The organism is Agathobaculum ammoniilyticum (genome assembly GCF_025567315.1).
Classification (GTDB): domain Bacteria; phylum Bacillota; class Clostridia; order Oscillospirales; family Butyricicoccaceae; genus Agathobaculum; species Agathobaculum ammoniilyticum.
Window position 1 is genome coordinate 1 of record NZ_JAOQJE010000014.1, and the last position, 54,760, is coordinate 54,760.

Annotated in this window: 67 protein-coding genes (1 of these 67 cut by a window edge); 10 read left to right on the plus strand and 57 right to left on the minus strand. The window is 59.8% G+C overall.

All coding sequences use genetic code 11. The features are described 5' to 3' along the window. Positions 1–257: 257 nt before the first annotated feature. The 3 genes from glgX to OCV66_RS12785 all read right to left on the minus strand — a co-directional run bounded on the left by glgX (position 258) and on the right by OCV66_RS12785 (position 3,628). Positions 258–2,360, minus strand: coding sequence for a glycogen debranching protein GlgX (gene glgX / locus OCV66_RS12775; protein WP_054326909.1), 2,103 nt, complete (start codon positions 2,358–2,360; stop codon positions 258–260). A 131-nt stretch (positions 2,361–2,491) separates the two neighbouring features. Continuing rightward, on the minus strand, positions 2,492–3,349 hold the full coding sequence (gene rfbA / locus OCV66_RS12780) for a glucose-1-phosphate thymidylyltransferase RfbA (RefSeq protein ID WP_107631633.1): 858 nt from the start codon (positions 3,347–3,349) through the stop codon (positions 2,492–2,494). Between the two features lie 78 nt (positions 3,350–3,427). Then, complete coding sequence (locus OCV66_RS12785; protein ID WP_054326910.1) at positions 3,428–3,628, minus strand: helix-turn-helix domain-containing protein; 201 nt, start codon at positions 3,626–3,628, stop codon at positions 3,428–3,430. A 73-nt stretch (positions 3,629–3,701) separates the two neighbouring features. Between OCV66_RS12785 and OCV66_RS12790 the strand changes: the two genes are divergently transcribed. Then, positions 3,702–3,947, plus strand: a complete 246-nt coding sequence (locus OCV66_RS12790) for a hypothetical protein (RefSeq protein ID WP_054326911.1) — start codon at positions 3,702–3,704, stop codon at positions 3,945–3,947. 86 nt (positions 3,948–4,033) lie between these two features. On the opposite strand, the gene ppdK is transcribed toward OCV66_RS12790, so the two are convergent. The 5 genes from ppdK to OCV66_RS12815 all read right to left on the minus strand — a co-directional run bounded on the left by ppdK (position 4,034) and on the right by OCV66_RS12815 (position 12,677). Further along, entirely contained in the window at positions 4,034–6,667 is a 2,634-nt protein-coding gene (gene ppdK, locus OCV66_RS12795; RefSeq protein ID WP_054326912.1) for a pyruvate, phosphate dikinase, read from the minus strand. Positions 6,668–6,910: 243 nt separating this feature from the next. Beyond that, a complete protein-coding gene (locus OCV66_RS12800) occupies positions 6,911–8,605 on the minus strand; it encodes a trypsin-like peptidase domain-containing protein (protein ID WP_147574489.1) in 1,695 nt (564 codons plus the stop codon). A gap of 87 nt (positions 8,606–8,692) precedes the next feature. Beyond that, positions 8,693–9,196, minus strand: coding sequence for a flavin reductase family protein (locus tag OCV66_RS12805; protein WP_054326914.1), 504 nt, complete (start codon positions 9,194–9,196; stop codon positions 8,693–8,695). 78 nt (positions 9,197–9,274) lie between these two features. Further along, positions 9,275–11,782, minus strand: coding sequence for a DNA translocase FtsK (locus tag OCV66_RS12810; protein WP_147574490.1), 2,508 nt, complete (start codon positions 11,780–11,782; stop codon positions 9,275–9,277). Positions 11,783–11,843: 61 nt separating this feature from the next. Further along, positions 11,844–12,677 carry an undecaprenyl-diphosphate phosphatase gene (locus OCV66_RS12815; RefSeq protein ID WP_054326917.1) on the minus strand — a complete coding sequence of 278 codons (834 nt, stop codon included), beginning with the start codon at positions 12,675–12,677 and terminating at the stop codon, positions 11,844–11,846. A 280-nt stretch (positions 12,678–12,957) separates the two neighbouring features. On the opposite strand from OCV66_RS12815, the gene OCV66_RS12820 reads away from it, so the two are divergent. From OCV66_RS12820 to OCV66_RS12845, 6 genes are read left to right on the plus strand one after another with little or no spacing between them, the layout of a single operon-like run. Continuing rightward, positions 12,958–13,173 carry a hypothetical protein gene (locus tag OCV66_RS12820; RefSeq protein WP_054326918.1) on the plus strand — a complete coding sequence of 72 codons (216 nt, stop codon included), beginning with the start codon at positions 12,958–12,960 and terminating at the stop codon, positions 13,171–13,173. Between the two features lie 44 nt (positions 13,174–13,217). Continuing rightward, entirely contained in the window at positions 13,218–14,468 is a 1,251-nt protein-coding gene (locus tag OCV66_RS12825; protein WP_256435203.1) for a phage terminase large subunit, read from the plus strand. Positions 14,469–14,514: 46 nt separating this feature from the next. Then, entirely contained in the window at positions 14,515–14,724 is a 210-nt protein-coding gene (locus tag OCV66_RS12830) for a hypothetical protein (RefSeq protein ID WP_054326920.1), read from the plus strand. Beyond that, entirely contained in the window at positions 14,714–16,267 is a 1,554-nt protein-coding gene (locus tag OCV66_RS12835; protein WP_054326921.1) for a portal protein, read from the plus strand. Before OCV66_RS12830 ends, OCV66_RS12835 begins: the two co-directional genes overlap by 11 nt. Beyond that, positions 16,245–16,757 (plus strand): hypothetical protein, encoded by a 513-nt coding sequence (locus OCV66_RS12840; RefSeq protein ID WP_054326922.1) that lies wholly within the window; start codon positions 16,245–16,247, stop codon positions 16,755–16,757. Before OCV66_RS12835 ends, OCV66_RS12840 begins: the two co-directional genes overlap by 23 nt. Positions 16,758–16,788: 31 nt before the next feature. Continuing rightward, positions 16,789–17,829 carry an FN3 associated domain-containing protein gene (locus OCV66_RS12845; protein WP_147574491.1) on the plus strand — a complete coding sequence of 347 codons (1,041 nt, stop codon included), beginning with the start codon at positions 16,789–16,791 and terminating at the stop codon, positions 17,827–17,829. Positions 17,830–17,895: 66 nt separating this feature from the next. Here OCV66_RS12845 and OCV66_RS12850 read toward each other — a convergent pair whose 3' ends face one another. Beyond that, positions 17,896–18,177: a hypothetical protein gene (locus OCV66_RS12850; protein ID WP_054326924.1), complete on the minus strand. Its 282-nt coding sequence runs from the start codon at positions 18,175–18,177 to the stop codon at positions 17,896–17,898. Between the two features lie 149 nt (positions 18,178–18,326). Here OCV66_RS12850 and OCV66_RS12855 point away from each other — a divergent pair, with 149 nt between their 5' ends. From OCV66_RS12855 to OCV66_RS12865, 3 genes are read left to right on the plus strand one after another with little or no spacing between them, the layout of a single operon-like run. Continuing rightward, entirely contained in the window at positions 18,327–18,695 is a 369-nt protein-coding gene (locus tag OCV66_RS12855) for a hypothetical protein (RefSeq protein WP_107631626.1), read from the plus strand. After that, positions 18,695–20,515: a hypothetical protein gene (locus OCV66_RS12860; protein ID WP_054326926.1), complete on the plus strand. Its 1,821-nt coding sequence runs from the start codon at positions 18,695–18,697 to the stop codon at positions 20,513–20,515. The genes OCV66_RS12855 and OCV66_RS12860 overlap by 1 nt, the downstream gene beginning before the upstream one ends. Before the next feature lie 16 nt (positions 20,516–20,531). Further along, the gene (locus tag OCV66_RS12865) at positions 20,532–21,479 is read left to right on the plus strand and encodes a hypothetical protein (protein WP_054326927.1); all 948 of its coding nucleotides are present in this window, start codon (positions 20,532–20,534) and stop codon (positions 21,477–21,479) included. A gap of 341 nt (positions 21,480–21,820) precedes the next feature. On the opposite strand, the gene eno is transcribed toward OCV66_RS12865, so the two are convergent. From eno to rplC, 48 genes are all read right to left on the minus strand, one after another. Next, complete coding sequence (eno, locus tag OCV66_RS12870; protein ID WP_054326928.1) at positions 21,821–23,140, minus strand: phosphopyruvate hydratase; 1,320 nt, start codon at positions 23,138–23,140, stop codon at positions 21,821–21,823. A 42-nt stretch (positions 23,141–23,182) separates the two neighbouring features. Beyond that, positions 23,183–24,895, minus strand: coding sequence for a 2,3-bisphosphoglycerate-independent phosphoglycerate mutase (gpmI, locus tag OCV66_RS12875; RefSeq protein ID WP_147574492.1), 1,713 nt, complete (start codon positions 24,893–24,895; stop codon positions 23,183–23,185). A 115-nt stretch (positions 24,896–25,010) separates the two neighbouring features. After that, complete coding sequence (gene tpiA, locus OCV66_RS12880) at positions 25,011–25,781, minus strand: triose-phosphate isomerase (RefSeq protein WP_054326931.1); 771 nt, start codon at positions 25,779–25,781, stop codon at positions 25,011–25,013. Between the two features lie 224 nt (positions 25,782–26,005). Beyond that, positions 26,006–27,196: a phosphoglycerate kinase gene (locus OCV66_RS12885; protein ID WP_147574493.1), complete on the minus strand. Its 1,191-nt coding sequence runs from the start codon at positions 27,194–27,196 to the stop codon at positions 26,006–26,008. A gap of 215 nt (positions 27,197–27,411) precedes the next feature. Further along, on the minus strand, positions 27,412–28,287 hold the full coding sequence (locus OCV66_RS12890) for a DegV family protein (RefSeq protein WP_054326933.1): 876 nt from the start codon (positions 28,285–28,287) through the stop codon (positions 27,412–27,414). 10 nt (positions 28,288–28,297) lie between these two features. Beyond that, positions 28,298–28,783: a tRNA (uridine(34)/cytosine(34)/5-carboxymethylaminomethyluridine(34)-2'-O)-methyltransferase TrmL gene (gene trmL / locus OCV66_RS12895; protein WP_054326934.1), complete on the minus strand. Its 486-nt coding sequence runs from the start codon at positions 28,781–28,783 to the stop codon at positions 28,298–28,300. 127 nt (positions 28,784–28,910) lie between these two features. Then, positions 28,911–29,849 (minus strand): anti-sigma factor, encoded by a 939-nt coding sequence (locus tag OCV66_RS12900; RefSeq protein ID WP_147574494.1) that lies wholly within the window; start codon positions 29,847–29,849, stop codon positions 28,911–28,913. Further along, complete coding sequence (locus OCV66_RS12905; RefSeq protein ID WP_054326937.1) at positions 29,758–30,336, minus strand: RNA polymerase sigma factor; 579 nt, start codon at positions 30,334–30,336, stop codon at positions 29,758–29,760. Before OCV66_RS12905 ends, OCV66_RS12900 begins: the two co-directional genes overlap by 92 nt. Before the next feature lie 165 nt (positions 30,337–30,501). Beyond that, complete coding sequence (gene ribF, locus OCV66_RS12910) at positions 30,502–31,407, minus strand: riboflavin biosynthesis protein RibF (protein WP_054326938.1); 906 nt, start codon at positions 31,405–31,407, stop codon at positions 30,502–30,504. Between the two features lie 45 nt (positions 31,408–31,452). Beyond that, the gene (truB, locus tag OCV66_RS12915; RefSeq protein WP_147574495.1) at positions 31,453–32,370 is read right to left on the minus strand and encodes a tRNA pseudouridine(55) synthase TruB; all 918 of its coding nucleotides are present in this window, start codon (positions 32,368–32,370) and stop codon (positions 31,453–31,455) included. Continuing rightward, positions 32,357–33,316 (minus strand): DHH family phosphoesterase, encoded by a 960-nt coding sequence (locus OCV66_RS12920; protein WP_147574496.1) that lies wholly within the window; start codon positions 33,314–33,316, stop codon positions 32,357–32,359. The genes truB and OCV66_RS12920 overlap by 14 nt, the downstream gene beginning before the upstream one ends. Then, positions 33,313–33,684 (minus strand): 30S ribosome-binding factor RbfA, encoded by a 372-nt coding sequence (rbfA, locus tag OCV66_RS12925; RefSeq protein ID WP_054326942.1) that lies wholly within the window; start codon positions 33,682–33,684, stop codon positions 33,313–33,315. The genes OCV66_RS12920 and rbfA overlap by 4 nt, the downstream gene beginning before the upstream one ends. Positions 33,685–33,792: 108 nt before the next feature. Next, complete coding sequence (gene infB, locus OCV66_RS12930) at positions 33,793–36,156, minus strand: translation initiation factor IF-2 (protein WP_082396991.1); 2,364 nt, start codon at positions 36,154–36,156, stop codon at positions 33,793–33,795. Positions 36,157–36,351: 195 nt separating this feature from the next. Continuing rightward, positions 36,352–36,837 carry a L7Ae/L30e/S12e/Gadd45 family ribosomal protein gene (locus OCV66_RS12935; RefSeq protein ID WP_107631619.1) on the minus strand — a complete coding sequence of 162 codons (486 nt, stop codon included), beginning with the start codon at positions 36,835–36,837 and terminating at the stop codon, positions 36,352–36,354. After that, positions 36,827–37,105 carry an RNase P modulator RnpM gene (gene rnpM / locus OCV66_RS12940; RefSeq protein WP_054326944.1) on the minus strand — a complete coding sequence of 93 codons (279 nt, stop codon included), beginning with the start codon at positions 37,103–37,105 and terminating at the stop codon, positions 36,827–36,829. The genes OCV66_RS12935 and rnpM overlap by 11 nt, the downstream gene beginning before the upstream one ends. Before the next feature lie 22 nt (positions 37,106–37,127). Beyond that, a complete protein-coding gene (gene nusA / locus OCV66_RS12945) occupies positions 37,128–38,192 on the minus strand; it encodes a transcription termination factor NusA (protein WP_107631618.1) in 1,065 nt (354 codons plus the stop codon). Positions 38,193–38,210: 18 nt separating this feature from the next. Further along, entirely contained in the window at positions 38,211–38,675 is a 465-nt protein-coding gene (locus OCV66_RS12950) for a ribosome maturation factor RimP (RefSeq protein ID WP_054326945.1), read from the minus strand. A 261-nt stretch (positions 38,676–38,936) separates the two neighbouring features. Further along, positions 38,937–39,281: a 50S ribosomal protein L17 gene (rplQ, locus tag OCV66_RS12955; protein ID WP_054326946.1), complete on the minus strand. Its 345-nt coding sequence runs from the start codon at positions 39,279–39,281 to the stop codon at positions 38,937–38,939. Between the two features lie 70 nt (positions 39,282–39,351). Beyond that, on the minus strand, positions 39,352–40,299 hold the full coding sequence (locus OCV66_RS12960; RefSeq protein ID WP_107631617.1) for a DNA-directed RNA polymerase subunit alpha: 948 nt from the start codon (positions 40,297–40,299) through the stop codon (positions 39,352–39,354). Between the two features lie 84 nt (positions 40,300–40,383). Then, positions 40,384–40,977 (minus strand): 30S ribosomal protein S4, encoded by a 594-nt coding sequence (rpsD, locus tag OCV66_RS12965; RefSeq protein ID WP_054326948.1) that lies wholly within the window; start codon positions 40,975–40,977, stop codon positions 40,384–40,386. An 18-nt stretch (positions 40,978–40,995) separates the two neighbouring features. Beyond that, positions 40,996–41,403, minus strand: coding sequence for a 30S ribosomal protein S11 (gene rpsK / locus OCV66_RS12970; RefSeq protein ID WP_054326949.1), 408 nt, complete (start codon positions 41,401–41,403; stop codon positions 40,996–40,998). A gap of 16 nt (positions 41,404–41,419) precedes the next feature. Further along, the gene (gene rpsM, locus OCV66_RS12975; RefSeq protein ID WP_054326950.1) at positions 41,420–41,788 is read right to left on the minus strand and encodes a 30S ribosomal protein S13; all 369 of its coding nucleotides are present in this window, start codon (positions 41,786–41,788) and stop codon (positions 41,420–41,422) included. 364 nt (positions 41,789–42,152) lie between these two features. After that, positions 42,153–42,266 (minus strand): 50S ribosomal protein L36, encoded by a 114-nt coding sequence (gene rpmJ / locus OCV66_RS12980; RefSeq protein ID WP_031472205.1) that lies wholly within the window; start codon positions 42,264–42,266, stop codon positions 42,153–42,155. A 99-nt stretch (positions 42,267–42,365) separates the two neighbouring features. Further along, the gene (infA, locus tag OCV66_RS12985; RefSeq protein ID WP_016148769.1) at positions 42,366–42,584 is read right to left on the minus strand and encodes a translation initiation factor IF-1; all 219 of its coding nucleotides are present in this window, start codon (positions 42,582–42,584) and stop codon (positions 42,366–42,368) included. Positions 42,585–42,606: 22 nt separating this feature from the next. Further along, entirely contained in the window at positions 42,607–42,885 is a 279-nt protein-coding gene (locus OCV66_RS12990) for a KOW domain-containing RNA-binding protein (RefSeq protein WP_054326951.1), read from the minus strand. Next, complete coding sequence (map, locus tag OCV66_RS12995) at positions 42,885–43,649, minus strand: type I methionyl aminopeptidase (protein WP_054326952.1); 765 nt, start codon at positions 43,647–43,649, stop codon at positions 42,885–42,887. The genes OCV66_RS12990 and map overlap by 1 nt, the downstream gene beginning before the upstream one ends. Before the next feature lie 3 nt (positions 43,650–43,652). Continuing rightward, the gene (locus OCV66_RS13000) at positions 43,653–44,282 is read right to left on the minus strand and encodes an adenylate kinase (protein ID WP_054326953.1); all 630 of its coding nucleotides are present in this window, start codon (positions 44,280–44,282) and stop codon (positions 43,653–43,655) included. Between the two features lie 18 nt (positions 44,283–44,300). Next, positions 44,301–45,590, minus strand: a complete 1,290-nt coding sequence (gene secY, locus OCV66_RS13005) for a preprotein translocase subunit SecY (protein ID WP_054326954.1) — start codon at positions 45,588–45,590, stop codon at positions 44,301–44,303. 1 nt (position 45,591) lies between these two features. After that, positions 45,592–46,032 (minus strand): 50S ribosomal protein L15, encoded by a 441-nt coding sequence (rplO, locus tag OCV66_RS13010; RefSeq protein WP_054326955.1) that lies wholly within the window; start codon positions 46,030–46,032, stop codon positions 45,592–45,594. 3 nt (positions 46,033–46,035) lie between these two features. Then, entirely contained in the window at positions 46,036–46,218 is a 183-nt protein-coding gene (rpmD, locus tag OCV66_RS13015; protein ID WP_031472218.1) for a 50S ribosomal protein L30, read from the minus strand. A gap of 17 nt (positions 46,219–46,235) precedes the next feature. Beyond that, positions 46,236–46,739 (minus strand): 30S ribosomal protein S5, encoded by a 504-nt coding sequence (gene rpsE, locus OCV66_RS13020; RefSeq protein WP_054326956.1) that lies wholly within the window; start codon positions 46,737–46,739, stop codon positions 46,236–46,238. Positions 46,740–46,757: 18 nt separating this feature from the next. Continuing rightward, complete coding sequence (gene rplR, locus OCV66_RS13025) at positions 46,758–47,117, minus strand: 50S ribosomal protein L18 (RefSeq protein WP_054326957.1); 360 nt, start codon at positions 47,115–47,117, stop codon at positions 46,758–46,760. Between the two features lie 18 nt (positions 47,118–47,135). After that, positions 47,136–47,681 carry a 50S ribosomal protein L6 gene (gene rplF, locus OCV66_RS13030; RefSeq protein ID WP_054326958.1) on the minus strand — a complete coding sequence of 182 codons (546 nt, stop codon included), beginning with the start codon at positions 47,679–47,681 and terminating at the stop codon, positions 47,136–47,138. Positions 47,682–47,696: 15 nt separating this feature from the next. Continuing rightward, the gene (gene rpsH, locus OCV66_RS13035) at positions 47,697–48,095 is read right to left on the minus strand and encodes a 30S ribosomal protein S8 (protein WP_054326959.1); all 399 of its coding nucleotides are present in this window, start codon (positions 48,093–48,095) and stop codon (positions 47,697–47,699) included. 449 nt (positions 48,096–48,544) lie between these two features. After that, positions 48,545–48,730 carry a type Z 30S ribosomal protein S14 gene (locus OCV66_RS13040; protein ID WP_031475639.1) on the minus strand — a complete coding sequence of 62 codons (186 nt, stop codon included), beginning with the start codon at positions 48,728–48,730 and terminating at the stop codon, positions 48,545–48,547. 16 nt (positions 48,731–48,746) lie between these two features. Next, positions 48,747–49,292, minus strand: coding sequence for a 50S ribosomal protein L5 (rplE, locus tag OCV66_RS13045; RefSeq protein ID WP_054326960.1), 546 nt, complete (start codon positions 49,290–49,292; stop codon positions 48,747–48,749). 19 nt (positions 49,293–49,311) lie between these two features. Further along, positions 49,312–49,629, minus strand: coding sequence for a 50S ribosomal protein L24 (gene rplX / locus OCV66_RS13050; protein ID WP_054326961.1), 318 nt, complete (start codon positions 49,627–49,629; stop codon positions 49,312–49,314). A gap of 15 nt (positions 49,630–49,644) precedes the next feature. Then, on the minus strand, positions 49,645–50,013 hold the full coding sequence (rplN, locus tag OCV66_RS13055) for a 50S ribosomal protein L14 (protein ID WP_054326962.1): 369 nt from the start codon (positions 50,011–50,013) through the stop codon (positions 49,645–49,647). Positions 50,014–50,025: 12 nt separating this feature from the next. After that, positions 50,026–50,283 (minus strand): 30S ribosomal protein S17, encoded by a 258-nt coding sequence (rpsQ, locus tag OCV66_RS13060; RefSeq protein ID WP_054326963.1) that lies wholly within the window; start codon positions 50,281–50,283, stop codon positions 50,026–50,028. A 15-nt stretch (positions 50,284–50,298) separates the two neighbouring features. Beyond that, positions 50,299–50,499 carry a 50S ribosomal protein L29 gene (gene rpmC, locus OCV66_RS13065; RefSeq protein WP_054326964.1) on the minus strand — a complete coding sequence of 67 codons (201 nt, stop codon included), beginning with the start codon at positions 50,497–50,499 and terminating at the stop codon, positions 50,299–50,301. Beyond that, entirely contained in the window at positions 50,499–50,927 is a 429-nt protein-coding gene (rplP, locus tag OCV66_RS13070; protein ID WP_054326965.1) for a 50S ribosomal protein L16, read from the minus strand. The genes rpmC and rplP overlap by 1 nt, the downstream gene beginning before the upstream one ends. After that, positions 50,927–51,712: a 30S ribosomal protein S3 gene (gene rpsC / locus OCV66_RS13075; RefSeq protein WP_054326966.1), complete on the minus strand. Its 786-nt coding sequence runs from the start codon at positions 51,710–51,712 to the stop codon at positions 50,927–50,929. The genes rplP and rpsC overlap by 1 nt, the downstream gene beginning before the upstream one ends. A gap of 13 nt (positions 51,713–51,725) precedes the next feature. Continuing rightward, positions 51,726–52,061, minus strand: coding sequence for a 50S ribosomal protein L22 (gene rplV, locus OCV66_RS13080; protein ID WP_054326967.1), 336 nt, complete (start codon positions 52,059–52,061; stop codon positions 51,726–51,728). A 17-nt stretch (positions 52,062–52,078) separates the two neighbouring features. Further along, positions 52,079–52,360 (minus strand): 30S ribosomal protein S19, encoded by a 282-nt coding sequence (rpsS, locus tag OCV66_RS13085; RefSeq protein ID WP_054326968.1) that lies wholly within the window; start codon positions 52,358–52,360, stop codon positions 52,079–52,081. Positions 52,361–52,378: 18 nt separating this feature from the next. Next, a complete protein-coding gene (gene rplB / locus OCV66_RS13090) occupies positions 52,379–53,212 on the minus strand; it encodes a 50S ribosomal protein L2 (protein WP_054326969.1) in 834 nt (277 codons plus the stop codon). Between the two features lie 196 nt (positions 53,213–53,408). Next, positions 53,409–53,702 (minus strand): 50S ribosomal protein L23, encoded by a 294-nt coding sequence (rplW, locus tag OCV66_RS13095; RefSeq protein WP_054326970.1) that lies wholly within the window; start codon positions 53,700–53,702, stop codon positions 53,409–53,411. Continuing rightward, positions 53,702–54,325 carry a 50S ribosomal protein L4 gene (gene rplD, locus OCV66_RS13100; protein WP_054326971.1) on the minus strand — a complete coding sequence of 208 codons (624 nt, stop codon included), beginning with the start codon at positions 54,323–54,325 and terminating at the stop codon, positions 53,702–53,704. The genes rplW and rplD overlap by 1 nt, the downstream gene beginning before the upstream one ends. Positions 54,326–54,343: 18 nt before the next feature. Beyond that, positions 54,344–54,760 carry the 3' portion of a 50S ribosomal protein L3 gene (gene rplC, locus OCV66_RS13105; protein WP_054327053.1) on the minus strand. Its footprint extends 279 nt past the window's final position, so the window shows 417 of its 696 coding nt (coding positions 280–696); the start codon falls outside the window, past its right edge — the gene reads right to left on this strand; it ends in the stop codon at positions 54,344–54,346.

The window sequence follows — 54,760 nt, forward strand, 5'->3', positions numbered from 1 at the left end:
TGCCGACTACGGCATCTGCGGCGACCTGTTCAAGGTCGTTCCCATGATGATCGACGCTATCAAGGCTGCTAAAGCTGCTAAGTAAAAACCGACCACCTGCGGAAAACCGCCGCCGCTGTACCTCTCATGCAGTACGGGATATGATCCGCGCCGCATGGCCTGCCGCCGCCTAACGGCAAGCCCGGCTGCGGCTTTCTGCCGTGTGAAATTGACAAAAAGCCCGCAGAGCATTTGCTCTACGGGCTTTTTCCTGTTGTTCACCGGCGCTCCGCGGCCACAACCGCCACCGAGCGCGGCCCCAGCGTAAAGCGCGCGCCGTCAAATGGGATATCCGGCGCGAACGGCTCCGCGCAGGACGTGTGCAGGACAAGCCGCCAGCGAAGCCCCTCCGGCGCCGCGGGAATCTGCTGCTCCCGCGCCTCCCAATGCGCGTTGACCGCAAGCAGTACAAGGTCGTCCGCCGTATTTTCCTCGTTCCGGCCTGCGAACAGCACGCCAATCTGCCTGGTTTCCCCCTCCATCCGACCGTTCCATGCCTCTCCATTATGCAGGGATACGTCCGGCCAGCCGCAGGCCGCGGGGCTGGTCGCGTCGCGCAGCACCGGATGCACTTTCCGTAGCGCGATCATCTGCTGCACAAACCGGAACAGGCCCTGGTTCTGTTCCAGCCGTTCCCAATCCAGCCAGGAGACTTCGTTATCCTGGCAATAGGCGTTGTTATTGCCGAACTGCGTATTGCCGAACTCGTCGCCAGCCAGGAACATCGCCGCGCCGCGGCTGCAGAGCAGCACGGCAAACGCGTTTTTGCGCAGGCGGTCGCGCAGCTCCAGTACTGCCGGCTCTTCCGTCTCCCCCTCCGCGCCGCAGTTCCAGCTATTGTTGTCATTCGCGCCGTCCGTATTCCCCCAGCCGTTCGCCTCATTATGCTTCTGGTTATAGGCATACAGGTCGTACAGGGTAAAGCCGTCATGGCAGGTCAGGAAATTGACCGAGGCGTTCTGCCGCTTATCCGGCGGATACAGGTCGGGCGAGCCGCAGATACGCTGTACCGCCGCCTGCGCCAGTCCGGCGTCGCCCTTAAGGAAGCGGCGCAAATCGTCGCGGTATTTCCCGTTCCATTCCGCCCAGCGGTTCCAGGAGGGGAACGAGCCAACCTGATACATGCCGCCCGCGTCCCAGGCCTCTGCAATCAGCTTGACGCGCCCCAGAATCGGATCGAACGCCAGGCTTTCGAGCAGCGGCGGCTCGGACAGCGGGCCGCCATCCTCATCGCGCCCCAGGATACTCGCCAGGTCGAAGCGGAACCCGTCCACACGATATTCGACCACCCAGTAGCGCAGGCAGTCCAGAATAAACTGCCGCACAGTCGGGTGGTTGCAGTTGAGCGTATTACCGACGCCGGAAAAATTATAGTACCGCCCATCCGGCGTAAGCATGTAATACACATTATTGTCCATCCCCTTGAATGAGAAAAACGGCCCCCGCTCGTCGCCCTCCGCAGTATGGTTAAACACCACGTCCAGAATGACCTCAATGCCGTTTGCATTCAGCGTGCGGATCAGCGTTTTCAGCTCGGTCCCCTCGCGGTTGAACTCGACCGCCGCCGTATAACCCGTGTTGGGCGCAAAAAAGCACACGGTATTATAGCCCCAGTAGTTGAGCAGCGTCCGGCCGTCCACCACGCGTTCCTCGGCCAACTCGTCGAATTCAAACACCGGCATCAGCTCGACCGCGTTTATGCCGAGCGCTTTCAGGTAGGGTATCTTTTCCATCAGGCCGGCGAAGGTCCCCGGGTGCGCCACACCTGACGATGGATGGCGCGTAAAACCACGCACATGCGTCTCATAAATCACCATATCCTGAAACGGGATATGCGGGTCGCTGAAAGCGCCCCAATCGAACGCATCCTCAACCACGCGGGCATGATACGCCGTTTCCGCCGCCGGCTTCTCCCCCCACCGGCTTTGTCCGGTGACGGCGCGGGCATAGGGGTCGAGCAGGAAGCGCGTCCTGTCAAACAGCAGCCCACGGGCGGGGTCATATGGCCCATCCATCCGGTAGGCGTATTCAAACTCCGTGATCTCCAGACCAAACACGATCATCGACCAGGTGTTTCCGATGCGGCAGCTATCCGGAAAGGGCAAAACCGCATACGGCTGCTGTTCAGTACGCCGGAACAGACACAGCTCGCAGCGGACCGCGCCAATCGAATGGATGGTGAAGCTGACACCGCCCGGCACGGGCGTTGCGCCGTTAAGCAGGAACAGGCCGGGCCGCACGGCGAAGCCGCACACGGTTCCGGTCGCGCGCAGGGGCTGGACAGACGCCGGCTGCACGGGCAGTATGGTTTTCTCGGACATGGGTTCCCTCCTTGTGCTGACGGACGGATGCTTATGGGTTCAGTATACCCCGACGGAACGCTTTTGTCCACCGCACAGGGCAAACAAAAAGCCGCCGGAAAAATTCCGGCGGCTTTGTTTCAGAGCGGCGCTCACAGGCATTGCAGGTATTGCCCGTACAGCGTCTTATCCAAATCAGACGCAAGGCGCATGAGCGCCTGGTGGGAAATGTAGCCGCGCTGGTACGCGATCTCCTCCAGGCAGGCGATATAGCGGCCAGTCTCATCCTGCACGCGCTTGACCTCCTGCGCGGAGCCCAGCAGGTTTTCCGCGGTACCCGCGTCCAGCCAGACAAAATCGCGGTCAAATTTGACCACATGCAGCTTGCCGCGGCGCAGGTATTCCAGATTAACGTCCGTGATTTCCAGCTCGCCGCGCGCGGAGGGCTTGAGGGCGTGGGCGATCTCCATCACGTCGTTATCATAGAAGTACAGGCCCGGGATGATATAATTGGATTTGGGATAGCGCGGCTTCTCCTCAATGGAAACTGCATTGCCCGCCTCGTCAAATTCCACCACGCCAAACGCGCGCGGGTCGTTCACATAATGTCCGAACACACAAGCGCCCTCCCCCAATGCGAGCGCACGGTTCAGGTAATCCTCAAAAAACGGGGAATAGAAAATATTATCCCCCAGCACCAGGCAGACATCGTCCTTTCCGATGAACTGCTCGCCGATCAACAGCGCGTCCGCGATGCCGCGCGCGACCTCCTGCACCTCATAGGTGATATTGACGCCGAAGCGCCCACCCGAACCCAGCAGGCGGTAAAACGGCCCTTCCTCTCCGGGCGGAATGATAATCAGGATATCGCGTATGCCAGCCTGTAGCAGCACGGCCAGCGGATAATAAACCATCGGCTTATCATAGACGGGCAGCAGCGGCTTACAAACCGGCCGCGTCATGGGGTAAAGGCGCGAGCCTTTGCCCGCGGCAAGAATAATTCCTTTCATATGGCGTTCCTCTATCTTTGTTCTGATATTGCAGGAATATTATAGCATCTCCGCATGGAGATTTCCACCCGAATCTCTTTATTCATCAAATCCCAGTGCTTCATCGGGCGTGATGCACAGCAGGCGGCAGATTGCGGCGAACGTTTCCACATCCATTTTGTTTTTTCGTGTCTCGTACATGCTATAGGTTGATCTTCCCAATCCCAGCGCCGCGCTTACATCTGTTTGACGCAGCCCAATTTCCTTACGCCTTTTGCGAAACCTGTCCAAATAATCCATAGCTTCTCCCTCTTGATAAATCATGTTTTATGATTTATAATAATCTCACGATACATGAAACAAGGCGATTATTATGATACCAAATACGGAAGACCTCTTTGCCCACTACTGCACACACGGTTTGACCATGCCAGACGACTTTACCAAAGCGCCTGCTTTTCTGATACTCAAAAATCAGCTTTCTTCCGAACAAACGCGGCAGTTGTCCGCATTATTGGATGAACAGGCGCTTACTTTCTGCGACTATGCCTATCAATGCTTCCAACAGGGCATCCGGTTTGCCCTCTCCCTGATGCAGCAGCTCTACCCGCCGGAATAGGCATACTTTTATTTATTATAGCAAAGCCCGTCCATATATGCAACGAAAAAAGCCCCTCCAGATGGAGGGGCTTTTTTTATCAGCTTTTACGCCTTTCCAAGCTCCTTGACGCGCGCCTGCGCCGCCGCCAGGCGGGCGATCGGAACACGGAACGGCGAGCAGGAAACATAGTTCAGGCCCACATTGTGGCAGAACTCGACCGAGGACAGGTCGCCGCCGTGTTCGCCGCAGATACCGAGCTTGATCTCCGGACGTACCTTCTTGCCGTTTTCGACCGCCATTTTTACCAGACGACCCACGCCATGCTGGTCCAGACGGGCAAACGGGTCGGATTCCAGAATCTTCTTGTCAAAATACGTCTCCAGGATGCGGCCCACGTCGTCGCGCGAGAAGCCGTATGTCATCTGGGTCAGGTCATTGGTGCCGAACGAGAAGAACTCGGCTTCCTCCGCGATCTCGTCCGCAGTCACAGCCGCGCGCGGCGTTTCTATCATCGTGCCGACCATATACTTCATCTTCAGGCCGGAAGCCTCGATCAGCTCGTCAGCCTTGGCCTTGATGATCTTCTTGACAAAGCGCAGCTCGTTGATCTCGGATACCAGCGGCACCATGATTTCGGGCGTGATGTGCAGGCCGTCTTCCTTCCAGACATTGATCGCGGCGGAAATGATCGCCTCGGTCTGCATCTCGGCGATTTCCGGATACAGCACGTCCAGACGGCAGCCACGGGTACCGAGCATGGGGTTGAACTCATGCAGGTCTTCCACCTTGGCCTTGAGCTTTTCAAAGGTAATGCCCATTTCGCCTGCCAGCTCGCGGATATCGTCGTTCTCCTGCGGCAGGAACTCATGCAGCGGAGGATCGAGCAGGCGGATGGTTACCGGCAGGCCGCCCATCGCACGGTAAATCCCCTCAAAGTCGCCGCGCTGCATGGGCAGAATCTTGGCGAGCGCCGCCTTGCGCTGTTCGACCGTATCGGACACAATCATCTCACGGACCGCCTTGATACGCTCCGGCTCGAAGAACATATGCTCGGTGCGGCAGAGGCCGATGCCCTCGGCGCCAAACTTGCGCGCCTGCGTTGCATCGCGCGGGGTATCGCCGTTCGTACGGACGTTCAGAGTGCGGATCTCATCCGCCCAGCCCATGAAGCGGCCGAAATCGCCGGTCAGCTCCGCGTCCTGTGTTTCGATTTTGCCGAGGTATACGTTGCCGGTCGAGCCGTCAAGCGAGATGAAATCGCCCTCGTGTACGACCGTCCCATCGGCAAAGGTGAGTGTCTTGTCCGCCTCGGAAACCTTGATGCCGTTAACGCCGGCGACACAGCACGTACCCATGCCGCGTGCAACAACCGCCGCGTGCGAGGTCATGCCGCCGCGTGCGGTCATGATGCCCTCGGAAACCGCCATGCCATCGATATCCTCCGGCGAGGTTTCCTGACGCACCAGGACGACCTTGAGACCGGTCTTATGCGCTTTCGCCGCTTCCTCCGCCGTGAAATAGACCGCGCCGCAGGCCGCGCCGGGAGACGCCGGCAGGCCGGTTGTGATCGGGGTCGCCGCCTGAAGCGCAGCGGGAACAAACGTCGGGTGCAACAGAGCGTCGAGCTGCTTAGGCTCGACCTTCATGATGGCCTGCTCCTTGGTGCAGACGCCTTCGTCCACCAAGTCGACCGCGACCTTGAGCGCCGCCTGCGCGGTGCGTTTGCCGTTACGGGTCTGGAGCATGTAGAGCTTGCCGTTTTCAATGGTGAACTCCATATCCTGCATATCGCCGTAGTGCTGCTCCAGGCGAGAGGAGATGTCCACAAACTGCTGGTAAACCTCCGGCATGGTATCGGCCAGCGCGGAGATCGGCTGCGGGGTGCGGATGCCGGCCACGACGTCCTCGCCCTGCGCGTTCATCAGGAATTCGCCGTACAGCTTCTTTTCGCCGGTCGCCGGATTGCGGGTGAACGCAACGCCCGTACCGGAGGTGTCGCCCATGTTACCGAACACCATAGACTGCACATTGACCGCGGTACCCCAGGAATGCGGAATATCGTTCATGCGGCGGTAGGTATTCGCGCGCGGGTTATCCCACGAACGGAATACCGCGCGGACCGCTTCCATAAGCTGCTTTTTAGGATCCTGCGGGAAATCCTCGCCGAGCGACTTCTTGTAGTGGTCCTTGAACAGGACGATCAGCTCGCTCATATCGTCCGCGTCCAGCTCGTTGTCCATCTTAACGCCCTTTTTATCCTTAACCTGGTCGATAAAGGTCTCAAAGGTGGACTTGGGCAGCTCCATCACAACGTCCGAGAACATCTGGATGAAACGGCGATAGGAATCGCGTGCGAAACGCGGGTTATTGGTCAGCTTTGCAACCGCTTCGCAGATCTCGTCGTTCATACCGAGGTTGAGGATGGTGTCCATCATGCCGGGCATGGAAGCGCGCGCGCCCGAACGGACGGATACCAGCAGCGGGCGGTCGGGATCGCCGAGCGTTTTGCCCGTTACCTTTTCCAGTTTATCGAGGTACTCCATGATCTGCTCCTGAATATCCGGATAGATCGTTTTTCCGTCCTCATAATACCGGGTGCAGGCCTCGGTCGTGATGGTGAAACCCTGAGGAACAGGCATACCCAGTCCGGTCATCTCCGCCAGATTGGCGCCCTTTCCGCCGAGCAGTTCACGCATTTTGCCGTTGCCTTCCGGGAACATGTAAACATACTTCTTCATTTGGGTCTTCTCCTCCATTTCGTTTCTGTGCTCTCCACACACTTCACTCACGCAAAGATATTATATCATGCAGGGCGCTTCGTGTTCTATTGTGGGATTTCACCGATTTGCTAAAGCTATATTGTGCAAAATGACGGCAAAACATGAGAGTTTCTCCATGCCGCGGTTTTTTATTTCTCCATTTTTCGTATAATCCATTCTTTTTCCAACAAATTATTTTGCTTTTTCGCCGGTTTCCCGTTTTTATTTCCCTTTTTGTGAAATGATACAGTATTGACGCAGAAAATTCATATCCGCCCACATCCTGCGCAAATGCCTGCAAAAAAAACCGGCGGTCTGAGGCAGACCGCCGATCAAGTTGAAATGAAGTCCGGTTACGACCACCGCGAGAACATCGTACCCCTGATAGGTCGTTTGATAAAGCTGCACGGAATACAGATATCCGGCCGAGGAGGTGAACGCATCTCCGGAAAACAGGTAAAATGTATTTTCGTTCAGCGCCGCATAGTACTGCAGCAGCTTTTGCTGCTCGTCCGGCATGTCGGACATCTTATAATAAAAATAGCTTCCCCCAAAGGATGGGTTCCGATCGCGCGACCACGCGAACAGGGGCACGCCGGTCACTTTGCCGAAATCCGGCACCGGATACAGCCCCGCGTAGCAGCGGGAAGCCGCCGGACGGTGCGCGTCCGTATAGGCGGCGACGCTTACCGCCTCGCTGCCGTCCAGTTCCTTCAGAGCGGTAATCGGCACAGAGAACGACGGCTTGCCGCCGGACTGACTGCTGACCGTGATGCCGACCAGCCTTCCGGCGCTGTCCACCAGCGCGCCGCCGGAATTGCCGCTGATAACCGAGGCGCTGCTCTCGATCATGGGCGTTGTGTAATCCGTATTATATGGGTCGATCACCGTTCCCTGCGTCAGTTTCGCCCTCCCGCCGCCAGGATAACCGAGCGCATACACCGTATCGCCCGCCTGCACCGTTTCCGCAGTCTGTAGGTATGGCAGGCCGCTCCCCTCGAGCTGGATATGCGCGATGTCCATATCCGCGTTCAGGTCGTATATGCTGACCTCATGGCGTGTGCCGTCCGTCAGCTCCGCGACTAGGCGGTACACGCCGTTTACCACATGCCCGCAGGTGACCGCATCTCCGTCCGGCCCGATCAGCACGCCGCTGCCCATACCGAGCAGGCTGCCTTTTGCATCATAGGAGTACAGCTTGAATACCGCGGGCATGCAGTACGTTATCGCCTCGTCCGCGGTCAGCGTCTCCCTTACCTCAAGCGTAACTGTCTGCCGCAGCGCCGGCTCCACCATGCGCGTCACGATCGCGGCAGCTTCACTGCGCTTGATGGTGCTGTCCGGCAAAAGCCGGCCGGATGCGTCCGAACCAGTCAGGACGCCCGCTCGGTACAACAGATATGCCGCGTCGGCGTAATACGCCCCCTCCGGCACATCGGGGATCGCCCCGTCCTCCACGGAATTGACTTGCTCGAGCGCCTCCTCCGGAAAGGCTTTCGCCAGCACATCCGCGAACGCGCCGCGGGTCGCCGCCGCTTCATAGCTTTCCAGCGGCGCGGACAGGATGCCGTTTTCCAACGCATACGCCGCATAAACCGTATACCACGGAGAGGATGCCGCAAAGTCCGTCGCGCCGTTCTGGTAAATGCTATGCAGGCAGGCCGCCAGCTTGACCGCTTCCGCCATCGTGAGGCTGTTGTCCGGCGCAAAGGACGTTTGCGAAACGCCGTTGATCAGGCCGTATTCATAGGCCAGCTCCACGTTTTCCGCATACCAGGCATCAGGCGGCACATCCGCAAACTGGCCGGTATAGGGCTGCTGTTCGGTAAAGTTCTCATAGCCTGCGAACGCCGGCGCGGGCAGTACGCCCAACGCCAGCACAGCGCACAGAAGCAGGCTGAGCAGTTTTCTTTTCACAGATGGTTTCCTCCGGTTCCGGTTGTTTTCTTTTTCAGTATACGCCCGGCACCCTGTCGATTTTGTGAACAGTCTGTAGAGATTTGATTACCCTTTGTACGCCGCAACGATCTCGCCGATATACATGGCATGGAAATCGCGGTCCGCATAGTTCTTATCCAGAATCTCCTGCTGCAGAATATCCTCCGGCGCGATCTCGCTCCGGCAGCGCTTACGGCAGACAAGCACGAGCGCCGCCTCCGCAAACGTCGGCTGCCCCTCCACAAACACCGGCGTCAGGCCGCTGTCGTGCATTTTATCCATGTCCCGTCCGGACTTGGTACCCATCAGGTTCAGGGCTTCACGGTTTCCATCTTGTAAAAATGTCAGTGTAAAATACTCACTGTCATCAACAAATTCCTTTGTATACCGACTGTGGCGGATATAACAGGTTGCGGAGGGCTTGCCCCATATCACACCCACGCCGCCCCAGCTTGCGGTCATGGTGTTCCACTTGTCTTCCGTTCCCGCGGAAATCAGCATCCACTGCTTGCCAATCATCTCGAACGGGTTAAACGACTGCTCTGCAATATTGATCTTGGTCAAAGACATAATAAACCCTCCTGTTGGAAATTAAAAATGAACGACGGGGAAATACGCGGCAGTCCCCTTTTGATGGAAACCGAGGCTTCAATCGAGCGGCGTGTGCCGCCGCAGCTTCATTTCCTGCCACTCCTCTTTGGAAATCAGGATTTGGCGTGGCTTGGAGCCCTCGAACGGACCGATGATGCCGCGCTCTTCGATCTGGTCGATGATGCGCGCGGCGCGGGAATAGCCGAGCTTCAGACGGCGCTGCAGCATGGAGGTGGACGCTTGGCGGCAATCCATAATCACATCGATCGCCTCCTCGATCATGTCGTCCTCTTCCTCGCCCGGGTCGCCGGAAGCGCCGCCCTTGCCCTCCGCCTGCTCCGCCTGGCGCTCGATGTGTTCGAGTATCTCCTCATTATATTCGGCTGTGCTTGTCTCCTTGATATGCGCGATCACCGCTTCGATCTCATCCGACGAAATAAAGCAGCCCTGCACGCGCGTAGGCTTGCCCTCCCCCAGCGGGGCGTACAGCATATCGCCCTTGCCAATCAGCTTTTCCGCGCCAGTCGTATCCAGAATAATGCGGGATTCAATCTGGCTGGCCACCGCGAACGCGATGCGGGACGGGATATTGGCTTTCATAATGCCGGTAATGACGTCGGCCGACGGGCGCTGGGTCGCCACCACCAGATGCATGCCCGCCGCGCGCGCCTTCTGCGCGATGCGGCAGATCGAAGTCTCGACCTCCTTGGCCGCGACCATCATCAGGTCTGCCAGCTCATCGATGACAATGACGATCTGCGGGAGGACCTGATACTGCTCGGGCGCGCCGCCCTCCTCCTGCTCCGCCTTCGCCCGTTCGGCGCGCATCAGGTCGTTATAGCCGACCAGGTTGCGCACCTGATGGTCCGCGAACAGCTTATAGCGGCGCTCCATCTCGCCCACCGCCCAGTTGAGTGCGCCCGCCGCCTTCTTGGGGTCGGTCACGACCGGAATCAGCAGGTGCGGGATGCCGTTGTAATTGCCCAGCTCAACCATTTTAGGATCGACCATGATCAGCCGGACCTCCTCGGGCGTGGACTTGTACAGCAGCGAGATCAGCATGGAATTGATGCACACGGATTTGCCCGATCCGGTAGTACCCGCAATCAGCATATGCGGCATTTTCGCAATATCGCCAATCACCGGCTTGCCGGTGATGTCCTTGCCCACGGCAAAGGACAGGCGGCTGCGCGCGTTGGTGAACGCCGGCGAAGCGATACACTCGCGGATGAACACTGTATTGACCGCTTTGTTCGGCACCTCGATGCCGACTGCGATCTTATCCGGTATGGGCGCGATGCGGACGGATACCGCGCCGAGCGACAGCGCAATATCATCCGACAGCGCGGTGATGCGGGAGATCTTAATGCCGCGCGGGATGGTCAGCTCGAACCGCGTGACCGAGGGGCCGCGCACAATGCCGATGATCTGCGCGTCGATATTGAACGACTGCAGGGTGTCGATCAGGCATTCGGAATTTTCCCGCAGCTCAGCTTCCGCGCCCGCCGCCGATGCCCGCTTGCCCTGCACCAGCAGCTCAATCGGCGGATAGTCGTAAACCGGAACTGGCGCTTTCTGGCTCTCGTCCATCTGCTCGCTCAGCGCCGCCTGCTCCTGTTCCCCGATCTTTTCCGCTTTCTTCGGCGCCTGCTCCAGCTCCGCCGGCGCTTCCTCTTCCTCCGGTTTATTCTCCACTAGGTCCATGATGCTGACCTGCTCGCCCGTCGTTTCCTCTTTGAGCGAACGCAGGTATTCATCCGGTGCGATCGGCTTACCACCGTGCATGCGGCGCGGCGGCGCGTCCGGAGCCTCGCCCGGCTTGTCCTCGCCCGGCGGCTCGGCATCCAGCGGGATATCGATATTCACCTTGCGGCGCGCGGCGCGGCGCTCCTCCCGTTTCTGCGCATGGACAGCGGCCACCTCATGCACATTGGGCAGCTTGGCTGGCGCCTCATAGCGCTCGCGCTCCTCTTCGTCCTCATATTCATACGCTGGGGGGCGGAACATATCCATCAACGCCTGCGGCGTGATGCGGCAGGCGGCCAGCAGCGCCGCAACCAGCAGCAGCAGCAAAACCAGCAGCGCGCCGATCGAGGACAGCGCCCACTCAAACACCATGTACAGGCCGCCGGACAGCAGGCCGCCTGATTTCATCTCCATGCCGGACTTCAGCAGGCCGGACAGGGTACTCATGGAGAACGCATATTCATTGGCGCAGGTGATCGCATGCACGACGCCGCCCGCCAGCACGGGCAGCAGGGCGATGCAGCAGCCCCGCAGGCGCACCGGCCCTTTGCGCCGCGCGATCAGCAGCGCCGCCAGCCCCAGCAGGGCGAACGGCAGCACATAGCTGCCTGTCCCGATCAGCGCGCCAATCCCCCGATGCAGGGCGTCTAGCACGACCCCGTCGATCGGCAGCAGCGACAACAGGCACAGCAGCCCCGCCACGCCCCAGATCGCGCCCCAGGCCGCGCGCGGCAGAAGCGTCTCCGGCTCGGGCGCGCGGCGCGCGGCCGCTTTCCCGCGAGGCGCGCTTTTTTTGGTTGTGGTTTTTCTTGCAGCCAAATTATTGAAACCTCTCTTCCGTTCTCTTTTCCATACCGCGGCAGACCCCGCAGCGGAACGGTCAGACCACCATCCGGATCAGGCTGACGACGATCGTGATTGTACCAATCAGCGTACAGTAGACCACGAACGGGCGGAAGTTGCCCCGCTTGGACACAAACCGCACCATGCGGATCGCCGCCAGGCCGGATACCATCGCCACCAGGATGCCTACGATGTAGCAGGCGAGCGAAACCTCGCCAATCGTCGACGGATCGCGGATCACGTCGACCAGTTCCAGAATATTCGCGCCCAGAATGACGGGCAGCGACATGATAAACGCGAACCGCACGGAAAACTCGCGCGAAAAGCCGCGGAACAGGCCGGTACACATAGTGGTACCCGAGCGCGACAGGCCGGGCAGCACCGCGAAGCACTGGCCGATGCCGACGATCAACGCATCCAGCCAGGTCGCGTCCTTTTCCGTCTTATGCTTTTTCGGCGCCTTTTCCGACAGGAACAGGATCGCCGCCGTGACCAGAAGCATCAGCCCGACGACCAGGGACGAGGAGAACGCGCCCTCAATCTTGCTTTTGATCGGCAGGATGGCGAACATCGGCAGAATCGTAATCAGCAGCATGATGATAAAACGGCGGTAAGGATGGCCGTTGATCCGGAAGCCGTCCTTGATCCAGGCGAAAAATTCGAGGAACAGCTCCTTGATATCGCTCCAGAACGCAACGACAACCGACAGCAGCGTGCCAAAGTGCAACAGCACATTAAACAGCATGTAATTAGTTTCTATCCCGTCCCCAAAAATCGTCTGGGCGAGCACCAAATGGCCGGACGAGGAAACGGGTAAAAACTCGGTCAGGCCCTGTACCAGACCCAGCAGAACGGCGAACCATAAACTCATTCTTTTTCTCCTCTCGGTGGGGCGAATTTTACATACGGTTTTATTATAGCATATCTCCGTGTCAGATACCACCAAATTTAGCAAAATACCGCCGTGTATTCGCAGGCCCGCCGCCTTTGCGCAAGGGCTGCTCCGCTTTCCGCCGCCACGCCCGCAAAAGGGTTATTTTTTTCACGCCTCGCAAAATCGAACATTTGTTCTTGACTTTTACGGAGGATTCTCCTATTCTATGCCCTGCGGGAAAGTAAGCGACTCTATCCCCAAAGGAGGCGATGCCATTGTGCGAAAAAAGAACCATCCGGACGAGCTGATCCGGATGCTGTACGAGATCGCGGACGACGCGGAAGCGCCCGCGAACAGCCGTCTGACCGCAATCCGCGAGATTCTCGACCGGACGGTCGGCAAGGGGGTGCTGCTGGACGGTGCGGAGGCCGAACCGCCCGCGCCGGTCGAGATCGTGTTCCAAATCGTGGACGTGCGATCGAATACGAAATAACCCCGCGGCAGGCGGCGTTCATCCGCTCGGAGGCATTTGAAACGCTGTTCGGCGGCGCGGCAGGCGGCGGCAAAAGCCACGGCCAGCTTTTGGACGCATTGCGGTTCGCGGTGCAATATCCGGCCTCGCGGCAGCTCATGCTGCGGCGCACCCTGCCCGAGCTGGACCGCTCGCTCGTGCCTGCGTCGCTGCGGCTGTTCCCGCAGGCGGTCGCGTCCTACAAGGTGAGCGAGCACCTGTGGCAGTTCGTTAACGGCTCAGTTCTGGAATTCGGCTACTGCGATGCAGAGAGCGACGTGACCCGTTATCAGTCCGCCGAGTACGATGTGATCCGCTTCGACGAGCTGACCCACTTCACGGAAAGCCAGTTCACCTACCTGATCTCCCGCGTGCGGGGCGCGAACGGCTATCCCAAGCAGATCAAATCCACCACCAACCCGGGTGGCGTGGGGCATCACTGGGTCAAGGCGCGGTACATCGACCCCATGCCGCCCGACACCGTGTGCGAATGCGATGGCGGCACGCGACTGTTCCTGCCTGCGCGACTGGCGGACAACCCATTTCTGCAGCAGGCGGACGCGGGATATGAAAAACGGCTGCGGCTGCTCGCCCCGTACGACCGCAGGGCGCTGCTCGACGGAGCGTGGGAGCTGGACGAGGGGCGGTATTTCAGCGAGTTTTCCGCCGAGCGGCACGTCACGCCGCCGCACCCCATCCCCAAGAGCTGGCGGCGTTATCTGACGATCGACTACGGGCTGGATATGCTCGCCGCGCTGTGGATCGCACAAAGTCCGGATGGATACAGCATAGTATACAGAGAGTTATATCAATCTGGTTTGATTATCTCAGAAGCGGCGGCGGCCATTCTGGACTGCGAGCCGGCGGGCGAACGCATCGACTGCCGGCTGGCTCCGCCCGACCTGTGGAACCGGCGGCAGGAGACCGGCAAAAGTGCGGTGGAGCTGTTCGCGGACTGCGGGCTGGACTTCGACAAAAGCAGCAACGAGCGCGTCGCCGGCTGGCTGGCGCTGCACGAGCTGCTCGCCCCGCGTCGGGACGCGCAGGGTGGGATGCGCCCCCGCCTGACCATCTTCGACACCTGCCGCAACCTGATCCGCACCCTGCCCGCCCTGCAGCACGACAAGCGCAATCCGTCCGACACGGCGAACACGCCGCACGAACTGACCCACGCGCCGGACGCGCTGCGCGGCTATGCAGCGACCGTGTACGAGCCGTCCCAGCCCGCGCCGCCGACCCTGTATGACTGCGAGGTGGGAGAGTTTTTGCGGTACTGAGCCAAAATGGGGAATCACCGTCCCCATTCCAGAAAAGGAGGACACTATGGAACTATTATGCTACTGCATCGGCGCCGCCCTGCTGGTGCTGACCGGCGCGGTCATATCCGGCGGGCTGACGCTGCCCACCCCGCTCTGGCGGGAGGGCGGGCGCGGCCGCAGCGGCGATGCGCCGGACACGGCCGGAGACGCACTCAGCCGCGACCTGGCCGCGCTGATGGCCTACGGACGGGAGGAGGACGACCATGCGGTTTGACCCCTCGCCTGCTGCGATCTGGCAAAAGTACGAGCGCGACCGCGACTACAAACGCTCGATCGGCCTGTACGACCGCGTGCGCCGCAACGAGGCCTTCTACCTCGGCCGCCAATGGGAGGGGCTGCGCGTCCAGTCGCTCGACCCGCTGATCTTCAATGTGCTGCGGCGCTGCGTCAACCTGTTCGTATCCATGCTGGTATCGGACGATGTGGCGGTACGCGCGCAGCCGTTCGACATGGACAGCGCAGGCCGCCGGACCGCCCGTATCCTGGAGCGCTCGTTCGCGTCCGCGATCGAGCGGTCGGGCGTCAAGGCGCTCGGACGGCCGCTGCTCAAAAACGCCTGTGTGGACGGCGACGCGTGCTTCTATCTCCACTTCGATCCCACGCTTGAGACCGGCCAGGCAATCAAGGGCGATATCGCGGCAGAGCTGATCGACTCGACCAATATCTGCTTCGGCAACCCTGCCTGCGACGAGGTACAGCGCCAGCCCTACCTCATCCTCGCCATGCGGCGCGATGTGGACGAGGTCAAAAAGGAGGTGCGGGAAAACGGCATGGGCGCAGACGAAGCCGAGGCCATCCGGCCGGACGGCGACGCAGACCACCTGCGCCGCCTGCACGGCGAAAACAACCGCGTAACCGTGCTGCTGCACATGCGCCGGACCGAGCACGGCGTCGCGTTCTGCAAAACCACGCGCACCGCGACCGTGATGCGTGAAAAGGAGCTACCCTACCGCTACTATCCGGTGACCCATCTGTGCTGGAACCGTGTGCGCGGCTCGTGCCACGGCGAAAGTCCGCTGACCGAGGCCATCCCCAACCAGATTGCCATTAACAAGCTGTACTCGATGTATGTACAGTGCATCAAGCAGGTGGCCTTCCCCAAGATCATCTACGACATGACCCGCTTCCCGAACGGGTGGTCGAACGACGTGGGCAAGGCGGTCGGTATGCGCGGCGACCCGAACACCGCGATTGCGGCTGCGTTCAAAGCGCCCGATATCTCCAGCCAGGTGCTCGGGCTGCTGAAGCAGATGATGACCGACACCGCCGAGCTGATGGGCGCGAGCGAGGCCGCGCTCGGCACGGTCAAGCCGGACAACACCTCGGCTATCGTCGCGGTGCAGAACGCGACCGCCGCCCCGCTTGAGCTGACCAAAATGGAGTTCTACCGCTTCACCGAGGACTGGGCGCGCATCTTCCTCGACCTGATGGGCGCGCATTACGGGATACGCACGGTCGTCGTGCCGGATGAGGACGGAGGCGAACCGCAGCGTCAGTCTTTCGATTTTTCCACGCTCGCCGGGCAAGATATGCGCCTTCAGGTGGACGTGGGCGCGGCGAGCTACTGGTCAGAGACCATGCAGACCATGACCAACGACCACCTGCTCGAAAGCGGGGTCATCACCGACCCGCTCGTTTATCTGGAAAACGTGCCTGACTATCAGGTGCGCGGCAAACACGACCTGCTGCACGCGCTGCGCATGCAGCGGCAGCAGCAAAAGGAGGCAAATGCAAATGCAGAACAAGACCAGACCTAACAGCAGTCCGGCGCAGCCGCTCCCGCAGGAGACGGGAGCAGTTGCATCCAACCCATTCTCCCCTGATACCGCTGGGCAGTCCGCGCCCCCCGCCGCACAAACCTTTCCGGTGCCGGTAGACGGGCAAACCGTGGAGCTGACGCTGGAGGAGCTGATCCATGCGGCAAGCTTGGGGCTGTCCAAACAGAACGCCTATGTGCGCCGCAACCGCGCTGCGAACGGTATGCCCAACGGGCAGATCTATGCGGCGTTCGTGGAGGAATATCCCGAGGTCAAGCCCGAGGACATCCCGCAGCAGGTGTGGGAATGGGCGCAGCAGGAAGGCTCGCTGGTTTCCGCCTACCGCAAGTGGGAGATCCTTGAACTCAAGGACGAGCTGGCGGCGCTGGAGGTGAACCAAAAGAACCGCCGCGCGGCGGTCGGTCCGGCACAGTCGGACGGCGAGCCCGCAGGCGTCGATCCCGTGACCTTAGCACTGTTGGGGAAATAAACATATCGTATAAACAGGAGGTATTATACTTATGGCTATCAATCTTGCAAGCAAATATTCCGACCAGATCGCCGAGGTATTCACCCGCGCGTCCTTCATCAAGGGCAAGACCGCGGAAACCTTTGACCTGACCGGTGTCAAGACGCTCAAGGTGTACACGCCGATCACGGTCGAGGAGGTGGACTACGACCGCGACGGCGGCCTTGCCCGCTACGGCGACGTGGCCGAGATGCAGGACGTGGTGCAGGAACTGACCATGACGCAGGACAAGGCATTCACGCTCACCATTGACAAGGGCAACAACCTCGACCAGAATCTGGTCAAAAATGCGGCCGACATGCTGCGTCTGCAGCTGAACGAAAAGTCCACGCCCGCCGCGGACAAATACGCCTTCCGCCGCTTTGTGACCATGGCTGGCACGATCGCGGAAAGCGCGGCCAAGCCGACCAAGGCCGACATCATCAGCAAGATCGCGGACGCGTCGCAGGCGCTCGACGACGCGCTGGTGCCGGACGACAACCGCTATCTCTACCTGACAAGCGAGATGTACAAGCTGGTCTGCACCTCGGACGAGTTCGCAGGCGTGGACGTACTTGCGCGGCAGTCCATTGCCAAGGGCGTCTGCGGCGAGGTGTTCGGCATGCATGTGGTGCGCGTACCCAAGAGCTATCTGCCCGAGGATGTGTATTTCCTCGTCGCGCACAAGGACGCGGTGCTTATGCCCTATAAGATCGCGGACGCCAAGGTTCACGAGGATCCGGTAGGCGTATCCGGCGCGCTGATCGAAGGCCGCCATTACTATGACGCCTATGTGCTGGGGGCGAAATGCGGCGGCGTATACGCGCTGGTGGCGGCGGATACGGTATCCGACGCGCCGGTGGTCGCCTCGGGCAAGATCACCGCAGGCAGCGGCGCGGCCATCCGCTACACGCTGGACGGCTCCGACCCGCGCTACTCGGATTCGGCCAAGGATTATATTGCCGATACCGCACTGACCGCGGACGAGGGCTGCCAGATCCGCGCCTACGCGGTCGAAACCGGCAAGTATCCATCCCCTGTGGCGACGGGCTAAAGAAAAAGGCCGCCCATAGGGCGGCATGAGACAGGCTCTCAGCCTGGCACAAGTGCGGATATTCTATCAAAGCTTATCAACAAACTGCTTTGCCTGCACCAAATTCATCCCTGTCTGCTCCCGCAGGTGTTTGACCGCCTGCACCGGCTGACCGCTTTTCTTGAGTCGTTTCAGTTCATTTTGTAATTTTTCACTGATATAATCCGATTTGTATTCTACATGTCCGGTAACATCCGCCAAGCTGTCCAGTCGCTCTTTCAGCCTGTAGACCTGCTGCTGCAAAGTCTGCTGCCGCAGGTATAGCGCCAAAAGCAGTACGGTCAGCATGGAGATCAAAAGATATGCCATATTACCTTTACCCCCATCTATCTTCATATTATTTTATATTATAGCATCGGGGCCAGTGGCAAGTTTAAACAGCATGTAAATAATCTTCAGATCGGGGCATCCGCCTTTGTGCCAGGCTGGGAGCCATATATTGCAAAAGGAGGAATCTCATGACCGGAACCGAATGCTTCCGTGCGGCGCTGAACTTGCTTTCCGAAACGCCGGACAGCGGCGCGTATTACGAACCGTTCGCGCTAGGCGCGCTCAACCAGTTGCTCGTCAACAGCCTGCGCGAGATCAACGCGGAGCGGGTATTCTGCGCCGAGCAGCCGCACGCCGCGCCGCCGCGCATGGACGCGTTGGACGAGGATATCCCCACAGGCGACTGGCTCGCGCGCGAGTGCTTCCCCTATGGGCTGGCGGCTCTGCTCGTGGCCGACGACGACAAGGCCAAATTCAACTGGGCGGCCGCGGAATACGCTGACCGCCTGCTGCGCCACTGTCCGGCGCAGTTCACCGGCATACAGGAGATGGTCTGATGCGCGCTTACCAGTTTCCTTATCCCGAGACCGAGCGCGAAACCGTGGTCAGCCGTTTCGGCGGCGCGGACTTTCGCACGCACCCCACCAAGGTATCCCTGTCCCGCTCGCCCGACCTGCAGAACCTGATCTGCGACCAGAACGATTTCCTGGTCAAGCGCACTGGCTGGAAAACCCAGCAAAACTACAACGCGCCTCTTTTCGGCCTGTTCCCCCTGCCCGACGGATCCGGCCTGGCCGTGCATGCGGGTACCAAGCTGTACGCCCGTCCCGCCACGGGTACGCAGGCCGAGCTGTGCACGGACATGAACGAGGCGTTCTCGCAATCGTTCGTGATGAACGGCGTATTATACTTACTTGATGGACAGACCTACCGCGCGGTGCGCAAAAACAGCGCCGGAACCGCGTGGGAGGCTGTCAAGGTACAAGACGTCGCCTATGTTCCGACCACCACGATCTCCGCGCAGCCGACCGGCGGCGGCACCAGCTATGAGGCAGTTAACTTGCTCACCCCCAAACGCATCAACACCTTCATTGGCAACGGCTCGGCGACCCAGTTCCAGGTGGACGCAAAAAATCTGGACGACACCGAGGTAACCGCAGCGGTAAACGGCGCATCCGTGACCGTGTCCTCGGTCAACCGCACGACCGGCCTGATCACATTGGCCAGCGCGCCCGCAAACGCCAACGGGCTGGCCAACGTATCCATCACGTTCTCCAAAACCGTGACCGGCTATGCGGATAAAATCAACCAGTGCCGGTTTGCCGGACTGTACGGCGGTAAAAACGATACGCGCGCGTTCGTTGCCGGCAATCCGGACGAGCCGGACTGTGATTGGCAGAGCGGGCTGTATGATCCCACCTATTTCCCCGATACCGGCTACACCCGCATGGGGACGGACGCGTCCGCGATTGTAGGCTATCTCAAGCAGTATGAGAGCCAGCTCGTCATCAAGTCCGGCGGCGCGCAGGAGGCGACCAGCTATCTGCGCTCCTACTTGATGGCGGACGACGGGACGGCGCTTTATCCGCTCAAGCAGGGGGCGCAGGGCGCGGGCGCGACCGCGCCGCGCAGCTTCGCCACGCTGGGCGATCTGCCGCTGTTCCTGTCCGCACGCGGGGTGCAGGGCGCGTTCGGCACTGCGGTCGCGGAGCAGCGGACCATCCGCTCGGTATCGGACGCGATCGTACCCAAGCTGGAGACGGAAGCCGGATTGGAGAACGCCTGCGCGGCCGTGTTCGAAGGAAAATATTACCTTGCCGTGAATGGGCATATGTATATCGCAGACAGTACGCTGACCGAGGAGAACGGCGACCCCGCATGGTTTTACTGGACCGAGGTCCCCGCCCAATGCCTTGCCGTGCTGGACGGTCGGCTTTGGTTTGGCACCGCGGACGGCCGGCTGTGCCGCTTCGCCCGCGCCGACGAGGATGGCGCCTACTGTGACGATGACGCGGCGATCGACGCATACTGGCGCACGCCCACCTTGCCGCTCGCGGACTGGGGGCGGGTCAAAACCGTGCGCGATGTCATCCCGACGCTCATGCCCTACTCACGGTCGGGCGCGACCGTACAGTATGAAAACGAGAATGGCGCGCTGCTCGCGCTTTCGCGCAACATGGACCTGTTTTCGTTCAAAACGCTGGATTTTTCGCGGTTCTCGTTCCGCTGCATCCCTGGCGCGGTCAGCTACCGCACCCGCCGCCGGCAGCACCGCATGCCGCTGTTCGCGGTGCGCATCGGCAACGACCGGCCGGACGAGCCGTTCGGCCTGCTCGCGCTCACGATCCGCTGGACGCAGGGGCAGACCGTGATCTGAGAAAGGAGGGAAACATATGGCGAAAAACTACAAAGAGGATTTTGACTACTCGGAGGCTATCGCAAATACACAGGACGCGGGCAAACGTCAGGAGCTGCTCGCCGAACGCCAGAACAAGATTGATACGGAAGGGCTGGCGGGCAAGGTCGCATCCAACGAAGCGGTATCGACCTGGAACGGGAACTACCGCCCCTATTCGGTTTCGTCCGGCAGCAGCGGAGGCGGGGGCGGCGCCTCTGCCGGCGCCAGCGCGCTCAACCGGCTTTATGAAGCCGCCGAACAGGCCCGACTGAAACGCTTTGAAGCCGCGCGCGAGCGCATCGCGCAGCAGCTTGAACGAAATCTGGCTTCGATCGAGAGCGACTATACGGCCGGCATGGCGCAGACCGATATCAACGCGCGGCAATCCGTACTCTCCAACGAAGAAAAGCTGGCCGCGCTCGGCTTAAACATGGGCGCGCGGGGCTCCGCCGCTACTTCGGGTGCGGCCGAAACCAGCCGTATTTCGATCGACAACCAGTACCGCAGCGATCTCAACGCGCTGGGGCAGGCGCGTCTCAAGGCGCGCGCGGCCGCGCAGGACAGCGCCGCCGGGCAGGAAGCCGCGCTCGAAATCGACTACTATGCCGCTGCGGAAAGCGCCGCGCTCTCCCAGGCACAGGCGCAGCTCGCGCAGTTCAACGCGGATCGGGATTACAGCCTGTCGGTTGCCGGTCTGACCGGCTTTTTAAACGGCACCCCCACGCTGAACTGGCGCAATTACCAGCTCAGCGTGGACGACGCGGCGGACAGCGCACAGACGCAGGCCTTTGAGCAGGCGCTCAGCCGCTGGAAAACCAACGGCTATGTGCTGCAGCGCGACGCGGCGATCCTGGGTGTACCCGCGGGGACGCCGACCTCCGACGTAAGCTACCAAAACGCGAGCCTCGCCCTCCAGAAATGGAAAGCAGGCTATTGGTATTGATATCCAGTAAAAAAGCCGCACCCTTTGCCAAGGGCGCGGCTTTTTAGGAATGAAGAAGTGCGCGAATTTATGGATTGGACAAACCGACAGTCCTGCTGCCGCTGCCAATTGATTAGATTATCAAATTTTTACTGTGAATATGATAACACATTCCTCCACGCTCGTCAACCGTTTTGGTTTACAAATACTTGAAAAATTTCTTATATGTTGCCAATTTTCCGTATTTTCTGTAATTTACTGGAAAATTATAGTGTCTTTCTTCTTATAGGGAGAAGAAACCGTTCCATATAAAAATAAGCAGGCCGTCCGCTTGTTGCGGACGGCCTGCTATTAAGCCATTCTTACTTGTTCTTCAAGTTGAAGAAAGCATCCTTGCCCAGGTACTGCGCGACATCCTCGCCCAGCTCCTCTTCGATACGGAGCAGCTGGTTGTACTTGGCAACACGGTCGGTGCGGCTCGGCGCGCCGGTCTTGATCTGACCCGCGTTGAGCGCCACAGCGATGTCCGCGATGGTCGCGTCCTCGGTCTCGCCCGAACGGTGGGAAACAACGGCGGTGTAGCCCGCGCGGTTCGCCATCTGGATGGCGTCCAGGGTTTCGGTCAGGGAGCCGATCTGGTTGACCTTGATGAGGATGGAGTTGGCAACGCCCATGTCGATGCCCTTCTTGAGACGGGTGGTATTGGTTACAAACAGGTCGTCGCCGACAAGTTGGATCTTATCGCCCAGCGCCTTGGTCAGCATCTCCCAGCCTTCCCAGTCCTCTTCGGCCATACCGTCCTCAAGGGAGATGATCGGGTATTTCTCCGCGAAGTTCTTCCACATCTTAACGAGCTGCTGCTGGGTCATCTTCTTACCGGACTTCGGCTGGATATAGCACTTCTCCTCGTCGTTCCACCACTCGGAGGAAGCCGCGTCGATCGCGATCATGAAGTCCTCGCCCGGCTTGTAGCCAGCCTCTTCGATCGCCTTGACGATCACCTTGAGCGCGTCCTCGTCCTTCTTCAGGTTGGGCGCATAGCCGCCCTCGTCGCCTACGCCCGCAGCCGGAGTGCCGTTCTCCTTGAGGGTGCTCTTGAGCTGATGGAACACCTCAGCGCAGCGGCGCAGCGCCTCGCGGAAAGAGGGAGCGGAAACCGGCATAATCATGAATTCCTGGATCTCAACGTTGTTGGTCGCATGCGCGCCGCCGTTAAGAATGTTCATCATGGGCATCGGCAGGGTCTTGGCGTTGCAGCCGCCGATGTAGTTGTACAGCGGCAGGGAAAGCGCCTCGGCCGCCGCCTTGGCAACCGCCATGGAAACGCCCAGAATCGCGTTGGCGCCGAACTTGGTCTTGTTCGGGGTGCCGTCCGCCTCGATCATGGCCTTGTCGATGGCCTGCTGGTCGAGCGCATTCATGCCGATGATGGTTTCCGCGATCTCGCCGTTGACAGCGTCAACCGCCTTGAGGACGCCCTTGCCGTTATAGCGGGACTTGTCGCCGTCGCGCAGCTCGCAAGCCTCGAAGATGCCGGTGGAAGCGCCGGACGGAACGGCCGCGCGGCCCATATAGGCACCGGTGTCGCCCTCAACATAAACCTCGACCTCAACGGTCGGATTGCCGCGGGAGTCCATTACCTCACGGCCAAGCACATCAACGATTTCAATGTAGCCTTTCATAATTCATTCTCCTTTTTATATCAATTTTGGGGATACGCAGATTTATTTGGCGATCAGGCTGTGGCCGGTCATTTCTTCCGGCTGCTTGAGCCCCATCATTTCGAGCAGGGTGGGCGCAAGGTCAGCCAGCACGCCGCCCTCCATCAGCTTGCCCGCATGGCCGATCATCACGAGCGGCACCGGATTGGTGGAATGCGCGGTGAACGGGGTCGTACCGTCCGCGTCGAGCATCTGATCCACGTTGCCGTGGTCGGCCGTGATCAGGCACTGGCCGCCCATCTGCTGGATCGCGGCGACAACCTTGCCCACGCCGTCGTCCGTCGCCTCGACCGCCTTGACCGCAGCCTCGAACACGCCGGTATGGCCGACCATGTCGCAGTTGGCAAAGTTCAGGACGATCATATCATACTTGCCGGACAGGATGCGCTTTACGCACTCCTCGGTTACGGCAGGCTCGCTCATTTCCGGCTGGAGGTCATAGGTCGCAACCTTGGGGGACGGGATAAGCGCGCGGTCCTCGCCCGCATATTCCTTTTCCACGCCGCCGTTGAAGAAGAACGTGACATGCGCATACTTCTCGGTTTCGGCGATGCGCAACTGGGTCAGGCCCAAGTCGGAGATATATTCGCCGAAGGTATTCTTGAGGCTCTGCGGCTTGAACGCCACCTCAACGCCTACGATCGTCGCGTCATACTGCGTCATGCAGACGTAGTGAATGTTGCGGCGGTGGCGCGGGAAGCCCTGGAACTCATGATCCACAAACGCACGGGTGATCTCACGCGCGCGATCGGGACGGAAGTTGGCAAAGATAATCGCGTCGTCGTCTCGGACGGTCGCGCCCTCGGTTACGATGACCGGAACCACGAACTCGTCGGTCACGCCCGCATCATAGGAAGCCTGCATGGCTTCGTGCGCGGAGGCTGCATGCTCTCCGACGCCCTCGGCAATGGCGCTATAGGCTTTCTCGACACGCTCCCAGCGGTTGTCGCGATCCATCGCATAATAGCGGCCGGAAATCGTAGCAATACAGCCGACCTCAACCGCGTCGATCTTCGCCTGCAGACGGTCGATATATTCGATACCGGACTGCGGGGGCGTGTCGCGGCCGTCCATGAAGCAATGGAAGCACACCTTGCGCAGACCGTTGCGGCGCGCCAGCTCGAGCAGCGCGAACATATGGTCAATATGCGAGTGTACGCCGCCATCGGACAGCAGGCCGAAAATATGCAGGGTGGAATTAAACCACTTGCACTGGTTGATTGCGCTCATGAGCGCTTCGTTGGTGAAAAAGTCGCCGTCCTGGATGGCCTTGGTGATGCGGGTCAGCTCCTGATAAACGATACGGCCCGCGCCGATGTTGGTGTGGCCGACCTCGGAGTTGCCCATCTGCCCGTCCGGCAGGCCGACGTCCAAGCCGGAGGCGCCGATATACGTCATCGGGTTTTCTGCAAAGATCTTGTCCAAGTTGGGGGTGTTCGCAGCCTCGATCGCGTTACCGCTCTTTTCGTCGCGGTGGCCAAAACCATCCATGATAATCAGCGCGGTCGGCTTTTTCGGGCCGGAGGCTTTCTTTGCTGCCGTTTTGCGGGCCGCGGGCTTCTTAGCCGCCGGTTTTTTTGCCGGGGTCTTCTTCTCCGCAGCGGCTGCGGTTGGCTTAGCGGCCGTCTTTCTCGCCGCCGGCTTTTTCGCTGCGGCCTTTTCCACGACAGGCGCCGTTTCCGCAGCCTCCTTGGCGGAGGAAACTTCTTTTTTCATAGCTAAAGCTCCTTTGGCAGAAGTGGGATGAAAGGGGACAACGATCGATATCGATGCCCCCCTCCGCGGTAACGGCGGGGGGGAAGCAGCCGCTTCCCACGCCGTATTCCTTATCTTATTGATTGGCTGCTTCCACGATGGTCGCGAAATCAGCGCTCTTCAGGGAGGCGCCGCCGATCAGGCCGCCGTCAACGTCGGGCTGGGCCAGCAGCTCGGCCGCGTTCTTGGCGTTCATCGAGCCGCCGTACTGGATGGTGATGCCGCGGGCCGCCCGCGCGCCGTACTTCTCGCGCAGGCAGTCGCGGATCGCGCCGCAGACCTCGCCCGCCTGCTCGGCGGTAGCGGTCTTACCGGTGCCGATCGCCCAGATCGGCTCGTAAGCGATGACAACCTTTTTGATATCCTCAACAGCAACGCCCTGCAGGGCGATCTTGATCTGCTTACGGATAACCTCCATGGTCACGTCCTGCTCGCGCTCAGTGAGCGACTCGCCGACGCACAGGATCGGGCGCAGGCCGTTCTCCAGCGCGACGAGGACTTTCTTGTTGCAGGCTTCGTCGGTCTCGTTGAAGTACTGGCGGCGCTCGGAGTGCCCGATGATCACATACTTCACGCCCAGCTCCTTGAGCATATCGGCAGAAATCTCGCCGGTGAACGCGCCGGACTTCTCAAAATGCATATTCTCCGCGCCAATGGCGATCTTGGAGCCCTTGGCAGCCTTTACTGCGACCTGAATATCGGTAAACGGCACGCAAAGAACCATCTCACACCACTTGGTCTTGGAAAGCAGCGGCTTCATCTCCTCGATAAGCGCCTTGGCTTCCGCCGGCGTCTTGTTCATTTTCCAGTTGCCGGCAATGATGGTCTTACGGTATCTGCGATTCATGTTGGTTTTACCCCTTTCAAATTTCGGACGGCGGATCCGTCCTGATCGGTTATGTATTTATACGGGGCATCGCGCGAACGCCCCGGTATAAGCACATTTCCGCACCGCACACATCCCATGCGCAGCGCGCATTTTCCACAGGAAAGCGCCGGCCCGCGGCGCCCTCCGCAAAAACCCGCGGCAGGCGCGTGGGTTTTCACATTACCCCTTTCGGCTGAGGGAGCTTACTTATCCAGCAGGCAGGCGATGCCCGGCAGCTCCAGCCCCTCCAGGAACTCCAGCGAAGCGCCGCCGCCGGTGGAGATGTGGGTCATCTTGTCCGCAAAGCCAAGCTTTTCAACCGCCGCCGCGGAGTCGCCGCCGCCGATGATGGAAACCGCGCCGGACGCAGCGATCGCCGCCGCAACCGCCTTGGTGCCGGCCGCAAAGGTGTCGAACTCGAATACGCCCATCGGGCCGTTCCAAACAACCGTGCCAGCGTTCTTCACCGCGTCCGAGAACAGCTCAACGGTCTTGGGGCCGATGTCCATGCCCATCATGTTGTCCGGCAGTTGGCCTGCCTCGTAAACAACCGGCTCCGCGTCCGCGCCAAAGTGATCGCCGCAAACGGTGTCGATCGGCAGCAGGAGCTTGACACCCTTATCCTCCGCCTTCTTGATCAGGCCGAGCGCGAGATCGAGCTTATCCTCCTCGCACAGCGAGGTGCCGATCTTGCCGCCCTGCGCCTTGGAGAATGTATAGGCCATGCCGCCGCCGATAATGACGGTATCGCACTTATCGATCAGGTTGTTGATAACGTTGATCTTGTCGGAAACTTTCGCGCCGCCCAGGATGGCGACGAACGGACGGGCCGGATCGGAAAGCGCTTTGCCCATGATGGAGATTTCCTTGTTGATCAGGAAGCCGCACACGGCCGGCAGGTAATCCGCGATGCCGGCGGTGGAGGCATGGGCGCGGTGCGAGGTGCCGAACGCGTCGTTGACGTAGATCTCGGCCATATCGGCAAACGCCTTGGCAAGCTCCGGATCATTCTTGGTTTCGCCCTTTTCAAAGCGGACGTTCTCCAGCAGGATGGCTTCTCCGGGCTTGACCGCCGCGGCAAGCCGATTGGCGTCCTCGCCGACAACGTCCTTCGCCAGCTTGACGTCAATGCTGAGCAGTTCGCTCAGGCGCGCCGCGACCGGCGCCAGCGAATACTTCATATTGACCTCGCCCTTCGGACGGCCGAGGTGCGAGCAAAGGATAACAGCCGCGTTGTGGTCCAGCAGGTACTTGATCGTCTCCAGGGACGCACGGATACGCTTGTCATCGGTGATATTGCCGTTTTCGTCCTGCGGGACGTTGAAATCGCAGCGAACGATGACCTTTTTGCCATTTACGTCGATGTCTTCGACACTCTTTTTGTTGTACTGCATAAAATATACCTCTCCTTAAGATATAAATATTGCGACACGGATCAAAATCGCGGCGTTCTCTAAAAGAATTCCGCTTCCAAGACCAAATTATACTCGTTTTTCCGGTATCCCGCAAGCAAATTTACGAAAAACCTTACATTTTGGCAATCTTTTAGAGGATTTTTGCGTTTTTCCTCAAAATATTGTGAAATATTAAACAATATGCCCAATCCGGTTCAGTTTCGGGCCTGTCCGTAAAACGCGACCGCCAGGGCCTGCGGGCCGGTATTCGTGATAACCGAGGGGCCGATCGGGCTGCGGCAGACCTGTTTGAAGCCGATTTCCGTCAGCAGACGCTTTTCCAGCTCGTCGATGCGCTCCGCGGGTACATCACCGTACAGCAGGAGCGCGGTCTGCTTTTCCGGCTGCTGCACACGGCCGGACACCTTTTTAATCAGGCCCGACACCAGCGCCTTTTCCCCGCGCACCTTGTCGCATACCGTAACCGCGCCGCCGTACACATGGCTGATCGGCTTGAGCCCGAGCGCTTCCCCGACAAACGCCGCGCCGCCCGAAATGCGGCCCGACCGCTTGAGGTGCGCCAGGCTATACACGCCCAGATAAGCCTCCACCCGCTTGAGCCGGCTGCGCACCACGCCCGCGATCGCCTCAAAGCTGTCTCCCTGGTCGCGCAGGCGGGCGGCCAGCACGACGATATGCCCGTAAATATAGGTGTAGGTCGCGGAGTCGATGATCTCGATCCGCATGCCACTTCCATATTCCTCCTCAAACATCGAACGGGCGAGACAGGCGGCCTGACAGGTACCCGACCCTTTCCCGTTGATCAGAACGCCCAGCACATGAGTGCAGCCGCGTTCAAACGCGCGCCGGTAGGAATCCAGGAACTGCGCGGGCGTGACCATCGAGGTTGCCGGAACCTCACGGCTGGTTTGCAGCAGCTTCCAGTACTCCTCGGCGGTGATGTCGTAATACTCGCGGAACGCGCGCCCCTCATGCGTCAGCGTGATCGGGACGACCTCTATCCCATAGGCATCCACCTGCGCCTGCGGGATATCCGCGGAAGAATCGGTCAGAATGTGTATCTTTTCCATAAACGCTCCCTCACTCCTGCGGGAAAGGCCCCGCCAGCCTCAGGTTTTCAAAGCCGGTCTGCCGCAGCGCCTCGAACACGATCACGGCGACCGAGTTGGACAGGTTTAGGCTTCGCGCGCCCTCGCGCATGGGAATGCGCACGCACCGCTCCGGATGCGCGACGAGCAGGCTTTCCGGCAGCCCCTTTGTCTCCTTGCCGAACAGCAGGTAATCCCCGTCCCGATACGCCGCCTCGTGATAGGCGTGCGGCGCTTTGGTCGTGGCGTAAAAATAACGCCCGCCCGGGTTTCGGGCAAAGAACTCATCCAGGTTTTTATACATACGGACGTCGAGCAGATGCCAGTAATCCAGGCCCGCACGCTTCATCCGCTTATCGTCAATCGCAAAGCCGAGCGGCTCGACCAGGTGCAGCACGCAGCCCGTCGCCGCGCAGGTGCGGGCGATGTTGCCCGTGTTCTGCGGGATCTCCGGCTCAACCAGAACAATATGCAGCATGGCACTCCCTCATAAAAACAAACTACTTTTTTATTGTATGGGATGCACCGTTTTTTTTCAAGCAGTTTACCTGTTTTTCTGCAAAAATTATCCCCCGATCCGAAAGATCGGGGGATAAACCGCCACGTTATTCCATTTCCGCGTATACGCCGTAGAGATAGCCCTGCTCTTTGGCCTGCTCGTCGGTGAGTACCTCGCCGGTGGGCTGCGGGCCACTCTCATCGTCCGGATACCATACGCCCAGCTTGCCGGTGTGCAGCGTGAGCGTCTGGGTATCGCTCGTGCCGTCGGCAAAGGTGACGGTGACCGTCAGGGTCGCGCCGTCGAACTCGTCTATACGGGCGTGCCACGCGTCGCGCAGGTCGGTATCGTCCGCCATATCGACCGGCTGAGGCTCGCCCCAGAAGCCGTAGCTCACGTTCGCGTCATAGTCCGCGACAAAGCCGTTCTCCACGCGGTAGCTGGCGTCCACCCACCACCGTTTTTTTTCCGGTTCTGACTGCACCATGATATCGTCCGCATCCGCTGTGGGCGCATAGGTGCCCATCATGATCGCCTGTACGTCGGCCTCGTTGATTTCCAGCCGCTCGGTCCGGTACAGACCGCCCTTGTCAACCGACGCGCTGACCGTTTCGATATTGTCGCCCGTCACCCGGAACAGGCAACCGCTGAAAAAACCCTTGGTCGGGCTGTCCGCACCTCCGCCAGCGAAATCAAACGCAATCTTGCTGTCTTTCGGCGCGATAGTCTCGCCCGTGTCCGCGGCATAAGCCACGATGCCGAACGAGTTGGCCACCACTCCGGCGACCGCCTCGTCCGCGCTCTGCCCGCCCTGTATTCGCCACAGGGCCGAGCCGCCCAGAACCACGCCGAACGCACACGCCGCTGCCAAAATGCGTTTTACCATGCCGAAGCTGCGGCGCGGCGCCGGCGCCAGGTGCTGCGGCGCGGCCTGCCCCTCCCCGCGGCGCTCCTCACGCGCGGCCGCCAGGGTACGCTGCTTCAGCGCCTCCGGCGCTTTTATGCTTTTCATCTGCTCCCATTCGTTCCGGTTGTTCTTCTTCATCGTCCATTCCCTCCAGATCCAGTTTGAGTTGTTTACGCGCCCGATGGAGCCGCGTGCGCACGGTTGCCGGCCTGCATCCGACCAGCGGCGCGATTTCTTCCGTCCTGTAGCCCTCTACATAGTGCAGGTGTATCACGGTCCGCAGTTCATCCGGCAGCCGCGCGACCGCATGCCACAGGTCGGCCTGGTCGGTATCCTCCGGCGCAGCCGCGTCCGGCGCGGCTTCGAGCGGCGCGGTGCGGCGGAACCACGCCGAACGCCGCAGGTCGCTGCACCGGTTGAGCGTGACCCGAATCAGCCAGGCCTTCAAATGCTCCTCATCCCGAAAATCAGTCGTGTCGCGCAGCAGCCGGAGAAACACCTCCTGATAAACGTCCTCCGCATCCGCGCGGCTTCCCATGCGGCACAGCGCCAGCCGGTAAACGGCGTCGCCGCAGGCTTCCATCGCCTCGCACAGGAATGCGTCGGAGCGCAGCTTTGTTTGCATGGCGTCCTCTCCTCCTTTCTGTAAACAACACGTCCCCAGGCAGGGAATTGTTCTCTACCATTATAACAGATTTCAAAAAAAGACGGGATGGCAAATCCATCCCGTCTTTTCCACCCGCCGCGCGGCGGGCAATTTTATGCCATGCTTCCGTCTCCTGGCGCCCGCTTATTCCGCGAAGTAGGCGCGCGTCTGCCGCACATTCTCCTCGATCGCCGCGCGCAGCTCTTCCGCCGACGCAAACTGCTTTTCCGGCCGCAGGAACTTATGCAGCTCGACATGGATCATCCGGCCGTACAGGTCGCCCGCGAAATCCAGCAGGTGCGGCTCGATGGTCGGCGTACCGCTATCCAGGAACGTGGGCTTGACGCCGATATTGGTCGCCGCGATGTGGCTTTCCCCGCCCACCAGCACGCGCGTCGCATAAACGCCGTACGGCGGCAGCGCCATCTCGCCCGGCAGACGCAGGTTAACGGTCGGCACGCCCAACACGCTCGTCCCCACCTTGCGACCATGCTCGACCACGCCGGTCACTGTATACGGATGGCCAAGGAAACGCGCGGCCGTTTCCATATCGCCCTGGGAAATGAGCTGACGGATATAGGTGGAGGACACCACGATCCCGTCCATCTTGACATCGTCGACGCAGTCGTAGCCGATGCCGGCCTTTTCACATTCCTCCGCCATACCGGCGGCGTTGCCCCGCCCCTTATAACCAAAGCGGTTGTTCCGGCCGGAAATGATCCAAGCCGCGTGGAACTGCTCGATCAGCACCTTATGGATAAAGTCGCGCCAGTCCATATGCTGCATCTTCTCGTCAAAATGAATGAAGATTACCTCGTCCACGCCGCCGAGCTTTTTGATCTCCTCCCGCCGGTAAGCGTCCGCCGTGATCAGCGGCACCTGGCGCCCCAGCACAACCGAATCCGGATGGACGTCGAACGTGCATACCGCGCTCACGCCGCCGATCTGTCTGGCGCGCTCCACCGCGCGCTCCATCAACGCCCGATGCCCCAGATGCACCCCGTCGAAATAACCCAGCGCGATCGCGCGCGGCTTTTGAAATTCTTGCATGGGAAACCCTCCCTGAAAAAGCGGCCGCTGCCGGCCCGCGTTTTTTCATCCAAAATTTTTATAGACAAACAGGCCCAGCCCGCCTTTATCGAGTGTCCTTACCTGGCCGAGCATCAAAAAACGCGCCCCGTGGTACACGCGGCACAGCGCGCCCGCTGTTTCGGGCATCCCCTGCGCCATGCGCGGGAATACCACCGCGCCGCGCGCGATGCGTTCCGCGCCCTCGCCCGTCAGCCGCACAGCCGGATGCAGGGGGAACAGGCTGTCGGTCGGTAGCAAAAGCGTTTGCGCCGCACCATTCGCCGCCGCGCGCTCGACCTGGCTGAAGCCGCGGCACTCCCGCAGCGTATAGGCGCCCGATCGGGTGCGCGTCAGGCTGTGCATGACCGCCAGCGTACCAAGCGCTTCGCCCAGGTCGTTGATGAGCGTGCGCACATAAGTACCCTTGCTGACCGTCAGCCGCAGCATGCCCTTCTGGGCGTGCTCGTCAAACTCCAGCAGATCGATCGCGTGGACGGTGATGTCGCGCGCCGGACGCTCGACCGCCTTCCCCCTGCGGGCCAGGTCATACAGCTTCTGCCCGTTCACCTTGACCGCCGAATACATGGGCGGCACCTGCTTCTGCGACCCAAGGAAGCGGCCTGCCGCCTGCTCGACCGCATCCCGTGCGGCGCAGCGGCCGCTGACCTGCAGCGTCCCGCCGGTCACATCCTGCGTGTCCGTATTATAGCCGAGCGTAAAGCCCGCGATATATTCCTTATCCTGCGCGGCCGCGAAATCCGCCGCCCTAGTCGCACCGCCGACAAATACCGGCAGCACGCCGGTCGCCAGTGGGTCGAGCGTGCCGCCGTGGCCGATCCTGCGCGTGTGCAGGATGCCGCGCAGCTTGGCCACCACGTCGTGCGAGGTAAAGCCCTGCGGCTTATCCATCAGCAGGATGCCGTTCAGCTCACTGTTTGGCATGGAACTGCTCCCTCGCGGCGGTCAGGATGGCGGCTTTCGCCTCCTCCATTCCACAGTCCAAGCTTGCGCCGGCCGCGCGGATGTGGCCGCCGCCGCCGCACTTTTTGCAGATCGCTGCGGCGTCCATCTCCTTGGTCGTGCGGACGGACACCTTGACCGTCCCGTCTCGGTTTTCAGTCAGTGTAATGCCGATCTGCACGCCCTCAATCTGCCGCGTGAGCGAAGCAATCGAATCCAGGTCGTCCATATCCGCGCCCGTGCGGTCGATATCCGTGCGCCACAGCAGCGCAACCGCGACCGCGCCGTCCTCAAAGAACTCCATCGTGTCGAACACGATGCGCTCCATCTGGAAGCGCGGCATGGATTTGGTCTCAAACAGCACACGGTTGATCTCACCCCCATCGATCCCCGCAGTCAGGCAAGCCGCCGCTACCGCATGGGTATGCGCGGTCGTGTTGGAAAACTTGAAGCAGCCTGTATCCGTGGACACGCCGATGTAGATGCATTCCGCGATATCCCTGGTGAACCGCACGCCCAGCGCGGCCAGCACATCATACAGCACCTCGGCGCAGCCGCCCGCGTCCGGACGGATCAGGTTTTTGGCGCCAAAGCCCGAATTCGAGCGGTGATGGTCGATCACCAGATCGACCTTTCCCTTATACTGCTCCGCCGTATCCGGAAACAGCTTTTCCTCCGCGATATCGACGGATACAATATACGCAAAGTTAAAATCGCTCGTCGGATAACAAGGTATAATCAGCGGTGCATACCGCTTGGTGATCTCCGGATTCTCCAGAATATACGCGGTCTTGCCGAGCTGCCGCAGCCCGCGGCACAGCGCCCCCGCGCAACCGGCGGTATCGCCGTCCGGGCGGCGGTGCGTCAGGATCAGGATGTTGTCCGCGCCCTGCAGCGCCGCGGCGGCGCCCGCAACGTCCACGGTCATGCGCGGTCCTCCTCCCCGAGCTTGCCCTCGCTTTTCAGCTCGTGCAGCAATTCCGAGATATGCGCGCCATGCGTGATCGAGTTGTCCAGTTCAAACACCAGCTCGGGCGCGTAACGGAGCTGTACCTTATGCCCAACCTCGCGCCGCAGCCAACCCGCAGCGGATTTCAGGCCTTTCATGACCTCTTTCGCCTGCTGCTCGCTGCCAAGCACGGAAATAAAGCACTTGGCATAGCGCAGGTCGTTTGTGACCTCACAGTGTACGACCGAAACCAGCCCGTTCTGCACCCGCGGGTCCTTGACCGAGCGAATCGCCTCGGCCAGCGCCTTGCGCACCTCTTCCGAAATGCGGTCGATTCGTGTAGACATGGTGTAACGTCCTCCTTTGCCTGAGGATGAATGGAAAAATGGCGCGCGGAAAATGAAGCTGCCCCTTACGGCTTCGGCTCCATTCTCCATCGTCCCTTTTCAATTATCTTACGGTTTGACCTCTTCCATGACGAAGCATTCAATTACGTCATTTTCCTTGATGTCGTTATAGTTTTCGATGCTCATGCCGCATTCATACCCGGAAGCAACTTCCTTGACGTCGTCCTTGAAGCGCTTGAGGGTGTTCAGATGGCCCTCGTGGAATACGATGCCGTCACGCACCACACGCACCTCAGCGTTGCGCTGGATCTTGCCATCCTGCACATAGCAGCCCGCAACAGCGCCCGCGCCCGTAATCTTGAACACCTGGCGCACCTCGGCATGGCCGAGCACGACTTCCTTGAACTTGGGTTCGAGCATGCCCTTCATGGCCTGCTCCATCTCCTCGATCGCGTCGTAAATAACGCGGTACATGCGCATATCCACGCCCTGCTGCGCGGCGGAATCGGTTGCCGTGCGATCCGGACGCACGTTGAAGCCGACGATGATCGCGCCGGACGCCGCGGCCAGCATCACGTCGGACTCGTTGATCGCGCCGACCGCGCCGTGGATAACCTTGACGCGGACCTCGTCGTTCGACAGCTTCTCCAGCGACGAGCGGATCGCCTCGACCGAGCCCTGCACGTCAGCCTTGACGATGATGTTCAGCTCCTTCATCTCGCCCTCCTGGATGGAGGCGAACAGGTTGTCGAGCGTGACCTTATGGAACTGCTTGTTGCGTTCTTCCTTTTCCTTATCCTTACGCTGCTCGACCAACTCACGCGCCATCTTCTCGTCGTCCACCGCATCGAAGATATCACCCGCGCCCGGCACCTCGGCCAGACCGATGATCTCGACCGGCACGGACGGGCCGGCCTCCTGAATCCGCTTCCCGTCGTCGTTGGTCATGGCGCGCACACGGCCGACCGCCTTACCCGCGATGACCGTATCGCCCGTGTGCAACGTGCCGTTCTGTACAAGCAACGTTGCGACCGGACCGCGGCCCTTGTCGAGCTTGGCTTCGATGACCGTGCCGTGCGCTTTGCGGTTGGGGTTGGCCTTGAGATCCGCGACCTCCGCGGTCAGAAGCACCATCTCGAGCAGGTTCTCGATGCCCTGGCCGAACTTGGCCGAAATATTGCACACGATCGTATCGCCGCCCCACTCCTCAGGTACGATCTCATATTCGGTGAGCTGCTGGAGTACACGGTCCGGATTGGCGCCCTGCTTATCGATCTTGTTGACCGCCACGATGATCGGCACATTCGCCGCCTTGGCGTGGTTGATCGCCTCGATGGTCTGCGGCATCACGCCGTCGTCCGCCGCCACGACCAGAATGGCGATATCGGTTACCTGCGCGCCGCGGGCGCGCATGGAGGTGAACGCCGCGTGGCCCGGGGTGTCCAGGAAGGTGATCGGCTTGCCGTCCACCGCGACACGGTACGCGCCGATATGCTGGGTGATGCCGCCGGCCTCGCCCTCAGTCACCTTGGTCTTGCGGATGGCGTCGAGCAGCGAGGTCTTGCCGTGGTCAACGTGACCCATCACGACCACAACCGGATCGCGCGGCACGAGATCCTCCTCGCGGTCCTCGCTCTCGTCAAACAGTCGCTCCTCGATGGTAATATGGACCTCTTTTTCGACCTTGCAGCCCATTTCCTCCGCCACGATCGCCGCGGTGTCAAAGTCGATAATCTCCGAAATAGATGCCATCACGCCCAGCTTGATCAGACCCTTGATTACATCCGCCGCGGTGCGCTTCATGCGGCTGGCCAGCTCGCCGACCGAGATCTCATCCGGTATCATAACCTTGACCGGTATCTTCTTGAGAGCCGCCATCTGCTGCTGGCGCTGGAGGCGCTTCATCTTCTCCTGCTCCTCCTGCCGGCGCTTATTGCCGAACGGCTTGGCGCGCTGGTCAGCCTTTTTGGTCAGCTTCTGCTTCTTCTGGCCGCGGGACTCCATACGCTCCGCCTTGGCATCCACCAGCTTGTCGATACGCTCGTCATATTTATCCAGGTTGACGTCTCCCGCGCCGCGGGTATCGATGCGGTGTACCTGCTTGACCTTGGTCGAAGCAGCGGGCGCGGCCTTGCTTTCCTCTTTCTTTCCTGCCTCCGGCTTGGCAGACACCGGCTGCTGGGCTGCCTGCGGCTGTCTGGCGAGCTTCTCCTCCGCTTTCGGCCGGTCGCCGGACGGGGCTGCGGCGGTCTGCCGCGCCGCCATCTGCGCGTTCAGGGTCTCCTCCATGTTGTTTACCTGATGGTGCTGCGTCATATACTCGAAAATGACGGACAGCTCCTGATCGCTCAGCACCTGCATATGGTTTTTCGGGGTGGTGCAGTATTGGGTCAGGATCTCGGTAATCTCCTTTGTGGCGGCGCCAAAATCCTTTGCAACCTCATGCACCCGATATTTATTCTCTATTGCCATGGGCAACTCCTCCTAAAAGAAATTTCGGTTGAAAACACGTTTTCAATCGAGTAAGATGTGCCGCGCATGGCGCGAACACCTCTTATGCGCTGTTTTACGCGCCGCCACACGGCACACAAAACAGCTTTCTGATATCAAAATCGTGATACAGGCTCCCGATTTTGATGGCAAACGCCGCTTTGCGGGGGTTGCCTATTAGAATACGCGCTTTGCGCGTGGGCTTTTGTTCGCTTTGCGCGGGGCGCTGCCTGCGCGGCGCGGCGGCTGCGCCGCCTGAGACTGCGAGGCGCGGGGCTTCTTTTTGCCCCGGCGCGACTGGATGCGCGCGTTTTTTTCCGCAAGCTGCGCGGATACGTCCGCATAGCCGCTGTCCTGCGCCGCGAGCCGCTGCACCGCCGCGGACGCCAGGCCGATATCGGTCACTGCGCATACCGCGCAGCCGCCCTTGCCGATCGCAGCGCCCAGCGTCTGCTTATCCACCGGCAGGACGAGAAACGGTACGTTTGCGCGTTCGGCATAAAACGCGGCCTTCTTCGCCGTACTCTCGCCGGCATCTGATGCAGCCATCACGCAGCGGGCCTTTTTCTCCATGCAGGCCTCGCGCACCAGCTCGTCGCCGAACGCCAGCTTGCCGGCGCGCCGCGCCAGCCCCAGCATCCGGAGGACGGGATCATTCATCATGCGCGCCCTCCTCCATCTGCTTTTCCAGCGCGCTGTACACGTCCTCCGGCACCTCGACCGAAAGCGCACGTTCGATCGCGCGGCTCTTGCGCGCTTTTTTCAGGCACTCCGGCCTGCTGCACAGATAGGCGCCGCGCCCCGGCGCTTTCCCCCTGAAGTCCAGCGAAAGCGCACCCTCCGGTGAACGCACCACGCGGATCAGCTCGCGCTTGGGAAACATTTCGCGGCAGCCGAGGCATTGCCGCATGGGAACCTTTTTCTGTACCATATTCTGCCGCACCCCCGTTTTGTTATTCGCCCTGTGATTCCGGAGCGATGTCAATTTTGCAGCCGGTCAGCTTGGCGGCAAGGCGGGCGTTCTGCCCCTCCTTGCCGATGGCGAGCGAAAGCTGGTCGTCCGGTACAATCACGCGGCAGGACTTGTTGTCCGCCTGCACAGACGCGGAGATCACGTCAGCGGGGGCGAGCGCTGCGGAAACGAACTGCGCCGTATCCTCACTCCACTTGATGATATCGATTTTTTCACCGTTCAGCTCGCCGGTGATGTTGGCGACGCGCGCGCCGCGCGTACCCACGCATGCGCCGATCGGATCGACGTTCTCGTCGTGCGATGTAACCGCGATCTTGGTGCGGTTGCCCGCTTCACGCGCGATCGACTTGACCTCAACCACGCCGGAATGGATTTCCGGCACCTCAAGCTCAAACAGGCGCTTGACCAGGCCCGGGTGCGTGCGCGATACCACGACCTGCGGACCGCGCGTGCCGCGGCGCACTTCGATCAGGTATACCTTGACGCGCTGCCCTTCGGCAAGCTGCTCCCCGCGCACCTGCTCAGAAGCGGCTAGGACTGCTTCGCTCTTTTCGCCGCCCGAAACCACGTCCAGATACGCGTTGCCCGAGCGGGGGTCGATACGGGCGATCACGCCGGTCAGGATCTCATGCTCCTTGCTCTCAAACTCCGAGATCACCATGCCGCGCTCCGCTTCACGGATGCCCTGGATAATGACCTGCTTGGCGGTCTGCGCCGCGATGCGGCCGAACGACTTGGTCGGGATGTCAATATCTATGATATCGCCCACCATGGGATTGTTCTTATACTCGGCCGCCTCCTCGAGTGTGATCTCCTCATACGGCTCATAGAGGTCCTCCGCCTTGACGACCGTTTTGCGCACATACATGCGGATGGTCTTTTTATCCCGATCCGGTTCAACGAACACATTGTCCGTCATCCCGTCGTTGTCGCGCTTGTAAGCAGTAATCAAAGCCTGGCCCACGCGGTCGAGCATGTAATCGACCGGTATCCCCTTTTCCTTTTCGAGCTGCTCCAGCGCGTCAAAAAATTCTGCGTTCACCATTTTTTCCGGTTCATCTCCTTAAATTTCAACCGCAAGTCGCACCGCGGCTATATCTTTGGGTTCATAAACAGTCTGCTGCCCGCCGCTCTCCAGCGTCACGCAGCCGTTATCATAGGCAACGAGGGTGCCTTCCGTCTGCTTTGCGCCGTTTACAGGCTTATAAAAGCCGAGTTCGACCGGATGGCCGATAAACGCCGCGAAATGCTCCGGCCGCTTGAGTCGTCTCGACAACCCCGCCGAGGAAACGCACAGCGTATAGGACGGCATATCGTCGAATTCCTTTTCATCCAGCATGGGGTCGAGCGCGCGCGAAACCTGCTCGCACTGGTCGATCTGCACGCCCTCCGGATGATCGACGGTCACGGTCAGCATATACCGGCCGCCCTCCTTTTCAAATTCCACGTCCCACAGGGAAACGCCGGCCTGCTCGCACAAGGGCTTTACCAACTCTTCCACACGGGCGACGATCTGCTTTGCCTGCAAAGCCGTCCCTCCTTTTCCGATTTCTCTCAAGCAAAGCGTAAGGAGTGGCTTTCGCCACTCCTTACGGTTACTTCTTACTTAACGACAGTAGTATAGCACGAAATCCCGCACATTGCAAGGGGTTTCTGTGTTTTTCTTTTCTGTTTGAAGATATTTCGGCGATACATTCCGCACGAAAGCAAAAAGAAAAAGGTTATCCAGTAAGCACGCTACTGGATAACCTTTTTGCGTCATCTTCCTGCTTCCAAGTGAGCCGTTATCTTACTTAACCAGCTCGATGATCGCCATTTCCGCTGCGTCGCCGCGGCGCGGGCCGGTCTTGATGATGCGGGTGTAACCGCCGTTACGGCTTGCATACTCCGGCGCGATTTCAGAGAACAGCTTTGCAACAACAGCTTCCTTGGTGATGAAAGCCATCGCCTGACGGCGGGAAGCGAGCGTGTTCTTCTTGCCGAGAGTAATCATCTTTTCGGTCAGCGGGCCGACTTCCTTGGCGCGGGCAACGGTGGTCTCGACCCTGCCGTTTTCCAGCAGATAGGTCACCATCGCGCGCAGCATGGCCATACGGTGATCGGTAGGACGGCCGAGCTTGCGATTGTTAGCCATTCGTGTTTACCTCCAAAATAAAGTAAAGGCGGCGGCGCGGCTTTTCGTGCCGCCGCATTATCGGTCTTTCTTATTCGTCGGACTTGGCAAGCGACAGGCCCATGGCCTCCAGCTTGCCGATGACCTCTTCCAGCGATTTGCGGCCCAGGTTGCGGACCTTCATCATGTCCTCTTCCGAGGTGTTGATCAGATCCTCCACTGTGTTGATACCCGCGCGCTTGAGGCAGTTGAACGAGCGCACCGAGAAGTCAAGCTCCTCAATGGTCATCTCAAGCACCTTATCGTGCTGCGCTTCGGCCTTTTCAACAACCGTGGATTTGGAGCCGATCTCGTCGGACAGGTCGACGAACAGGTCGAGATGGTCTCGCAGCACCTTTGCGCCAAGCGAAACCGCGTCGCGCGCGGTGATGGTGCCGTCGGTCCAGATCTCGAGCGTAAGCTTATCATAGTCGGTCAGGTCGCGCACACGGGTGTTCTCCACCGTATAGTTGACCTTGTAAACTGGTGTGTAGATCGAATCCACCGGAATGACGCCGATGGAGGTCTGGTGCTGCTTATTCTTCTCGGCCGGAACGTAGCCGCGGCCCGAAGTCAGCGTGATCTCCATGGACAGGCGCGCATCGCTCATCAGGGTAGCGATGTGCAGGTCGGGATTGAGGATCTCGACCTCGCCGTCAGCGTGGATGTCGCCAGCCTTTACCTCGCCCTCGCCGGCGGCCTCGATGTAGACCGTCTTGGGGCCGTCGCAGTGCAGCTTGGCGATGATGCCCTTGATGTTCAGTACGATCTCGGTCACGTCTTCCTTAACGCCCGGGATGGTGGAGAACTCATGCTGCACGCCGGCGATCTTGATGCTCGACGCGGCCGTACCCGGCAGCGACGAAAGCAGAATGCGGCGCAGGGAGTTGCCCAGCGTGGTGCCATATCCGCGCTCCAGCGGTTCCACGACGAATTTGCCGTAAGAGCCGTCTTCAGCGAGCTGTTCACAGTCAATACGCGGCTTTTCGATTTCGATCATTTGGTACCCTCCTTCACGTTGGTTGGAAACTCTAAGCGGAGCAGGCGGCGCAGGCGCCGCGCAGGCTCCAAAAGCGAGGGTCTGTTACTTCGAGTACAACTCGACGATGAGGTGCTCGGATACATCATAATCGATGTCATCACGCGCCGGCATCGAGGCGATCCTGCCCTCAAAGGAATCCTTGGCCTTGTCGATCCACTTGGGGCATTGCTTCTTGCCGTTCTCCTCCAGCAGGGTCTTGAACTTGGCGGAGCTGCGGGATTTCTCGCAGACCGCGACAACATCGCCCGGCTTGACCTGATAGGACGGGATATTGACGCGCTTGCCATTTACGGTGAAGTGCGCATGGTTGACGAGCTGGCGCGCCTCGCGGCGGGTGTTCGCAAAGCCCATGCGGAATACGACGTTGTCCAGGCGGCGCTCAAGCTCCTGAAGCAGGATCTCACCGGTGATGCCCTGCTTACGTTCGGCCTTCTCATAGTAAGCATGGAACTGCTTCTCGAGCACGCCATAGATGAATTTTACCTTCTGCTTCTCGTTGAGCTGCATGCCGTATTCGGACTGCTTGCGGCGGGACTGCTTGGGCTGGCGCTTGGTGGACTTGGAGTAACCAAGTACCGCGGGGGAGAGACCAAGCGTCTTGCAGCGCTTGAGAACGGGCTGTGTATTCTTAGCCATTGATTGGTTTCCTCCTTATTATACTCTTCTGCGCTTGGGCGGACGGCAGCCATTGTGCGGGATCGGGGTCACGTCCTTAATCATGGTGACCTCAAGCCCCGCGGCCTGCAGCGCGCGGATCGCAGCCTCGCGGCCGGAACCCGGTCCCTTAACGTAAACCTCAACCGTCTTCAGGCCGTGCTCCATCGCGGCGGCCGCGGCGGTTTCAGCCGCGGTCTGCGCGGCGAACGGGGTGGACTTACGCGAGCCGCGGAAGCCCATTTCGCCAGAGGAAGCCCAGGAAATTGCGTTGCCGTTCAGGTCGGTAATGGTAACGATGGTGTTGTTGAAAGAGGAACGGATGTGAGCCGCGCCCTTTTCAATGTTCTTGCGCTCGCGGCGGCGCGTACGGGTCGCCGCGCCCTTTTTCTGCTGTACCTTAGCCATTTATACGTTCCCCTCCTTACTTCTTCTTGTTCGCAATGGTCTTCTTGGGACCCTTGCGGGTACGGGCGTTGGTCTTGGTGCGCTGGCCGCGTACCGGCAGGCCGCGGCGGTGGCGCAGGCCGCGGTAGCAGCCGATTTCAACCAAACGCTTGATATTCAGGCCGATCTCGCGGCGCAGGTCGCCCTCGACGTTGTAGTCGCGGTCGATTACTTCACGCAGCTTGGCGGCTTCTTCTTCGGTCAGGTCCTTGACGCGGGTATCGGGATTGATACCGGTCTTGGCAAGGATTTCGTTGGACGTCTTGCGGCCAATGCCGAAGACGTAGGTCAGGCCGATCTCCACGCGCTTCTCGCGGGGAAGGTCAACACCGGCAATACGTGCCATACTTTATAAAACCTCCGATTTGTTTACACTGAGGCGTGTTGGCAAACACAGTGTAGGGACCGCCTCCGCCCCTGCAGCGCCGCGCGCCCGCGCGTGCTTGTCGTGTTCGCGTAAACCATCATCCCGCGCCATGACGCGCGGCAATTTATCTGGAAACGGTAGAAAAACCGCTTCACACATTCGCGCCGTCCGGCGCATGCAATCAGAAAACGGCCATGCCGTTTTCATCAAAAGCGCGAGCTTCGCCCGTGCTTTTGATTCCCCGACCCAGCGGCCTTGGGCCGCGCTGCTCGGGTATCGAAAACAAGTTTCTCCCGAACTTGTTTTCGTATATAGGGGACTTTTGAAGTCCCCTATAAGATTTTTAGCCCTGCTTCTGCTTATGCTTCGGGTTCTGGCAGATAACCATGACCTTGCCCTTGCGGCGGATGATCTTGCACTTCTCGCAGATCGGCTTAACAGATGGTCTTACCTTCATGACATTTTACCTCCATCAAAAATTTTGGTGGGATGGGACACCGGAAAACCGGCGACCGCTGGCGCTCGGGTCACATACGCGCCTCCGCCCGCTTTTGGGTCACTTGGAACGCCAAGTGATACGACCGCGGGTCAGGTCGTAGGGCGACATCTGAACGGTGACCTTGTCGCCGGGAAGAATGCGGATAAAGTTCATGCGGAGCTTGCCTGAAATATGAGCCAGTATCTTATGGCCGTTGGGCAGTTCCACCTGAAACATCGCGTTAGGCAGCGCCTCTATGACGGTACCTTCGAGTTCGATTACATCATCTTTTGCCATATATGTGTATTACCCTCCTCGGTCAATTTGCGTCCTCGTCCCCTGTCCAAAGGGAAAGGGCCTTGCGTATGTCGCTGTTGGTCAGGCGGCCGGACTCCAGCAGCTTGCGCGCCGTACGCCCGTCACTCGGTCCCTGGTAGCTCACATGCTTGCGGCGCTTGCGCTTGGGACTTTCCGCCCTGCGCGCGCGCCCGTTTGCCAGCAGAAGAAAATCCCCCTCTTCCGCCATGACAAGCATGAGCCTGCCCTTGTCCCTGCCGGTCAGCGACAGCACGATATCGGCTGTGTGGGCCTCCACCATTACAACACCTCACCGTCGATGCTGGTTAGTATCTCCGGCTCGCCATCCGTAATGGCGATCGTGTTCTCATAGTGGGCGGACAGCTTCCCGTCCCTGGTTTTGACGGTCCAGCCGTCCGGCAGGACCTTGACGTCATACACACCCACATTGACCATGGGTTCCACTGCGATAGTCATACCACGCTGCAGCCGGATTCCATGGCCCGGATGGCCGAAATTCGGTACTTCGGGTGATTCGTGCAGGTTCTCCCCTACGCCGTGGCCGACGTAAGCGCGCACCACCGAAAAGCCGTTTTTCTCCACATAGGCCTGCACGGCTGCGGAGATATCGGAAACGCGGTAGCCCTCGCGGGCAAATTTGATACCCTCATAGAAGCTCTGCCGGGTCACTTCGATCAGACGCCTAGCCTCCTCGGACACCTCACCGCAGGGTACGGTGCAGGCGCAGTCGCCGTGGTAGCCGCCAATATAGGCGCCAACGTCCACTTTGACGATATCCCCCTCCCGCACCACATGATGCTTTGAGGGGATGCCGTGGATGACCTCGTCGTTGACCGATACGCAGGCGCTGCTGGGAAAGCCGCCGTAACCGAGGAACGAGGGCTTCGCGCCCGCGTCCTCGATCGTCTTGCGGACGATCCGGTCGATTTCGCCTGTCGTGACGCCGGGACGGACCGCGTCCGCCGCCGCTTTCCGCGCAAGCGCGGTAATGCGGCCGGCGACACGCATCCGTTCGAGCTCTTTTTCTGACTTCAAATGGATCATAGCTTACAGACCCAACGCCTGAACGGCGATCTGTTCCGTCTGGCGGATACCCTGCGTACCATCGATGCTTTTGAGCTTGCCCTGCTTACCATAGTAATCCTTGAGCGGCTCGGTCTGCTCATGGTAGGTTGCCAAACGGTGCTGCACCACATCCGGCTTGTCATCCTTGCGGATATGCAGCTTGTCGCCGCACACATCGCAGGTGTCCGCCTGTCTGGGCGGGTTGGCCTTGATGTGGTAGGACGCGCCGCACTTGAGGCAGACACGGCGGCCGGTCATACGGCCCTCGATCACCTCGTCCGGCACTTCCAGCGAAAGCGCGCAGTCGATCGTTGCGATCGTATCCAGCGCCTCCGCCTGCGGGATGGTGCGCGGGAACCCGTCCAGGATGAAGCCATTTTTACAATCCGGCTCGGCAATGCGCTCCTTGAGCATGCCGATCACGACTCCGTCCGGTACAAGCTGCCCTGCATCCATAAACTGCTTGGCCGACTGGCCGAGCGGTGTGTTGTTCTTGATCGCTTCGCGCAGAATATTGCCGGTCGATACGCTCGGCACCCCCATCTTTTCCACAAGATAGGACGCAAGCGTGCCTTTGCCGGCGCCCGGAGCGCCCAGTAAAATCAGATTCACTTCAGTATGCCTCCAGCATTATTCCAAGAAGCCCTTGTGGTGGCGCATGAGCATCTGTGCCTCCAGCTGCTTGACGGTATCAAGCGCAACGCCGACGACGATGATGACCGACGTGCCGCCCAGAGCCACATTGGAGAGGTTCGGGGAGATTGCGCCGACGATCAACGGCAGAATCGCAACAATTCCCAGGAAGATCGCGCCCACAAAGGTAACCTTGCCGAGCGCCTTGGTGATAAAGTCGCTCGTCGGCTTGCCCGGACGAAAGCCCGGAATGAAGCCGCCGTTCTTCTTGAGGTTGTTGGAAATCTCGATCGGGTTGAACTGGATGGAAGCGTAGAAATACGCGAACGCAAGGATCAGCAGTCCGTATACAATAATATAGAACGGGTTGGACTGCGAGAACAGGTTCAATACATGCCAGCCGACCGTGCCGGCCGCCGGCTGCCAGAACATCGAAACGGTCTGGGGCAGCGACAGGATGGATGACGCGAAAATGATCGGCATAACGCCGGACGCGTTGACCTTGATCGGCAGGTGGGTGGACTGGCCGCCGTACATCTTGCGGCCGACCACGCGCTTAGCGTACTGCACTGGAATGCGGCGCTCCGCGTTGGACATGAACACGATGAACACGACAACGGCCAAGCCGATGACGATCATCAGCAACGCGGAAATAATGCTGCCGCCGCCCTGCTTGAACAGGTTGTACAGCGTCCGGATCAGCGACGGGCCGCGGGAAACGATGCCCGCAAACAGGATGATCGAGATACCGTTGCCGATGCCGTTCTGGGTGATGTGCTCGCCCAGCCACATGATCAGCGCGGTACCCGCGGTGAACGTCAGGATGATCGCGGCCGCGGCAAGGACGCTCGTGTTGGACAGGAATCCGTTGCTGCGCAGCAGCGCATAGTAGGAGAAGCCCTGCAGAAGGCCGAGGACAACCGCGACATAGCGGGTCCAGGAAGCGATCCTCTTGCGTCCCTCCTCGCCGCCTTCCTTGACCATACGCTCAAGCGCGGGGATGGCAACGGTCAGCAGCTGCAGGATAATGGACGCGTTGATATACGGCGTGATGGACATGGCGAAGATCGTCGCGTTGGACAGACCGCCGCCGGTGAACATATCAAGGTAACCGAGCATCGACCCCGCCACCTGCGACTGCTCAAAGTAGGTCGCCAGCAGCTCGGTGTTGATGAACGGCACGGGGATGCAGGAGCCAAAGCGGAAGATCAGCAGGATAAACAGCGTATACAGGATCTTCTTGCGCAGCTCCGGCATGTTCCAGGCGTTTTTAAGGGTTTGAAACACCTTAAATCACCTCGGCCTTTCCGCCTGCGGCTTCGATCTTCTCCTTTGCGGACGCCGAGAACGCCGCGGCCTTAACCGTCAGCTTCTTGGTGAGCGTACCGTTGCCAAGGATCTTGATGCCGTCGAGAGCATTCTTGACGATACCGGCCTCGCGCAGCGCTTCTGCGGTGACCTCGGTGCCATCTTCAAACTTCTCCAGAGCGGAAACATTGACCGGTGCGTAGGTGGTGCCGAAAATATTGTTGAAACCACGCTTCGGCAGGCGGCGCGCCAGAGGCATCTGGCCGCCTTCAAAGCCCGGGCGGACGCCGCCGCCGGAACGAGCCCACTGGCCCTTGTGACCGCGGCCCGCGGTCTTGCCGTTGCCGGAACCAGCGCCGCGGCCCTTGCGGTAAGCGGGCTTTACGGAACCTGCGGCAGGCGATAATTCGTGAAGCTTCATGGGTTACGCCTCCTCTACAACTTCGAGCAGGTAACCGATCTGCTTAACCTTGCCGCGCGTCTGCGCGTTGTCCGGCTGAACGGTTACATCGTTGATCTTCTTAAGCCCCAAAGAATGAGCGGTCGCAATGTGCTTATCCAAGCGGCCGACCAGGCTCTTTTTCAGGGTAATCTTCATGTTAGCCATTGTGAGTTACCCCTTTCTTACAGTTCTTCTACGGCTTTGCCGCGAACCGCCGCCACCTGGGCAGCGTCGCGCAGGCTCTTCAGGCCTTCCATCGTCGCCGTAACGACGTTCTGCGGGTTGTTGGAGCGCAGGCACTTGGTACGGATGTCCTTGATGCCGGCAGCCTCAACGACCGCACGGACCGCGCCGCCGGCGATAACGCCGGTACCGGGGGCAGCGGGCTTGAGCAGAACGCGGCCCGCCCCGAACTCGCCGATAACCTCGTGCGGGATGGTGGTACCCTTCAGGGAAATCTTGACGAGGTTCTTCTTGGCGTCCTCGATGCCCTTGCGGATCGCGTCCGGAACTTCGGATGCCTTGCCCAAGCCGAAGCCGACCGTACCCTTGCCGTCGCCAACGACGACCAGCGCCGCAAACTTGAAGATACGGCCGCCCTTTACGGTCTTGGCAACGCGGTTGAGCGCTACGACGTTCTCGGAGAACTCGTCCTCGCGCTTATCGTTTCTATTAAACTGAGCCATGTTTTACCTCCTCCCGACTTAAAACTGCAGGCCGCCCTCACGGGCGCCCTCCGCGAGCTCCTTCACGCGGCCGTGGTACAGATAGCCGCCGCGGTCGAACACGACGTTCTCAATACCCTTGGCCTTGCAGCGCTCGGCAACCAGCATGCCAATCTTCTTGGCCGCTTCCTTGTTGCCGCCGTACTCGGTGAAGTCCTTCTCGGCAGTCGAGGCGGAGACTAAGGTGACACCGGCGACATCGTCGATGACCTGTGCATAAATATTCTTGGCAGAACGGTAAACGTCCAGACGCGGACGCTCGGCCGTGCCGCTGATCTTTGCGCGCACGCGCTTGTGGCGCTGCAGACGCGCCTTGTTGGAATCCTTCTTCGAAACCATTTTTCGCCTCTCCTTTCCTTACTTCTTCTTCGCGCCGGTCTTGCCTTCCTTGCGGCGGACATACTCGTCAGCGTAGCGGATGCCCTTGCCCTTGTAGGGCTCCGGCGGGCGCTTTTCGCGGACTTCCGCAGCAAACTGGCCGACCTTCTGCTTGTCAGGACCGGAGATGATGATCGTGTTCGGGTTCGGAACGTCGATCGTGATACCGTCGGTTTCGCTCATCGTAACCTGATGCGAGTAGCCGAGGTTCATAACCAGATCCTTGCCCTGCTTGGCGACACGGTAGCCAACACCCTGCACGCTCAGCTCCTTTTTGAAGCCGTCGGTCACGCCCACCACCATGTTGTGGATCAGGCTGCGGGTCAGGCCGTGCAGCGCGCGGTTCTGCTTGTCGTCGTTCGGACGGGTGACGAGGATTTCATTTCCCTCCACCGCAACATTCATATTCGGATGGATTTCGCGGGTAAGGGTTGCCTTTGCGCCCTTCACCGTTACGACGTGGCCGTCGATCTTGACCTCCACACCGGACGGGATGGCAATCGGCATTCTACCAATTCGAGACATATTTTATACCTCCCCTTACCATACAAATGCGAGAACTTCGCCGCCGACGTTCAGCTCGCGGGCCTTTTTGTCGGTCATGACGCCTCTCGACGTGGAAATGATGGCAATGCCGAGGCCGCGGAGTACCTTGGGAAGCTCCTGTGCGCCGGCATAGACACGCAGGCCGGGCTTGGATACGCGCTTAAGGCCGGAGATAGCCTTCTGGCGGCCGTCCACATACTTGAGCGTGATGCGGATGATGCCCTGCGTGTTGCCCTCGAGCGTCTCAAAAGACTTGATATAGCCTTCGTCGAGCAGGATCTGGGCAATTGCCTTCTTCATTTTGGACGCGGGTACGTCCACGCTGGCATGACGAGCATTGCCGGCGTTGCGGATACGGGTCAGCATATCCGCGATGGGATCAGTGATCTGCATAAATGCTCTCCTTTTCAAGAAGTTTGGGGGTAGTGCAGCAATCGGAGCGGGGCTGGGTTGGGTCCCCTCTTGATTGGCCTGTTTGCCTCCCACTTTTCTTTACACTGCCTGTGGCCCTTCCACAGACAGCGGCCGGGGAAACTGTTTTTTTATAACAGCCGATAAGCCCGCAGAGCGGGCTATCGACTAATTATAGCATGTTTTTGAACGTTCTGACAAGCAACAAAGTGCATATTTTTATCAAACTTTCGGCTTTCGTTCCCGTCAAAACGCAATAAAAGTGTCTTTGCCGACAAAATACGGCAAAGTCTGCAAAAAAGCGGGCGCATAGCGCGCCCGCTTTCGCAATCTTCTCGCGCGAAAGCGCGCAGTTAGGATAGAAAACAGAAGCAGGCTTCTGTTTTCATCAAAAGTCAGGGCATATGCCTAACCTTTGATCGACGCAAAGCTTACCAGGAAGCCTTGCGCACGCCCGGGATCTGGCCTTTGTAGGCCAGCTCGCGGAAGCAGATACGGCAGATGCCGAAATCACGCAGGTACGCGTGAGGGCGGCCGCAGATCTTGCAGCGGTTGTAAGCACGGGTAGAGAACTTCGGCTTCGCCTGCTGCTTGAGGATCATCGACTTCTTAGCCATTTATCATTCTCCTCCCTTACTTCTCAAACGGAGCGCCCATCAGCGTGAGCAGCTCTTTCGCTTCTTCATCGGTCTGCGCGGTGGTGCAGATAACGATGTCCATGCCGCGGACCTTATCGATCTGGTCGTAGGAGATCTCCGGGAAGATCAGCTGTTCCTTGAGGCCCAGGGCATAGTTGCCGCGGCCGTCGAACGCGTCGCCATTGATGCCGCGGAAGTCGCGCACGCGCGGCAGCGCAACATTGAACAGACGATCCAAAAACTCCCACATACGATCATGGCGCAGGGTGACCTTGACGCCTACCGGCATGCCCTCGCGGAGCTTGAAATTCGCGACCGACTTCTTGGCGTGAGTCACGACCGGCTTCTGGCCGGTGATCGCAGCGATGTCGCGAACAACGGACTCGATGACCTTGGCGTTACCGTTGGCCTCCTTGCCGCAGCCGACGTTGACGACGACCTTGTCGATCGTCGGGATCTGCATCGTGCTCTTGTACTGGAACTTCTTCATCAGAGCAGGCGCAACGTCCGCAGTATACTTCGCTTTCATATTCGGAACCATTTATTGCAACCTCCTCTTCTTACAGCGTCTCGCCACAGTGCTTGCACACCGTCAGCTTCGCGCCGTTCTCGGCAAACTTGTGCGCAACACGGGTCGGCTTGTTGCACTTCGGACACACGCGCATGACCTTGCAGGCACGCAGCGCGCCCTCGCGCTCGATGATACCGCCGGTCTCGCCCTGGCGGCGGGGCTTGGTGTGGCACTTGATCATGTTCACACCCTCGATCACGACCATCCCCTTCTTCGGGTTTACGGACAGGACCTTGCCGCGCTTGCCCTTTTCCTTGCCGGAAAGAACGACTGCGGTGTCGCCCGTCTTTACATGCAAATTATTCATTTGTTGGCGACCTCCTTACAGTACTTCCGGAGCAAGCGACAGGATCTTCATATAGTCCTTGTCACGCAGCTCACGCGCGACAGGCCCGAAGATACGGGTGCCGCGGGGGTTTTTATCGTCACGGATGATAACGCCGGCGTTCTCGTCAAAGCGGATGTAGCTGCCATCCGCGCGGCGCAGGCCCTTTACGGTGCGGACGATCACAGCTTTGACCACGTCGCCCTTCTTCACGCCGCCGCCCGGAGTGCATTTACGCACCGAGCAGACGACCACGTCACCGATATTGCCGTACTTGCGTGCGGAGCCGCCGAGAACACGGATTACCTTCAGTTCCTTCGCGCCGCTGTTGTCAGCCGCGCGCAGAAAAGTTTCCTGCTGAACCATGTGCTCTCCTCCTTACTTTGCCTTCTCGATGATCTCGACCAGGCGCCAGCGCTTATCCTTGGACAGCGGGCGGGTCTCCATCACCTTTACCTTGTCGCCGATGCCGCACTCGTTGTTCTCGTCGTGCGCCTTCAGCTTATAGGTGTGCGGAATAACCTTCTTATACAGAGGATGCGCTACGCGATCCTCGATCGCGACGACAATGGTCTTGTCCATCTTGTCGGAAACGACCTTGCCGACTCGCGTTTTGCGTAATGCTCTTTCGCTCAATTCGTTTCCCTCCCTTTACGCCTTCTCCGCGAGCTGCTTCTCACGGATTACGGTGTTGACGCGCGCAATGTCGCGCTTGACCTCGGTGATCTTGTTGGTATTGTCCAACTGGTTGGTAGCGAGCTGAAGACGGAGGTTGAAGAGGTCCTTCTTCAGGTCGCCAAGCTTTGCGGCGAGCTCCTCGGCCGTCAGTTCTCTGATCTCAGATGCCTTCATCATGCTTCACCGCCATTCTTGGTCTCACGGGCAACGAACTTGGTCTTGCACGGCAGCTTGTGGCTGGCCAGACGCAGCGCTTCGCGGGCAACTTCCTCGGAAACGCCGGCGATCTCGAACAGCACGCGGCCGGGCTTGACGACAGCGACCCAGTACTCGGGCGAACCCTTACCGGAACCCATTCGGGTCTCGGCCGGCTTCTCGGTCACGGGCTTGTCGGGGAAAATCTTGATCCATACCTGACCGCCGCGCTTGGTGTAGCGGGTCATGGCGATACGGGCGGCCTCGATCTGGTTCGAGGTGATCCAGCACGGCTCAGTGGCCTGCAGGCCGTACTCACCGTTGGATACAAAGTTGCCGCGCATGGCCTTGCCCTTGAGGCGGCCACGATGCACGCGACGGTATTTCACTCTCTTGGGGAGCAGCATTAGCGGTTGCCTCCTTCCTGGCGGGGCGCGCGGCGCTCGCCGTTACCACGGTTGAAGTCGCGGCGGCCGCCACGGCGGTCGTCACGGCCACCGCGACGCTCGCGGCGCTCGAAAGCGGGCTTGGGAGCCTCGATCGAACGGCCCAAACGCGGACCGCCGTGGAGGACCTCGCCCTTGTAGATCCAAACCTTTACGCCGATGCGGCCATAGGTGGTCGCGGCCTCGGCAAAGCCATAGTCGATATCCGCGCGCAGGGTCTGCAGCGGGATGGTGCCTTCATGATAGTGCTCGGTGCGGGCGATTTCCGCGCCGCCCAGACGGCCGCCGCAGGAAACCTTGATACCCTTGGCGCCCATGCGCATCGCACGGCCCATGGACTGCTTCATCGCGCGGCGGAAGCCAATGCGCTTCTCAAGCTGCGCGGCGATGTTCTCCGCGACCAGGGTCGCGTTGGTGTCCGGATTCTTGATCTCGATGATCGAGCAGCGGACCTTCTTGCCGTACTTGCGGGTCAGCTCTTCCTCGAGCTTCTTGATATCCTCGCCACCGCGGCCGACAACCATGCCGGGACGCGCGCACTGGATCATGATTTTGATCTCGTCGTTCTTACGCTCGATTTCGATCGCCGGAACGCCTGCGTCGTACAGACGCTTCTTCAGTTCCTTACGAATGTTGTAGTCTTCCACGAGGAGGTCGCCGAACACATTGTCCTTAGCGAACCAACGGGAATCCCAATTCTTGATAACGCCGACACGGAGACCGTTCGGATTTACTTTCTGGCCCATTGATTACCCTCCCTTATTCTTTCTCGCCAAGAACCAGCGTGATGTGCGAGGTTCTCTTGAGGATTCTGAACGCACGGCCCTGGGCGCGCGGCATCACGCGCTTCATGATCGGGCCGGGACCGACGTGTACTTCCTTGACGTACAGCTTGTCGGTGTTCATGTGATGGTTGTTCTCCGCGTTGGCAACCGCGCTCTTGAGGAGCTTCTCCATCGGCTCGCAGGCCGCCTTGGGGGTATTCATGATAATGGCCATCGCCTCGCCCGCATCCTTGCCGCGGATCAGGTCGCAGATCAGCTTGACCTTACGCGGGGTCATGCGCACGTTGCGTACAATAGCTCTTGCTTCCATGTTTCCTTAACTCCTCCTTACTTGCCGTTATTGGAGGTCTTGCTGCCCGCGTGACCCTTGTAGGTACGGGTGGGAGCAAACTCGCCCAGCTTGTGACCAACCATGTCCTCGGTGACATACACCGGAACATGCTTGCGGCCGTCATGCACCGCGAAGGTGTGGCCGACGAACTCGGGGAAGATCGTGGAAGCGCGGGACCAAGTCTTGAGGACCTTCTTCTCGCCCTTTTCATTCATTTCAACGACTCTTTTGATAAGCTCAGGAGCCACAAAAGGGCCTTTCTTGACACTTCTGCCCATATTACGTTAACTCCTTTCTTACTTGCCGTTACGACGACGCACGATCTGCTTATCCGTGCGGTGGTTCTTCTTGCGGGTCTTGTAGCCCATCGCCGGCTTGCCCCACGGGGTAACCGGAGACGGACGGCCGATCGGGCTCTTACCCTCGCCGCCGCCGTGCGGGTGATCGCACGGGTTCATAACAGAACCGCGGACGGTCGGGCGGATGCCCATGTGGCGGGTGCGGCCGGCCTTGCCGATCTGCACGTTGGCATGGTCGGAGTTGCCCACAACGCCGATCGTCGCCTTGCACTCGAGGCGGACGTAGCGCAGCTCGCCAGAGGGCAGACGGACCATCGCCTTGCCATTCTCCTTCGCCATCAGCTGCGCGCCAACGCCAGCGGAACGGACCAGCTGCGCGCCCTTGCCAGGATACAGCTCGATGTTGTGGATCATGGTACCGACCGGAATGAACTCAACCGGCAGGCAGTTGCCGGGCTTGATGTCGGCATCCTTGGAGGAAACGACCTTGTCGCCGATCGAGAGGCCGTCCGGCGCGAGGATATAGGCCTTTTCGCCATCCTCATACTGGACGAGCGCGATATTGGCCGAGCGGTTCGGGTCGTACTCAAGCGTCATGACGGTCGCCGGCATATCCAGCTTCTGGCGCTTGAAGTCAATGATGCGGTACTTTTTCTTGTTGCCGCCGCCGATGTGGCGGACGGTGATGCGGCCATAGCTGTTGCGGCCGGCGGTCTTCTTGACCTTTTCGAGAAGGCTCTTCTCGGGCTTCACCTTGGACAGGCCCTTGTAGGACAGCACAGTCATATTTCTGCGTGAGGGCGTCGTCGGGTTGAAAGTCTTGATAGCCATTTGGATTTTCAACTCCTTAATAACTCTGTATCTTATCGGGGTGGCATCCCCATACACACGCGAACCATGTCCGCGTCATTTCATCGCGCCGCGGCGGCGCGTCCTCGTCCGCTGTGCAGACGAGAGGGAGTATCGTGAAAAGTTTCTTCGAAACTTTTTACATATATAAGGGGGACGGAGTCCCTCCTATACGCTTTTACATCATGTTCTCGAAGATCTCAATCTTCTTGGAGTCAGGGGTCAGGGTGACGACCGCCTTCTTGACGTCCGGACGCTTACCGACGTGGACGCCCATGCGCTTCCACTTGCCCGGCAGCTTAATGGTGTTGACCTTCATGACCTTGACGCCGAAGATCTGCTCTACGGCCTTTTTGATCTCAATCTTTCCTGCGTCGGCAGCGACCTCAAAGGTGTACTTGTTGTCCTGCAGGCCTTCCATCGAACGCTCGGTGATAACCGGCTTCTTGATAATGTCGTAAGCGAACTTCATTATGCGTACACCTCCTGGAGCTTCTCGACAGCCGCCTTGTCGATGATGAACTTGTCGGCGTTGAGGATTTCATATACGTTGAGGGTGGACGCGATCGTCGTGCGGACGCCCGGGATGTTGGCCGCGGACTTGACGACGTTCGTGCGGACCTCGGGGGTGACGACCAGGCTCTTGCCGGTAGCCTCGACAGACTTGAGGAAGCCCGCGAAGCTCTTGGTCTTGATCTCGCCCATATCCAGTCCGTCGATCACAATGATCTCGCCGGCAGCCGCCTTGGCGGACAGGGCGGAGAGCATGGCCAGGCGCTTGGTCTTCTTGGTCAGGCTGTAATTGTAGGAACGCGGCTTGGGACCGAGCGCGATACCGCCGTGCGTCCACTGCGGAGAGCGGATCGAGCCCTGACGCGCGCGGCCGGTGCCCTTCTGGCGCCACGGCTTGATGCCGCCGCCGCGGACCTCAGCGCGGGTCAGCGTGGACTGCGTACCCTGGCGCTGGTTGGCCAGGTAATTCTTGACCGCTGCGTGTACAACCGCCATGTTGGGCTCGATGCCGAATACGGCCTCGTTAAGCTCCATCTCGCCGGTCTTCTTGCCGGTCATATCAAAAACTGCTACTGTAGGCATTCGTTGCTCCTCCTTCCCTTACTTTCTCGCGGAAGCCTTTTGCGGGTTCTTGCTGATGCCAGCCTCGCCCTTGGCAACCTTGTTATTCTTGACGGTGTTCTTGAGCACTACGATGCCGCCCTTGGGACCCGGAACCGCGCCGCAAACGGCGATCAGGTTAAGCTCCGCGTCAACCTTGACAACGTCCAGGTTCTGAACAGTGACCTGCTCGGCACCCAAGTGGCCGGGCATCATTTTGCCCTTCATGATCTTGGACGGGTCGGAACACGCGCCCATCGAACCCTGATGACGGTGCATCGGGCCGGCGCCGTGGCTCATCGGGGAGCGGCCCGCGTTAAAGCGCTTGATAACGCCTGCGTAGCCCTTACCCTTGGAAGTGCCGGTCACGTCGACGTAGTCGCCTTCCACGAACATGTCGGCCTTGACCACATCGCC

Excerpts from the sequence above, each read along its gene's own strand:
- OCV66_RS12850 (WP_054326924.1), bottom strand. The coding sequence starts at position 18,177 with ATGGCATATCTTTTGATCTCCATGCTGACCGTACTGCTTTTGGCGCTA.
- rpsC (WP_054326966.1), bottom strand. The coding sequence starts at position 51,712 with ATGGGCCAGAAAGTAAATCCGAACGGTCTCCGTGTCGGCGTTATCAAG.
- rpsE (WP_054326956.1), bottom strand. The coding sequence starts at position 46,739 with ATGGCTCAGTTTAATAGAAACGATAAGCGCGAGGACGAGTTCTCCGAG.
- eno (WP_054326928.1), bottom strand. The coding sequence starts at position 23,140 with ATGAAAGGCTACATTGAAATCGTTGATGTGCTTGGCCGTGAGGTAATG.
- OCV66_RS12890 (WP_054326933.1), bottom strand. The coding sequence starts at position 28,287 with ATGGAAAAGATACACATTCTGACCGATTCTTCCGCGGATATCCCGCAG.
- rplD (WP_054326971.1), bottom strand. The coding sequence starts at position 54,325 with ATGCCTACAGTAGCAGTTTTTGATATGACCGGCAAGAAGACCGGCGAG.
- rplV (WP_054326967.1), bottom strand. The coding sequence starts at position 52,061 with ATGGAAGCAAGAGCTATTGTACGCAACGTGCGCATGACCCCGCGTAAG.
- rplW (WP_054326970.1), bottom strand. The coding sequence starts at position 53,702 with ATGAAGTTCGCTTACGACATTATCAAGAAGCCGGTTATCACCGAGCGT.
- OCV66_RS12845 (WP_147574491.1), top strand. The coding sequence starts at position 16,789 with ATGGCTATCAATCTTGCAAGCAAATATTCCGACCAGATCGCCGAGGTA.
- rplQ (WP_054326946.1), bottom strand. The coding sequence starts at position 39,281 with ATGGCTAACAATCGCAAGCTCGGCCGTCCTACCGATCACCGTATGGCC.
- OCV66_RS12790 (WP_054326911.1), top strand. The coding sequence starts at position 3,702 with ATGATACCAAATACGGAAGACCTCTTTGCCCACTACTGCACACACGGT.
- rpsH (WP_054326959.1), bottom strand. The coding sequence starts at position 48,095 with ATGCAGATCACTGATCCCATCGCGGATATGCTGACCCGTATCCGCAAC.
- rplR (WP_054326957.1), bottom strand. The coding sequence starts at position 47,117 with ATGGTTTCGAAGAAGGATTCCAACAAGGCGCGTCTGCAGCGCCACAAG.
- OCV66_RS12860 (WP_054326926.1), top strand. The coding sequence starts at position 18,695 with ATGCGCGCTTACCAGTTTCCTTATCCCGAGACCGAGCGCGAAACCGTG.
- rpsM (WP_054326950.1), bottom strand. The coding sequence starts at position 41,788 with ATGGCACGTATTGCCGGTGTTGACCTTCCCCGCGAGAAGCGCGTGGAG.
- OCV66_RS12785 (WP_054326910.1), bottom strand. The coding sequence starts at position 3,628 with ATGGATTATTTGGACAGGTTTCGCAAAAGGCGTAAGGAAATTGGGCTG.
- rpsD (WP_054326948.1), bottom strand. The coding sequence starts at position 40,977 with ATGGCTAAGAATACACAGCCCGTTCTCAAGCGCTGCAAGACGCTTGGT.
- rpmJ (WP_031472205.1), bottom strand. The coding sequence starts at position 42,266 with ATGAAGGTAAGACCATCTGTTAAGCCGATCTGCGAGAAGTGCAAGATC.
- ribF (WP_054326938.1), bottom strand. The coding sequence starts at position 31,407 with ATGCAAGAATTTCAAAAGCCGCGCGCGATCGCGCTGGGTTATTTCGAC.
- rpmC (WP_054326964.1), bottom strand. The coding sequence starts at position 50,499 with ATGAAGGCATCTGAGATCAGAGAACTGACGGCCGAGGAGCTCGCCGCA.
- rpmD (WP_031472218.1), bottom strand. The coding sequence starts at position 46,218 with ATGGCTAACATGAAGATTACCCTGAAAAAGAGCCTGGTCGGCCGCTTG.
- map (WP_054326952.1), bottom strand. The coding sequence starts at position 43,649 with ATGATCCATTTGAAGTCAGAAAAAGAGCTCGAACGGATGCGTGTCGCC.
- infB (WP_082396991.1), bottom strand. The coding sequence starts at position 36,156 with ATGGCAATAGAGAATAAATATCGGGTGCATGAGGTTGCAAAGGATTTT.
- OCV66_RS13040 (WP_031475639.1), bottom strand. The coding sequence starts at position 48,730 with ATGGCTAAGAAGTCGATGATCCTCAAGCAGCAGGCGAAGCCGAAGTTC.
- OCV66_RS12935 (WP_107631619.1), bottom strand. The coding sequence starts at position 36,837 with ATGATGAATGATCCCGTCCTCCGGATGCTGGGGCTGGCGCGGCGCGCC.
- glgX (WP_054326909.1), bottom strand. The coding sequence starts at position 2,360 with ATGTCCGAGAAAACCATACTGCCCGTGCAGCCGGCGTCTGTCCAGCCC.
- OCV66_RS12900 (WP_147574494.1), bottom strand. The coding sequence starts at position 29,849 with ATGAAGAAGAACAACCGGAACGAATGGGAGCAGATGAAAAGCATAAAA.
- ppdK (WP_054326912.1), bottom strand. The coding sequence starts at position 6,667 with ATGAAGAAGTATGTTTACATGTTCCCGGAAGGCAACGGCAAAATGCGT.
- infA (WP_016148769.1), bottom strand. The coding sequence starts at position 42,584 with ATGGCAAAAGATGATGTAATCGAACTCGAAGGTACCGTCATAGAGGCG.
- gpmI (WP_147574492.1), bottom strand. The coding sequence starts at position 24,895 with ATGAAAAAAGAAGTTTCCTCCGCCAAGGAGGCTGCGGAAACGGCGCCT.
- OCV66_RS12905 (WP_054326937.1), bottom strand. The coding sequence starts at position 30,336 with ATGCAAACAAAGCTGCGCTCCGACGCATTCCTGTGCGAGGCGATGGAA.
- rpsS (WP_054326968.1), bottom strand. The coding sequence starts at position 52,360 with ATGGGCAGAAGTGTCAAGAAAGGCCCTTTTGTGGCTCCTGAGCTTATC.
- rplP (WP_054326965.1), bottom strand. The coding sequence starts at position 50,927 with ATGCTGCTCCCCAAGAGAGTGAAATACCGTCGCGTGCATCGTGGCCGC.
- OCV66_RS12920 (WP_147574496.1), bottom strand. The coding sequence starts at position 33,316 with ATGACCGTGGACGTTGCGGGCGCCGCCGCGGCGCTGCAGGGCGCGGAC.
- OCV66_RS12840 (WP_054326922.1), top strand. The coding sequence starts at position 16,245 with ATGCAGAACAAGACCAGACCTAACAGCAGTCCGGCGCAGCCGCTCCCG.
- rplO (WP_054326955.1), bottom strand. The coding sequence starts at position 46,032 with ATGAAGCTTCACGAATTATCGCCTGCCGCAGGTTCCGTAAAGCCCGCT.
- rnpM (WP_054326944.1), bottom strand. The coding sequence starts at position 37,105 with ATGGTACAGAAAAAGGTTCCCATGCGGCAATGCCTCGGCTGCCGCGAA.
- rplE (WP_054326960.1), bottom strand. The coding sequence starts at position 49,292 with ATGGTTCCGAATATGAAAGCGAAGTATACTGCGGACGTTGCGCCTGCT.
- OCV66_RS12805 (WP_054326914.1), bottom strand. The coding sequence starts at position 9,196 with ATGTCTTTGACCAAGATCAATATTGCAGAGCAGTCGTTTAACCCGTTC.
- tpiA (WP_054326931.1), bottom strand. The coding sequence starts at position 25,781 with ATGAATCGCAGATACCGTAAGACCATCATTGCCGGCAACTGGAAAATG.
- rpsK (WP_054326949.1), bottom strand. The coding sequence starts at position 41,403 with ATGGCTAAGGTACAGCAGAAAAAGGGCGCGGCGACCCGTACGCGCCGC.
- rplN (WP_054326962.1), bottom strand. The coding sequence starts at position 50,013 with ATGGTTCAGCAGGAAACTTTTCTGCGCGCGGCTGACAACAGCGGCGCG.
- rfbA (WP_107631633.1), bottom strand. The coding sequence starts at position 3,349 with ATGAAAGGAATTATTCTTGCCGCGGGCAAAGGCTCGCGCCTTTACCCC.
- rplB (WP_054326969.1), bottom strand. The coding sequence starts at position 53,212 with ATGGCTATCAAGACTTTCAACCCGACGACGCCCTCACGCAGAAATATG.
- nusA (WP_107631618.1), bottom strand. The coding sequence starts at position 38,192 with ATGGTGAACGCAGAATTTTTTGACGCGCTGGAGCAGCTCGAAAAGGAA.
- OCV66_RS12815 (WP_054326917.1), bottom strand. The coding sequence starts at position 12,677 with ATGAGTTTATGGTTCGCCGTTCTGCTGGGTCTGGTACAGGGCCTGACC.
- OCV66_RS12990 (WP_054326951.1), bottom strand. The coding sequence starts at position 42,885 with ATGGTGGAGGCCCACACAGCCGATATCGTGCTGTCGCTGACCGGCAGG.
- rplF (WP_054326958.1), bottom strand. The coding sequence starts at position 47,681 with ATGTCTCGAATTGGTAGAATGCCGATTGCCATCCCGTCCGGTGTGGAG.
- OCV66_RS12960 (WP_107631617.1), bottom strand. The coding sequence starts at position 40,299 with ATGATCGAAATCGAAAAGCCGCGTATTGACTGTGAACAGCTCGCTGAA.
- OCV66_RS12885 (WP_147574493.1), bottom strand. The coding sequence starts at position 27,196 with ATGCAGTACAACAAAAAGAGTGTCGAAGACATCGACGTAAATGGCAAA.
- truB (WP_147574495.1), bottom strand. The coding sequence starts at position 32,370 with ATGCCAAACAGTGAGCTGAACGGCATCCTGCTGATGGATAAGCCGCAG.
- rplX (WP_054326961.1), bottom strand. The coding sequence starts at position 49,629 with ATGAATAATTTGCATGTAAAGACGGGCGACACCGCAGTCGTTCTTTCC.
- OCV66_RS12865 (WP_054326927.1), top strand. The coding sequence starts at position 20,532 with ATGGCGAAAAACTACAAAGAGGATTTTGACTACTCGGAGGCTATCGCA.
- trmL (WP_054326934.1), bottom strand. The coding sequence starts at position 28,783 with ATGCTGCATATTGTTCTGGTTGAGCCGGAGATCCCGCAGAACACGGGC.
- OCV66_RS12855 (WP_107631626.1), top strand. The coding sequence starts at position 18,327 with ATGACCGGAACCGAATGCTTCCGTGCGGCGCTGAACTTGCTTTCCGAA.
- rbfA (WP_054326942.1), bottom strand. The coding sequence starts at position 33,684 with ATGTCTACACGAATCGACCGCATTTCGGAAGAGGTGCGCAAGGCGCTG.
- OCV66_RS12830 (WP_054326920.1), top strand. The coding sequence starts at position 14,515 with ATGGAACTATTATGCTACTGCATCGGCGCCGCCCTGCTGGTGCTGACC.
- OCV66_RS12835 (WP_054326921.1), top strand. The coding sequence starts at position 14,714 with ATGCGGTTTGACCCCTCGCCTGCTGCGATCTGGCAAAAGTACGAGCGC.